The organism is Ruegeria sp. BHSA163 (genome assembly GCF_059613365.1).
In genome coordinates this window covers 1-57,257 of the sequence record NZ_JBXWSJ010000019.1, presented here as the reverse complement: position 1 = coordinate 57,257, position 57,257 = coordinate 1, and the positions used below count along the sequence as shown (strand labels likewise).

Sequence of the window (57,257 nt, the reverse complement as noted above, 5' to 3'; positions counted from 1 at the left end):
AAACGCGGCGACTTGCATGCCCGTCGGCAGGCAGCGTCGCAGCTGAAGGAAGATAAGGACGTTGCAAAGCTGTTCGAAGTTCTTGGTCCTCGTTACGCCGAGCGTCAGGGCGGCTATGTCCGCATCCTGAAGGCTGGTTTCCGCTATGGCGATATGGCCCCAATGGCGATCATCGAGTTCGTTGATCGTGATCTGGACGCCAAGGGTGCTGCTGACAAAGCACGCGTCGCTGCGGAAGAGGCGGCTGACGAAGAGTAATAGAACCTGGCACGATCAGAAGGCCCCTGCGTTTTAATCGCGGGGTCTTTTTGTTTTTTCAGGTGCCTAAGGCTTACTGTCGTCCTGTTGCCAGAATCGAGAATTTGAGTGATCCTTCAAGAAATTGAGGGATCGCAATATGTTCAGATGTTTAATAATTGCGCTCAGTATCGGCGCATCTAGTGCCCTTTATGCGCAAGAAGAATCCGACAACGTTGAAGCAGCGCCATCTGATCTTTTGACAGATGCCGAACTGCAAACTTTAGTCGCCCCGGTGGCTCTTTACCCCGACACGTTGCTAATACAGATCTTTGTCGCCGCCACGCAGCCATTGGAGATTGTCAAGGCCGAGCGCTATTTGCTTGATAACGCTGATCGTGACCCTGCAGAACTGGAACCTGAAATAGAAGCGATGGGATGGGATCCTTCTGTAGCTGTCTTAGCGACAGCTTTTCCCGAAGTCGTTGGACAAATGGCAACGCATATTGATTGGACCGAAACGGTAGGTACCGCCATGCTGGCCCAGTCAGATGACGTGTTGGACGCAGTTCAGGTGATGCGGGATCAGGCAATCGACAGCGGTGCATTGGTTTCAGGGCCTGAGCAAACCGTCGAAGTGGCCGAAGATGAAACAGTCGTAATCACACCCACAAACACCGAAACGGTCTATGTGCCCCAATACAACCCAGAGACCGTCTACACAGGGCCTTCGGCTGGAGATGTACTGGGCGCGACTTTGCTGACCTTCGGCACCGTGGCGTTGATTGATGAGATTTTTGACGATGACGACGATTGGTATGATTATTGGGGATGCCGAAATTGCGGGGGGTGGGACGGTGGTCCTATCTACAGAAACCCAGACATCGACATAGACGTCGATGGAAACGTCAACATCGGTAATGACATAGACTTGGGCGACCGAACAAAGAATGGGTGGCAACCCGATCCGGATCGTCAACAACAGGCGCGCAACAAGATCGCGGATCATAAAAGACCCGAAGGCGGTCGTAGCGATCTGCCAGTCAACCGCCCTGAGGGGCGCACAGATGAGTTGCGTGCCAAATTGAGCCGAGAATCCGGAGCCGCAGATATCAGCAGAGATGGAGCCGCGCGAGACCGGGCGGCGGCAGCTGCGGTTGGAGCAGGCGCTGGTGCGGTGGCAGGTGGTGCGCTTGCCAATCGGGCAGATGGAAACGGTAACCTGCCGCAGGTTAATCGAGGCAATGTTGACCGCGATAAGGCTGTGGCCAAACAACAAGCTATTGATCGCACCAAACAACGGCCAGATGCCGGGAAAAAGAATGTGGCGCAAAGACCAAAGACCGCTCAGAAACCGCCAGTAAAGAAAGCGGCGGCGCCGCAACGTAAACCTTCGGCATCCAAGGGGCAGGCGATGAAGAAAAAAGCGTCGGGTAGCAGAACACATAGTGCGTCCAAACGTGGGCACGCGGCCAAAGGAAAGCGGAGACGGTAAGATGCGTAAGTCGTTTTTTTCTATTTTGCTCCTTGTCGCCGCCGCTGGCCCGGCGCTGTCGGATGGAGCTCGGTTTGATACCCCGCAGACAGCTCTGGACGCATTTGTCGAAGCGTTGAGGGCGAGCGATCAAGAAAAACTTCTGGAGATTTTTGGGTCCGAAGCTGAAGAATTGATTGGCACGGGTGAACCTGTGGAAGAGCGGGAAACAAGGCAGGAAGTGCTTGAAATGTACGCCGAAGGGTACCGCTTTCAGCCCGAGGGTGAAGGGGTAGTTCTTCTGCTGGGTGAAGACAGTTGGCCCTTCCCGATCCCAATTTCAAGAGTTGAAAACAGATGGCAATTCGATCTCGAAGCCGGGGTCGAAGAACTGTCCGCCCGTGAGATCGGTTTGAACGAACTCGAGGTTATCGACTTGCTTGAGGCTTATGTCGATCTTCAGGCTGCGTTCCGGTTGGTCGATCATAACGGTGATGGAGTTATGGAGTTTGCACGAACTATCATCGCCGATCCAGGGGAAAGAAACGGGCTGTTCTGGCCTGAGGAAGATAGTTTCGTGGGAGCAGCACTGGCCCGTGCTGCGGCCTCAGGGTGGAGCGATGGCGAGGCCGACTATGAAGCTGAACCCTTCCTTGGTTACTATTATACAATCTTGCAAGGTCAGGGACCAAACGCTCCTGGTGGGGCTTATTCCTATTACGTCGGCGACTTGTTTTTGGCTGGGCACGCACTGCTGGCGGTCCCGTCTGAATATGGTGAAACGGGTGTCCACTCGTTCCTGGTTGGTGAAAACGGGGTCGTTTACGAGGCCGACTTCGGCCCGGATACGCTTAACTTAACAGCTGAAATTTCGACCTATGATCCGGGCCCAGATTGGTCACCGGTTGAATAAGCTGAAATTCAGAAACGTAAGAGACCTTTGTCAGCTGCTTGCAACATCATAGGTTGTGCTGGACTAAAATCGGTTGTGTGAATTCAGTTGTTGAGGCCAGCGTCGCTGTCATGAACCGCGGCTTCCGGTGCGCGCCCATCGGTTGTCCTCGCTTGCATTAATGGCCTGTGGAGCGCATATCCACCTGAACAATATCGGTTGAGGTATCCATGTTTCGCGCGACACTTATTGTTTTGTCATTGGCATGCGCCACTATGGCCACGGCAGAAACCCGAGTACCGCAGACGCAGTCCGAAATTTCCTTGGGTTTCGCGCCTGTCGTCAAGCAAGCAGCACCAGCCGTTGTCAATATCTACGCAAAAATCGTGCGGAAGGGTGGTGCAAACCCTTTCTTTTTAGACCCGTTCTTTCAAGAGTTTTTTGGCCGTGATTTTGGCGCCCCAAGGCCTCGTGTTCAAAATTCGCTGGGTTCTGGAGTAATTTTGACCGAAGACGGATTTGTCGTTTCGAACTATCATGTCGTCGGATCTGCCACGGAAATCCGCGTGGTCACCACGGACAGGCGCGAGTTTTCGGCTAAAGTGGTGCTGGGAGACGAAGAAAGCGACATCGCCATCTTGAGATTGGAGCAAGCTGATAGCCTTCCTTACCTAATAATGCGCGACTCGGATCATGTGGAAGTGGGCGAGTTGGCGTTGGCAATTGGCAATCCATTCGGGGTGGGGCAGACGGTTTCCTCAGGCATTATCTCTGGTTTGGCACGGACAGGAACCGCAACCGGTAACGCGCGCGGCTATTTCATTCAGACCGACGCTGCAATTAACCCCGGCAACTCCGGTGGTGCTTTGATCGATGTGAATGGGAAACTGATCGGAATTAATACCTCGATCCTAACGCGGTCCGGTGGTTCGAATGGTATTGGTTTTGCCATACCTGCCAATCTGGTTGCTGAATTTCTGAAACAGGCACGTGCTGGCAATTCGAACTTTGTCAGCCCGTGGGCTGGTATGGCCGGGCAACACATGAGCGCAGATATCGCCGAGTCGCTGGGCATTACTATCCCACAAGGCGTGGTCATATCCGATTTACACATTCTCAGCCCACTGGCTGACGCAGGGTTGCGTGTAGGTGATGTGGTGACCCATGTCGATGGGGATGAGGTCAACTCCCCCGCTGAAATGAAATTCCGCATGTCTGTATCGGGTGTTGGTGGAACATCCATCTTAACGCGACTAAGGGACGGCGTGAGCGGAGAAGTTGAAGTAGACCTGATTGAGGCTCCGGACAAGCCAGCGGCAGAAGAAATCTCTCTTGACGACAAAACTGTATTGCCCGGTTTAAAAGTTGCCCGAGTAAATCCCGTTATGATTACGAGCCTTGGATTGGCTCTTTCGCAGACAGGCGTGGTCGTCGTAGATCCCGGCCCTTACGGTGGTCGTGCTGGCTTGCGGGTCGGCGACGTTCTGAATGCTATCAATGGCGCAGAAATGGAGCGCCCAGGCGACGTTGTTAGCGCTTTGACCGATCCTGGGCGCAGATTGAACATGAGTATTCAACGTGGCGGGCGTTCTTTATCCCTTCGGTTTCGGTTGTGATCTGTGACTGATTTATTCGACACAGGAAAGTCCGAACCTGCCGAAGAACCGCATAGACCGCTGGCCGACAGGTTGCGGCCAAAATCGCTGAGCGATGTGATCGGGCAGGAACAAGTGCTTGGACCAGAAGCACCGTTGGGCGTCATGTTGGCTGCGGGTAGTTTGTCCAGCCTAATATTCTGGGGACCTCCGGGTGTCGGAAAGACCACGATCGCGCGACTTCTTGCGCAGGAAACCGATCTGCACTTTGTTCAGATCAGTGCGATTTTTACAGGGGTGCCAGACCTGAAAAAGGTTTTCGAGGCTGCGAAAATCCGCCGGCAAAACGGTCAAGGCACATTGTTGTTCGTCGACGAAATACATCGTTTCAACAAGGCGCAGCAGGATGGGTTTCTGCCACATATGGAAGATGGCACGATCTTGTTGGTTGGGGCCACGACTGAAAACCCGTCGTTTGAGTTAAACGCCGCGGTGCTGAGCAGAGCGCAAGTTTTGGTTCTGGAACGCTTGAGTCTTGCGGATTTGGAACGTTTGACGCAACGGGCAGAAAAAGAACTTGGACGCGCATTGCCGCTGAACCCGGCTGCGCGAGATGCGCTGCAAGAGATGGCAGATGGCGACGGGCGCGCGTTGCTAAATCTGATCGAACAGATCGCGGCGTGGTCAGTTGATAGGCCTCTGGATCCGGATGCCCTGTCGACGCGCTTGATGCGAAGGGCTGCCAAATATGACAAGTCTGGAGACGAACATTACAATCTGATCTCGGCGCTGCATAAATCGGTCCGAGGGTCCGACCCCGATGCGGCCCTTTATTGGTTAGCCCGAATGCTGAACGGTGGCGAAGACCCCAGATACCTTGCGCGTCGGATCACCCGGATGGCGGTTGAAGATATTGGTCTTGCCGACCCACAAGCCCAGGCAATTTGCCTTCAATCCTGGGAGACATACGAAAGATTGGGTTCTCCTGAGGGTGAATTGGCTTTGGCGCAAGCACTCATCTATCTGGCTTTGGCGCCGAAATCGAACGGGGCCTATATGGGCTATAAGGCGGCGACGCGGCTTGCAAAGCAGTCGGGCAGTGAACCTCCGCCAAAGCATATATTGAACGCGCCAACGTCCCTAATGAAAGATCAGGGTTATGGGGAAGGGTACGCTTACGATCACGATGCCGAAGACGGATTTTCCGGTCAGAACTACTTTCCCGACGATATGAAACGCCCGGTCCTGTATCAGCCTGTAGAACGCGGTTTTGAGCGCGAGTTAAAGAAGCGTCTGGAGTATTTCGGTAAGTTGCGAGCGCAGCGGAACTCTGATCAAGGCTGACTTGACTCTTTGAACGATGCAGGCGAGAGACGCGCGTGTTTCCGTGCGGGATATTATAGATTCAATTCGAACGCGTTTGCCGTTTGAAATAAGGGACAATGGCATGACTGGCGTGCAAATCGTCACTGTTGCAGAAGGAGACAGCGACCAGCGGTTGGATCGTTGGCTGCGTCGATTGTTTCCGCATGTCGGCCAAGGTCGTATTGAAAAAATGTGCCGCAAGGGTGAATTGCGCGTCGACGGAGGCAGGGTTAAGGCTTCGACCCGATTGGAAACGGGTCAAGTTGTTCGTATCCCACCGTTGCCTGATGCAGATCACAAACCGACGGAAACCAAAAAAAGAATTTCTGAGTCTGATGCCAAGATGATCCAATCCTGCGTGATCTACCGAGACGATCACGTTCTTGCGCTAAATAAGCCTCACGGGTTGCCGGTGCAGGGCGGTAGCGGACAAACGCGCCATGTCGATGGCCTTTCCGAAGCGTTGAGATTCGGTTTTGAAGAAAACCCACGCCTGGTACATCGGCTGGATAAAGACACTTCGGGTGTTTTGCTGATGGCGCGTACGCGAGAGGCGGCCAAAGGGCTGACGGCCGCGTTCCGCCACCGCAATACTCGTAAGATTTACTGGGCGCTAGTTGCGGGGGTCCCAACACCATATCTGGGTGAGATCAAGACTGGGCTGGTTAAAGCTCCAGGTCACGGTAAGCAAGGTGAAGGCGAAAAGATGATCGCCGTTCACTTAAATGAAATTGACACCACCTCGGGTGCCAAGCGCGCACATACGCTTTATGCCACTCTTTACCGCGTTGCGGGTCGTGCGGCTTGGGTCGCATTGGAACCTGTAACAGGCCGCACGCATCAATTGCGGGCACACATGGCAGCTATTGGCCATCCAATAATCGGTGACGGGAAATACGGAGGATCGGGCCAGGAGAACCTAGGCGATGGTTGGGGTGCGCAACTGGGTGGAATTATCAGCCGAAAACTGCACCTCCATGCGCGGACTCTGTCCTTTGAACACCCGGTGTCACACAAGCCAATAACCATCTCGGCCCTTCTGCCGGATCATATGAAAAGCAGTTGGGACACACTTGGCTGGACCGAAGATCTAGCGGCGGACGACCCGTTTGAGGAGTTGCAATGACCGCTCCGTTGCGGTTGGTGCTGTTTGACGTCGATGGCACCCTGGTCGATAGCCAAGGCAGCATCGTTTCCGCCATGACAGCAAGTTTCGAGGCGCTTTCATTGAACGCCCCGCCTCGCTCCGAGACGCTGTCGATTGTGGGCTTGTCATTGCCGCAGGCAATAAGCCAGTTGGCGCCGGAACATTCCCTAAAGGTACAGGAACGTCTGGTTGAAGGATACAAACAAGCCTATCATGCGAACAGGTTGGAGAAGGGTGCAGCCAATTCACCGCTTTATCCAGGAGCACGCAAGGTTATTGAGACGTTGCATTCAGTGCCGGAAATCCTGCTGGGCGTTGCAACCGGAAAGTCGCAGCGTGGATTGGACGCTTTATTGGAAGCACATGATCTTGAACGGTTTTTCGTGACCCGTCAGGTTGCCGATCATCATCCGTCGAAACCACACCCTTCGATGATAAATACAGCGCTGGCAGAAACAGGAGTCGCTGCGGAAAACGCCTCAATGATTGGCGATACCAGTTTTGACATGGAAATGGCGTCTGCTGCTGGGGTGGCTGGCATCGGCGTCAGTTGGGGGTATCACCATCGGTCATCGCTTACAGCAGCAGTTTCTGTGATCGACAGTTTTGACCTTTTGCCGAGTGTGCTGGCCGAGATTTGGGAATAAATGGCATGAGCGATTGGAAACCGAAACGTTTCTGGACCGATAGTGTCGTTGTCCAGACAGAAGACGGGTTCACCGTTGAGCTTGATGGTCGGCGTGTCAGAACCCCGGCAAAGGAAGGGCTAATACTGCCCACGAGTGCTATGGCGCAAGCCGTTGCCGAAGAATGGGATGCGCAAGAAAAGGTCGTGGATCCAAACACGATGCCTTTTACCCGTTCTGCCAATGCAGCAATCGATAAGGTGCGTATTCAACATGCCGAAGTAGCGGACATGCTTGCCGATTATGGTGATTCGGACTTGCTCTGTTATCGCGCCACGCATCCAGAGGCGCTGCAAATGCGCCAAGCTGAACAATGGGACCCAGCGTTGGACTGGGCGGCCGATACCTTGGGTGCTCGCCTGTATCCGGTAGTTGGCGTATTGCATCAGCCCCAACCTACTGAAGCTGTTGAAACCTTACGGAAGAAAGTCCATGCGCTGGATGCCTTCAAACTGGCGGCTTTTCACGATCTTGTCAGTCTATCGGGGTCATTGATCCTGGGGTTTGCGGCGGCACACGGCTGGCGCGAGGCATCGGAAATCTGGACAATTTCCCGGTTGGACGAGCTTTGGCAGATAGAACAATGGGGTCATGATGATGAGGCAGACGCGGTATCGGAAACAAAAAGGGCCGCCTTTTTGCACGCCAAACGCTTCTTTGATCTATCTTTTTGATCCTTGTTGCGCGTTTTTAGTGCGTGACAACAAAAACCTGTGCCTCTGACTCATCGATTTACTTGATCCTGCCCTTGACGTTTGTCAATGAATGCGCCCAAACTCAGGCCACTAAAGGGGAGACACCTTTTGGATAACCTTTCCGGCATGAAAATGTCGGATCGAACTGTCCCTAAAAAGGGACGGAAAATCAGGAAGAGGTAAAAATGAAAAAATCCGTAATCTTGGGCGCGGCAACGATTGCCGGTCTGGCTGCCGGTGCAGCTGCGGCGGGTACCGTGGACGATGTCAAAGCGCGCGGCAAGCTGAACTGCGGCGTTACAACTGGTCTGGTCGGCTTTGCGGCACCAGACGCAAATGGCGAGTGGAAAGGCTTTGACGTTTCGCTTTGTCGCGCAGTTGCTGCTGCTGTTCTGGGCGATGCCAGCGCTGTGGAATTCGTTCCAACCACCGGTAAAACACGCTTTACCGCGCTGGCTTCGGGCGAAATCGATATGCTGGCCCGTAACACCACGTGGACATTCAGCCGCGACGTCGATCTGAAATTCGAATTCACCGGCGTTAACTATTATGACGGTCAGGGCTTCATGGTTCCCAAGGCACTGGGCGTCAGCTCGGCTAAGGAACTGGATGGCGCAACCGTCTGCATCCAGACCGGCACCACCACCGAGCTGAATCTGGCGGACTTCTTCCGCTCGAACAACATCAGCTACGAGCCGGTTCCAATCGAAACAAACGCAGAAGCGCAGCAACAGTATCTGGCTGGTGCATGTGACGTTTACACCACTGATGCTTCGGGCCTGGCGGCGACTCGCGCTACGTTCGAAAACCCTGGTGATCACGTACTGCTGCCCGAAATCATCTCGAAAGAGCCTCTGGGCCCGCTGGTCCGTCACGGCGACCACGAGTGGGGCGACGTTGTACGTTGGACACTGAACGCGTTGATCTCGGCTGAAGAGCTGGGTGTTACCTCGGCAAATATTGACGAGATGGCAGCTGGAACCAACAATCCAGAAGTCAACCGTCTGCTGGGTACCGAAGGCACCTTGGGCGAGATGCTTGGACTGGACGCCGACTGGGCTGCAAAAGCCATCAAAGCCGGCGGCAACTATGGTGAAATCTTTGCGACCAATATCGGTGAGGAAACGCCGATTGGTCTGGCACGCGGCCTGAACGCGCAGTGGACCGAAGGTGGCCTGCTGTACTCACCGCCGTTCCGTTAAGACACCAATTGGAAAGGGCGCAGGGCAACCTGCGCCCTTTTCGTAACTAAAAGCTGCGGACAAATACAGAGTGGGGTCAACCCCGCCAAGACAGAAGAATCCGCAAGCCACGGGGACTCCATAATATGTCGACCATGACAGACCCGCCGAAAGCTGATTTTCGGTTGTCGATGCTCATAAACGATACCCGCTATCGCTCGTTAACATTTCAGGTGATCGCGGCCATCGTTATTGCGCTTAGTATCTGGTATCTTGGCAACAACCTTATCCAGAACCTGAGGGCCGCGGGCCTTAACATTTCCTATTCGTTCCTGGGGGATCCCTCCGGGTACGATATCAACCAGCGTTTGATAGAATATGATAGCCAGTCTTCGCACGGACGTGCGGCTGTTGTGGGTATCCTAAATACACTGCTGGTAGCCTTTCTAGCCTGTATTACAGCAACGATTTTCGGCGTGGTCGCCGGTGTTCTGAGGCTGTCGAATAACTGGCTTGTTTCAAAACTGATGGCGATTTACGTCGAGATTTTCCGAAATATTCCGGTTCTGATCTGGATCATCATCATTTTCACGATCATGACGGCGGTGCTGCCGGGGCCTCGCGCCTTTCGGGGCGAAAACCCGACCTCCAGCATGCTGTTTGACCTGTTTGCTTTCACCAACCGTGGTGTTTATGTTCCCCGGCCTGAATTTGCCAATGGCCTATTCGGCGCGACTATATTGAACTGGCTATTGGTTCTGGCAGTGTTGGTTGGGTCGTGGTTTGCGACCCGTGAAATCGACAGGCGCGCTACAAAAACGCAAGAAGAAACGGGTGAACGGCCAAAGACTATGATCTTGAATCTGGCTGTTTGGCTGGTCCCATTTGCCATCCTGATGTTCCTAATGGGACTCACGTGGGACGTTCCCGCGCTGAAAGGCTTTAATTTCAGCGGTGGTATTAAGGTAGGCGGTCCGCTTATCGCGCTTTGGTTTGCTCTTTCGATTTATACTGGCGCGTTTATCGCGGAAAACGTCCGTGCTGGCATCCAAGCGATCTCGAAAGGTCAGACAGAGGCAGCGGCTGCTTTGGGGCTGCGTCCTGGGCGCGTCATGAATCTTGTGATCCTGCCACAGGCGTTGCGGGTTATCATTCCGCCGCTGATATCTCAGTACCTCAACATCACCAAGAACTCGTCGCTGGCGATTGCTGTTGGCTATGCCGACATCACTGCGACCTTAGGCGGTATCACGCTGAACCAGACGGGTCGCGCGATTGAGTGTGTATTGCTATTGATGCTCTTCTATCTGACAGCTTCGCTGCTGATCTCGATGGTGATGAACATCTACAACGCATCCGTCAAGTTGAAGGAGCGCTGAGCCATGGCCGATCAAACAACAAACCCGATCGCATTCGTGGCGGAAGGCACAATTCCTCCTTCGCCGCCTCCGGCACGAGAAACCGGAGTGGTCAAGTGGCTACGTGAAAACCTGTTTTCAGGTGTCACGAACACTATCTTGACCGTTCTGTCGTTGATCCTGATTTACCTTCTGCTCAAGAACACGTTGCCGTGGATCTTGAACGGGGTTTGGCAAGCTAACTCGTTGGCTGAGTGTCGAGAAATCCTGGATGGAAAGACAGGCGCATGTTTTGCGGTGCTGACTGAACGTTGGCCACAACTGATCTACGGGTTCAAATATCCCGTTGATGCCTATTGGCGACCAAATCTGGCCTTTATCCTGATGCTGGTAGCCTTTGCGCCGGTTCTATTCTTCGATTTGCCGCGCAAAATGCTGGTGTTCACGGCGCTCTACCCGTTCTTGGCCTTCTGGCTGATCTGGGGTGGCACCATTTTGGTTCCACTCGTGGCTCTGCTGGGCTGTGTTGCCGGTGGTGCTGTGTTCCAGAAGTTTGGCAAGAACAGTTTCGCCGCAGGTTTCTTTGGAGCAATCGTTGTCGCGCTGGTCGTCTGGAATGTTGGCGGCGCGCTAATCCCCGAAGGAGCCTCCGAGAACGCGTGGCTGACGGCTGTTCCCAGCCGTGACCTGGGCGGCTTCATGCTGAACATGATGCTTGGCGTTACCTGTGTGTCGCTGTCCATTCCACTGGGCATTGCCCTGGCTCTTGGGCGTCAATCAGACATGCCATTAATCAAATGGGTAAGTGTCATTTTCATCGAGTTCATCCGTGGCGTGCCGCTAATCACGCTGCTATTCGTGGCGTCGGTGATGCTGGCTTATTTCTTCCCGCCGGAAAGCACAGTTGATCTGTTCTTGCGTGTGGTGATTATGATCACCATGTTTTCGGCAGCCTATATCGCTGAGGTCATTCGAGGCGGTCTGGCCGCCCTACCGCGCGGGCAGTACGAAGCAGCAGACAGTCTGGGCCTTGATTACCCGCAGGCAATGCGGCTGATCATTCTGCCTCAGGCGCTGAAAATCTCGATCCCTGGTATCGTGAACGTGGCTGTTGGCCTGTTTAAGGACACCACACTGGTTTCGGTCATCTCGATGTTCGACCTGGTGGGCATGATCCGGGGCCCAATTCTGGCGTCTACCGAGTGGAACGGCGTCTATTGGGAGTTACTGGGTTTTGCCGCGCTTCTGTTCTTTGTCGTCTGCTACGGCATTTCTCAATATTCACAGTGGCTCGAGCGTCGCCTTGCCACCGATCATCGTTAAGGAGTTCAACGCATGTCTGAACTTGCAATTGACCGCGAAATCGACCGCTCCAAAATGCAGGTGAGCGACGAGGTCGCCATCGAAATCAACGCAATGAACAAGTGGTACGGATCGTTCCACGTGCTTCGGGACATCAATCTAACCGTCAATCAGGGCGAGCGGATCGTAATCGCGGGGCCTTCGGGTTCCGGTAAGTCTACTCTGATCCGCTGTCTGAACGCGCTGGAAGAACACCAGCAGGGTAAGATCGTTGTCGACGGGATCGAATTGTCGAACGACCTGAAGAACATCGACAAGATCCGGTCCGAGGTGGGGATGGTGTTCCAACACTTCAACCTTTTCCCGCACCTTACCATTCTGGAGAACTGCACACTTGCGCCAATCTGGGTAAGAAAAACGCCCAAGAGGGAAGCTGAAGAGCGCGCGATGCACTTCCTGGAAAAGGTTAAGATTCCTGAGCAAGCTGACAAGTATCCGGGTCAGTTGTCCGGTGGTCAGCAGCAGCGCGTTGCTATCGCACGCAGCCTTTGCATGATGCCCCGGATCATGCTGTTCGATGAACCTACCTCGGCGCTTGACCCGGAAATGATCAAAGAGGTGCTCGACACCATGATCGAACTTGCCGAAGAAGGCATGACCATGTTGTGCGTGACGCACGAGATGGGGTTCGCTCGTCAGGTCGCAAACCGCGTTATTTTTATGGATGCCGGGCAGATCGTGGAGCAGAACGAGCCAGAAGAGTTCTTCAATAATCCACAGAGTGAACGGACCAAGCTGTTCCTCAGCCAAATTCTCGGCCACTAAATCATGTGAAATACCCAAAAGAGGCGGGGTTCAGCCCCGCCTTTTGTGTTCCAGCAATTCTCGTGGAATAGCAAAACCAAGAACTTTGCCACTGCCCCATCGAACACGCGACCAATCTTGAATGTCGAACTGAATTATTGAAGTGGCGCAGGTTGGGTAGTCCAAGAACCGTGGGTGCGGCGGAGCTTTTTGCACGATCAAACTGGCGAACTCTGCGATCCCTGGGTTGTGTCCAAGCATTAGCACAGTTTCTCCACTTGCCGCTGCAAGACAAGCCAGCATGTCTTCAGGCTCAGCCAGATATAGATCGCGCGTAAAGTTGACGTTGGATGCCGACAGCCCAATCCTGTCCCATGTTTCACGCGTCCGGGTCGAGGACGAGCTCAGAACTTCATCCGGTAGCCAATTATTGTCGCGCAACCATTCGCCAATCGCCGCTGCGGAATTGCGACCTCTTTTATTTAGCGGTCGGTCATGGTCGCTCAACGCTGGGGTGTCCCAGCTGGATTTCGCGTGGCGTGTCAGGATCAAAGTGCGGGTCATGATGGATGAAATGCTCGCATGTGGTGCGCGGATTGCTCTGCTTTCCTTTTTGACCCAGCACTCAATGGACATGCAAGGCGGGCAAGGCAACCGCCAGACATGCAGGTTTGTCCGGCATCGGTATTTAGATAATCATGGCATGCATCGACGTTGTAAAAACTGTCAGAATTCAACGCACCGACTGGGCACGCAGATGCGCAGGGGGCTGGGCAATCAGTGCAAGGTGAAGTGCTGATCGGCTTGGGTATGGGAAACTCACTGGTAAAATGCAGCGCGCCTCGGAAAGAGATCATCATGCCAACGCTGTCATGTACCAGTGCGCCGACCGGGCTACTGAACGTGCGTCCAGATTTCAGCGCCCAATCAATGAACGGAGCATAGGGCGGTCCGCCAAACGGATAATAGGCGCGCGCACCAAGTTCGTTTGCCAAATCGTTGATCACACGTTTAGACCAACGATCGACCGGATCTGATTGCCCGTCCTTCCACTCCGGAGAAGCCTTCAAAGCTGGCCAAAAAACCTCCCCGGCGCCCAAAAGTATCAATGTACCGCTATCCAAGCGTTTAGTTTCAACTCGCCGTGGGTGTAGCGAACCCATGATGATGAGGTGTGCATCCAGAACGGCTTGTTCTACGCTTGAGAATGGTGCGCCAGACCCCGAAACTTTTAGTTGATCGGCCATGATTGCTGAGCCTTGTCATCGGTTAATCCGGACGGATCAGAGATCCCGCGCCATGTTCAGTGTAAAGTTCCAGCAACACAGCATTTGGCGCGCGTCCATCCAAAATGACCACCGCGCGTACACCGCTGTGAAGCGCATCCAGCGCCGTCTCGGTCTTTGGGATCATACCGCCGGCAATGGTGCCCGCTAGGGTCATCTCACGGATCTGACCCGCTGTGAGCTCTGTGACAACATCGCCTGCGGCATTCTTGACGCCCGATACATCCGTGAGAAGCAAAAGACGGTCCGCTTTTAATGCTGCCGCAATCGCTCCTGCAGCAGTGTCACCGTTTACATTGTAGGTTTCCCCATCTTTGCCAGCGCCCAAGGGGGCGATGACCGGTATCACGTCATGCGTAAATAAATCGTGCAGAATTTCGGGGTTCATCTCTGACGGAGATCCGACAAAGCCTAGCGATGCATCCGTTTGTTCGCAGATCATTAAATTGGCGTCTTTTCCGGATAAGCCAACTGCCATGCCGCCTTGCGAATTGATTGCTTGTACAATTCGCTTGTTGACCAAGCCAGATAGTACCATCTCGACCACTTCGACTGTCGCGGCGTCGGTCACGCGTTTGCCACCGACGAACTCGGACTGGATGTTCAGCCTATCCAGCATTGCATTGATCATGGGTCCGCCGCCGTGGACAACAACGGGATTTACCCCAACCTGTCGCATCAACACGACATCACGGGCAAAGCTTTCCATTGCTTCGTCACTGACCATTGCGTGCCCGCCCAACTTTATAACTACGACGGCTCCGTCATAGCGCTGCAAATAAGGCAATGCGCTGTTTAGCGTGGCTGCAGTTGCGATCCAATCCCGGTTCATGTCTCTTGTCTTCATCGCTTAGGTCCCTCTGGCGTTCCGTGTTAGGGGCTTTGGGTGGCGCTGCCAAGGGCCAAGCTATTCCAGATGCGCGATGATTGAACGAAGCGTTGGTATACCGTCCCCTTTTTCAGATGACGTCATAACAAGTTCAGGAAAAGCGGCGGGGTGTTTGGCAAGCGCTCCTCTGACTTGTTCCAGTACCTTTTCGCGATCCTTCACCTTTACTTTGTCGGCTTTGGTTAGAACGCATTGAAACGTTACCGCGCTGGCGTCCAAAAGCTTCATGATCTCGTCATCAACTGACTTAACACCGTGTCGCGCATCGATTAGGACAAAAGCCCGACGCAGTGTCTGGCGACCGCTCAGATATTGTTTTAGCAGCTTCTGCCATTTTTCCACGACCTTGAGAGGCGCATTTGCATACCCATAGCCCGGAAGGTCTACTAGATAAAGTTCGGGACCTTGCGTGAAAAAGTTGATCTCTTGTGTGCGACCGGGTGTGTTAGAGGCCCGGGCGAGCCCCTTAGTACCTGTCAGCGCATTGATCAGGCTTGATTTTCCAACGTTGGAACGTCCGGCAAAACAAACTTCTATACGGTCTGGGCTGGGCAGTCCGTCCATGGCGACGACGCCCTTGACGAATTCTGAAGGCCCGGCAAAAAACTTGCGTCCAGCTTCCCGCGAAATCGCGTCGGGGTCTTCGGCCAATGGGAACTGCAGCATTTTCACAGAACCTCAACCTTGTCGCCCAGTAGGATTTCGCCGCCTTCCAGCACTTCTGCATTTACGCCGAAATCCTGATGGTTCCAACTGTTTAGTGCGCCCAAAGTGTCAGCATCGCGCTTGCCCGTCTCTGGGTTCGCAGTCGTGGCGAGACATCGGGATATTCGTTCCTTGATCCGAAATACAGCTTGACCGACCCGGACGTCACGTCCGACCCAGTCAAATTCTTCCCATAACGGCAGCCCGTCGAACCATATGTTTCCCCGCCACCGGCAAACCGAAAGTTTTTTCCCCAGTTTTTGTTCGACAGCGCGATGTGAAGCCATATTGCAAAGACTGATAGACGGGAAATCGCTGTCGGTCATTCCTCGGCCAGGTACGCGTATGATATGTGTTGATGCGGCCCGGTCGCTTGGCATTAAGGGTTTGATCCAATCCAGAAAGACTTCCTGCTCTTCGTCCGGGTGGAACGTCAGATCAGGGCGTTTTGGGTGGCTTAGCGTTACTTGATCACCACGCAATCTCGCGGAAATTGCCATCAAGCCGGGTGCTTTCGCGCCGCGGCTGAAATTGGCACAAGGTACCCATTCCGATCCATCTGCTTTAGATGCTTCGTGCGCCACTGCCCAAACGCGATCCCCGGGCAAAGTTTGCCCGGGGGTCACTGTAACGTCAGTTAAGGGTTCTCGCCCATGGCTTTTTATGGGGTGGCGCCACAGACCGGTCACCCGCCCGCTCATTTGTCATCCGTCTTAGGTGTTTTCTTGAAACTGGACTTGATATTGCCGAAAACGTCCGGTTTGTAGCCCTGGCTTCGCATGATCATATACTGTTGTATGAACGTGATTGTGTTGTTCGCAATCCAGTACACGACCAATCCGCTTGCAAAGCTGCCCAGCATGAACATGAATACCCATGGCATCCAAGCAAAGATCATTGCTTGTGTCGGGTCGGTTGGCGCGGGGTTGAGTTTTTGCTGCAACCACATCGAAATACCCAGCAACAGCGGTAAGATACCGAGGAAGATGGTCGCCATCAAAGTGCCGGGTTCTGGTCCCGCCCATGGCAACAGGCCAAAGAAGTTCATGATGGACGTCGGGTCAGGCGCGCTAAGGTCCCGGAACGGACCAAACCACGGAGCCTGCCTGAGTTCGATTGTGACAAAGATAACCTTGTACAAAGAGAAGAAGATCGGGATCTGCATCAAGATGGGCAAACAGCCGGCGGCCGGGTTCACCTTTTCCTTCTTGTACAGCTCCATCATACCTTGCTGCATCTTCTGACGATCATCGCCTGCGGCTTCTTTCAGGGCCTCCATCTGTGGCTGCAGCTCTTTCATCTTGGCCATCGAGACATATGACTTATAGGCCAGCGGAAACAGAATTGCCTTAATGATCAGCGTAAGTCCGATGATTGACCAACCCATGTTGCCAATCAGGACGTTGATATTGTGAAGCAACCAGAAAATCGGCTTTGTCAGGAAAAAGAACCAACCCCAATCAATACTGTCGATGAACTTTTGAACGCCTTGGGCTTGATATTCCCGAATGGCTTCCCACTCTTTCGCGCCGGCGAAAAGTCTGGTGGTTACTTCGGCTGACTGACCCGGTTCAACCGTAAGTGTCGGAAGAACGGTTTCCGTTTGGTAGATTTTCCGTCGGGCATCGTACTTCGCTGCTGCTTTGAATGCGGATCCGGGCTCAGGGATCAAGGTGGTCATCCAGTAGTGATCGGTGAACCCTATCCAACCGTCTTCCTTAACCTGAAACACTTCGGCCTGCGCACCTTCATTTGGGTCAATGTCGAAGTCCCGCACGTCGCCATAGTCAATCTCGGCCAAGGTCCCGTCGGCCATCCCGATAACGCCTTCGTGCAGGATGAAAAAATTCTTAAGGCCGGGCAGGTCACCGTCTTCGCCTATGCCATGACGCGCGAGAATGCCGTACGGCGCCAATCCCACCTCTGCTCCGGTTGCATTCTCAACCGATTGAGTGACCGAAAACATGTAATCTTCGTCGACAGATATGGTACGGCGGAACGTAAGCCCGTTTCCGTTGTTCCATACCAATGTGACTGGCGTGTCGACACCGAGGATCTCGCCTTGTTCCAATGACCACATTGTATTTGGCCCCGGAACGTCTGTGCCAGCCAGTCCGGAACCGGGAGCCCAGCCGTAGAGCGCATAATAAGCTGATTCCGCGCCCACGGGCGACAACAACTCGACAATCGGAGCATCGGGCGCAAGGGATACTTTGTAATCCTTCAAAAACAGCTCGTCGATACGACCGCCTGAAAGGGACAGGCTACCCGATAGGCGAGGAGTGTCGATCTGAACGCGAGGTGCCTGCGCTTCTGGTTGGACTTCGTCAGCCGCCGCTGTTGCTTCGCCTACTGCAGTCGTGCCAGCGGCGCTGGGCGTCTGGACCGCATCGACCTCTGAGGTGCTGATCTCGGTGGGTTCCTGGGTTGTGGTCTGCTCCGGAGGGGGGAACAATACAAACCAGACGAGGATCACCAGAAAGCTGAGTGCGGTTGCGAGGATTAGATTCTTATTCTGATCGTCCATCGGGGACAGCCACCTTGCGCAGTGAAAGACACCCGGTGGGTTCAACAGAGTGCAGCCCAAAAGGTCAAGTGGAATCGCCCCGGAATCCGCCCTGACATTAAGTTCGTGGGCCTGGACCCGCGAATCTTATCCGGTTTTCCGCCCAATTTCCGGGGCACCCTTTTGTTTCGCTTGGTGAGAGCCAATCCAGATTTGAGCTTTTTCAAACGGCATGGGCCTGCCAATTCCAAACCCTTGAACGTGATCCGCACCCAGTTGCGCCATGAGAGCGTGCTCGCCTGCGGTTTCAACCCCCTCGGCCAAGGTCTCCAGGTTCAATCGTTCAGCCATGGTCAGAATGGCGCTGACAAGCTGTTGCTGGCTGGGGTCCTGATCAGCCTTGGCAACGAACGTCCGGTCGATTTTGATTCGAGAGACATCAAAACGTTTTATTGAAGCGATCGAAGCATGCCCGGTGCCGAAATCATCCAGATCAATGCAACAGCCAAGTGCTGCTAACCCGGTTACGTTACGAGTAATTACGTCGTCTGGGCGTCGGGAGAATACGGTCTCCAGGATTTCGACCGCAAGCCTGTCAGGTGTTAGATCGAATTGGTCCAACTCCCACTTCAGACGATCAATCAATCCTGGATCGCGAAGTTCGTCTGAAGCAAAGTTCACACCTATCCGAGGTATTTTTGTGCCGCCCATGTCCCAGGTTTGCATGGCAGAAAATGCACGGTGCCGAATAACCTGCCCAAGGCGGCCCATCAGGTCCGCTTGCTCGGCGAATGGCAAGAATATTTGTGGACCCATGATCCCTTTGGAAGGATGTTCCCAACGTGCCAGCGCCTCGAACCCGGTTATGTTTCCTGTGTCCGTCGAGACCTGCGGCTGAAACCACGGACGAATTTCACCATTGTCGAGTGCGGCTACAAAGTCTTTGCGCAAGTTGGCTCGAACCAATGTCCTGCGGCGAGTTTGCGAGGAAAAGGCACGAATCGTCATTGGGCCATTACGCTGGGCTTCGTCCAAGGCGGCATTAGCGGCCTCGAGCCAATCTTGCGGTTCTGCCTCAGGGATGCTGGACTGCATGCAAAACCCTATTGAACATGACATATAGACGCTGGCTCCGTTCAGCAAAAATGGTTCCTCTACCGTGTTTTGTATGCGGCCAGACATTTGAACGCACGCTTCCAAATCCAGTTGAGCCGAAGGGTGCAAACCAATCAAAAAACGGTTCGGCTTGATCTGAGTGAAAATGTCCTGACCTCGGATAACGGCCAGAACGCGGTCAACAAATTGCGAACTCACATGATCGGCAGCTGCATGGCCGTGAAGGTCTAACATCGCTGGATAGTCGTCAAAGGAAACGGCAACACAGGCGGCGTTTTCTCCGGATTTTTTGGCCTGTTGCAAAATAGCTTGGATTTCATCGTGAAAAATATCGGTGGATACCGCCCCGGTGGGCCGTGCACCAGCTGCCTTCGCGGTCAAAGAGTGGCTACCCGCAGCATTCAATGCTGCGTAGGCTAAAGGTAATCCCAGCGCAACGGCCATCAATGCCAGCTCCCCCCCCCCAGCCAAAAAGCCGACAGGCAGGTAGCGGGCACAAATGCCAGCGCCGGTGGACCTGACAGCGCGGTGCGAAGCGCATTCAGAGTTCGTACAGCAAACGGGATTTTCCGCATTGGTCTTACGGCCTTCGACTGGGGCAGGGTTGCTCCGTTCAACCGTAGGAAACCAATCTGAGTCAGTCGTTAACGTAAGTCAGGAATTTCGACTGAATTTTCAGAATTTTTATTTGAACCTGTCGCCAGGTTAATAAAATCAAACAGTTTCGAGTCCAAAAGATGCGATGGACGCGCGTTGGTCAACGCTCTGAACATCACTTGACGACGGCCCGGTGTGTTTTTTTCCCATTGATCCAGAATCTGTTTGACCTGTTGCCGCTGCAAACCGTCCTGACTTCCGCACAAATCGCAGGGAATGATGGGATAGTTCATAGACTTGGCGAATTTCTCACAGTCAACCTCTGCCACATGTGCCAGTGGGCGATAAACGAACAGGTCGCCTTCTTCGTTCACCAGTTTCGGGGGCATCGTCGCCAGACGCCCACCGTGAAACAGGTTCATGAAAAACGTTTCTAGGATGTCGTCGCGATGATGCCCAAGCACGACGGCCGAACACCCCTCTTCCCGCGCGATGCGATAAAGGTTTCCGCGGCGCAGGCGTGAACACAATGCGCAATAAGTGCGACCTTTGGGAACCTTGTCCACGACAACAGAATAGGTGTCCTGATACTCAATCCGGTGAGGCACACCCATACGGTCCAAAAACTCAGGCAAAACCGTTGCAGGAAATCCGGGCTGACCTTGATCCAAATTGCAGGCAAGTAGGTCAACCGGCAGTAAACCGCGCCATTTAAGTTCATAGAGAACGGCGAGAAGAGTATAACTGTCTTTGCCGCCGGACAGGCAAATCAACCAGCGCGGTGTTTTACCATCTTTGCCATGTGCGGACGGGTCCACCATGCCATATTGCTCGATTGCTTCGCGGGTTTGACGAACAATTCGCTTGCGCAACTTTTTGAACTCGGTGGCCGAAGGAGCGCCCGCAAAAAGGGGATGGATATCGTCTGCATCGTCAAACATGCGCTGCCCCTACAGGAGATGGATCAACCGGGCAAGTGTGCGCTCTTTTTTCATTTGTCAGAACGCTTTTCTGGAACCGGGTCATAGCCGTTGCCGCCCCAGGGGTGACAGCGCCCAATTCGCTTGGCTGCAAGCCACGTTCCTTTGACGGCGCCGTGCTTTTCCAATGCCTCCAGAGCATAAGCAGAGCATGTCGGTTGATATCGGCAATTGAATCCGACCCAAGGGCTAAAAACAAGACGATAGGCGCGAACAGGCAGAGCGAGTAAATGTGCAAACAGAGTCATTTTTGCGCCCCGTGGAGTTTGCCCAATGCGCGTCTCAGATCGTCCAGCAACGCCGTAAACGGTCCGTCTGCGGTGACTTCGGCACGACCAATCAGTACGTAATCCCATCCGTCTTTGCCCAGTTGGGGCAAAACCTCACGCGCTGCTTCGCGCATCCTGCGTTTGGCTCGGTTTCGAGCGACGGCATTGCCAACTTTCTTCGAGCAGGTGAAGCCGACACGAATTCCCTCCGCCTCGCCCACGGTACGCTGGCGCGCTTGCACCATCATGGTCGGGGTGCCTTGTCTGAGTGCCCGGGCAGCTTTCAAGAAATCAGAACGTTTTTTTATTACTGAAAGATGCGGAGACGGAATAAAAGAAGCCGCCGGGGGCGTTTCCCCGGGTTGGTTTATACCATCCTCAGGGGCCTCCGGCGGCATCATATACGTTAGAACCTTGTCAGTGGGCGCTACTATGCGCTCAGCGACTTGCGGCCGCGTGCGCGGCGTGCGTTCAGAATCTTGCGGCCGGCTTTGGTGGCCATGCGGGCGCGGAAACCGTGGCGGCGTTTGCGTACCAGGTTCGATGGCTGAAAGGTGCGTTTCATCGCTCCGTCTCCAATCTGTGCGGTCGGGTAGGTCGCGGATTCGCCTGCCCGTGGTGTTCGAAGCCCGTCCTCTACTGGCTAGCAAGCGTTAAGTCAAACCCTATTGCTCGTGTTTCTGTTCCCTTTTGCAACAATTTTTCATGCCGCTGTGCTGAAAGGTTTCAAAAACTGGTTTTTAGGTGAAAAACCCTCACAATCGTCGTCACATGGTTCAACGCCGCGTGAGGTCTCTGTTTCTGACCGCGTTGGCATCGCATGTTTGGCAGCAGAATGAAGCGATTTAAGGCGGATAGCCAGATGAGCGAAACGACGCAATCCCAGCGCAATGGGTTCCTAAGGCACGTCCCATTGATGGTTATCTTTGCCGTTGCCGTGTTTGGGTTCTTTGTTCTGGGCGACTACTTGACCTTCGAAACCCTGCGCGACAATCGAGAGGCGCTGCTAGGATGGCGCGATACACATTATTGGTCGATGGCCACGGGATTCATGGTGATCTACATCGTTATTGTCGCATTTTCATTGCCCGGAGCCGCAGTCGCATCTATGACCGGCGGGTTTCTTTTCGGATTATACGCGGGCACAGTTTTCAACGTGGTCTCTGCGACTATTGGAGCGTCCGCTATTTTTCTGGCGGCAAGTTGGGGTTTGGGCGCTTCGCTGACCGCGCGGCTGGAATCTTCTGAAGGGGCAGTCAAAAAACTGAAAGAAGGACTACGGGAAAATGAGATTTCAGTTTTGTTCCTGTTGCGGCTTGTTCCGGTTGTTCCGTTTTTTGTGGCCAATCTTGTGCCGGCATTGGTGGGCGTGAAATTCCGTAACTTCCTACTGACGACTGCGCTGGGCATTATACCGGGGGGAATCGTGTACACTTGGATCGGTGTCGGTCTGGGCGGAGTTTTTGATCGTGGTGAAAACCCAGATGTTTCACTTTTGTGGGAACCATTCGTTATAGGGCCAATCCTAGGTCTGTGTTTTTTGGCCGCTTTGCCAATCTTCATCAAATCTATCCAAGGCAAAAAGGACGCCTGACCCATGAAAGAACTTAAAACCGATATCCTGGTAATAGGTGCCGGGTCGGGCGGGTTGTCCGTAGCCGCCGGGGCAAGTCAGATGGGTGCAAATGTCATTCTGCTGGAAGGCAACAAGATGGGCGGGGATTGCCTGAACTACGGTTGTGTGCCCTCCAAGGCGTTGATTGCGAGTGGCAAGGCGGCAAATGCACAGACGCTTTCATCCGATTTTGGTGTCGCGAGTGTATCGCCACAAGTGGACTATTCCGCCGTGAAAGATCATGTCCACGACGTCATCGCGCAGATTGAACCGATGGACAGCCAGGAGAGATTCGAGGGTTTCGGCGTAAAGGTTATACGGGAATACGGGTCCTTTATCTCTCGGAGCAAAGTTCAGGCCGGAGGCTATGTAATCACCGCTCGTCGCACGGTGATTGCCACGGGGTCTCTACCCTTGGTTCCGCCTATCCCGGGGTTGGATCAAGTACCGTACTATACCAACGAAACTATCTTCGACTTGCGCGAAAAGCCCCAGCACTTGCTGATCATTGGGGGCGGCCCGATAGGTATGGAAATGGCGCAGGCGCATGTTCGGTTGGGTTGCAAAGTCACAGTACTGGAAGGCGCCCGTGCGTTGGCGAAAGATGATCCCGAAGCCGTATCATTGGTGCTGGACAAACTGTCCGCTGAAGGAGTGAATCTTCATGAGCAGGCGAAGATAGCGCAAGTCAGTGGAACAAAGGGCGCTATAGAAGTAATCGCGGAAACCGGTAATGTCTTCAAAGGCTCTCATCTGCTGTTGGCGGTTGGGCGAAAGGCCAATATTGATAACCTGAATCTTGCAGCTGCAGGGATTGATCGGACCCGGACGGGGATCAAAACAGATGACACCCTTCGGACGTCCAATCGAAAAGTCTACGCGATTGGTGATGTCGCTGGTGGGATGCAATTTACCCATGTCGCCGGGTATCACGCGGGCATAATTATTCGATCGGCCCTGTTTGGTTTGCCCTCAAAGGCCAAGACATCACATATTCCATGGGCAACGTATACCGATCCTGAATTGGCTCAGGTCGGTCTGACCGAGGTGCAGGCCCGCACGCAGCATGGGGAAAGACTGGAAGTAGCGCGTTTTGATTATCACCACAACGATCGGGCCATGACCGAACGCAAGACAAAGGGGTTCATAAAGGTCATGGTGTTCAAGGGCCGTCCGGTCGGAGCTACAATTGTGGGTTATCAGGCGGGCGAATTGATCAACTTGTGGTCTTTGGCTTTGGCAAATAACCTGAAGATGAGCCAGATCGCCGCTATGGTTTCCCCTTATCCGACGATCGGAGAGCTTAACAAACGTGTCGCGGGTGCCTATTTCTCGCCCAGGCTGTTTGAGAATCAGTCGGTCAAACGTGCGGTCAGGTTCGTCCAGCGCTGGCTTCCCTGACTGGAAAAGGAGCGCCAATTGAATTCACTGTCCGGCCGTTTCCTGATCCTAACTACGATATTCGTGATGTTGGCCGAGATACTTATCTTTGTGCCTTCGATTGCGCGGTTCCGAGAGGATTTTCTGCAAAACCGGCTGGAGCGGGCCCAGATAGCGTCGCTGGCTTTGCTGGCGGATGATATGCTGGCAGAAGATCTTGAGGCCGAACTTTTGGCGAACGCCGGCGTCTACAATGTGGTCCTACGTCGTGACGAAGTACGCCAACTGATGCTGTCGTCACCAATACCGGAACAGATTGTCACGACGTTTGACCTGAGGGATGCAAGCCCTTGGGTCCTGATTCGGGATGCAATGGCTCGGATTCTCGCGGCTGAAAACGAAGTTATTCGCGTCATCGGCGAACCGGTTAAGGGCGCTGGACTTCTGATCGAAGTCACCATCGACAGTACTCCGCTGCGCATGGCGATGATCGATTACGGGCTGCGAATTCTGGGTTTGTCTTTTGTTATTTCAATCATCACAGCATCGCTTTTGTTTCTTGCAGTCCGGGTGGTTTTGGTAAAGCCGATCAAAAGTGTCGTCGGCTACATGCAACGCTATGCCAGCGCCCCAGAGGATGCGCGGGGCATCATATCACCCAATTCCAAAGTGACCGAGTTGCGAGAGGCTGAAGAAGCACTGCAAATGTTGCAAACTGATCTTACACAGGCCCTCAAACAACGAGAGCGGTTGGCTCAGCTTGGCGGCGCAGTAGCTAAGGTCAGTCACGATTTGCGAAATATTCTGACTTCGGCGCAATTGTTTACTGATCGGATTGAGGCAAGCGACGATCCGCTTGTTCGCCGTATGGCCCCTAAACTGGTGAACTCGATAACGCGAGCGGTGTCACTATGCGAAAGCACGCTGGCTTTCGGACGCGCAGAAGAGCCTGCGCCGACGCTGAATTTGGTGCGACTGCGCGACATCGCGGAAGATGTCGCAGCAAGTGAGCAATTGGCTGTCGCTGATGCTTGCGTCGAAATAACAAATGAAGTTCCCGAAGACTTGGTCGTACGTGCTGACCCTGAGCAGATATTCAGGGTGATCCTGAACCTTGTGAGAAACGCGCGTCAGGCGCTGGTTGCCTCAGGCAAACCTGGGAAAGTGACGATCACGGGTTGCGAATTTCAGGACGATTGGTGCATCGAAGTCCGGGATACTGGCCCCGGATTGCCACCCAAGGCACAAGAGAACCTGTTCACGCCCTTCCAGGGCGGCGTGCGAAAAGGCGGTTCAGGTCTTGGCTTGGCAATTTCGCAGGAACTGGTTCGAGGTCACGGTGGCGATCTTGTGCTGAAGGAAACCGGCTCTGAAGGAACCACCTTTGAAATAAGGCTTCCTCGAGGGGACGGGACTTTTTGAAAGATTTTTGAAGAATCGTCTTGCGCGTCTCCGATACCGGGTCTACATAGCGCCTCACCAATGCGGACCGATAGCTCAGCTGGATAGAGTACTTGACTACGAATCAAGGGGTCGGGGGTTCGAATCCTCCTCGGTCCGCCACTTAAATAAGTTAACATATTGATTAAAAAGTATAAATTAGCCTTTTGCGCAGTGTGTTCCCACGATAATTCCCACTCGGGAGGTTGGAACGCCTAGGTACACCTTGGAATGTTCTTATTTTGGTAGTGCCCACCACTAATTGTTCAAACACATAAATTTTGAATATTTTTGAATGTCGTTCCGTCATGGTGCGACATGGCTACATGTGCGACACCAGCTTTCAATTCCTGCTGTAGGTTCAGTTTTCTTAAAACAACCGGTGAACTTAAGTTCACTAAAACCGAGCGATATGTCTGTAACTGCACTCCATCTTCAAAGGCAGCTTTCGCTAAAAGCGGTCGTTCTTCAAAATCATCACTATGTCTGCCTTGCGGACAAAACTGCCATTGATCTTCCCCGCTCTAATGTCTGCTTGTTTTCCTTCTCTGAACGAGAATTACCAAGCTCAGCCGCAAAGGAAGGTGAAATGCCACAGCTGGACGCGGGAAGTTCAATCCCGTTGGAGCCGCTGTTACGTGTCCGCTGGTGCATCGCCGGCCAGAACGGTTGGTAATTCACGCTTCAAGAAATCAAGCAACACCTCAAACGCAGGCAACAATCCTTCCCGCGAAGGCATCAGGAGGCTGATTTGTGGGGTTCCCGCGGTCCAACCCGGCAATATGCGCACAAGTGATCCGGCTTCCACCTCTCGTTGACATACGTAAGAAGGCAGGGCGACGACGCCCAAGGACAAAGCCGCCGCGTTTTTGAGCGTTGACATATCATCACTTGCAAAGCGCACCTTGCAGGGGATCGATGCGCTTTGCCCGTCACGATCGGTCAGCAGCCATTGGTGCGTCGCTCCGGGTCTGCCAAGAACCAGGGCCGGGTGATTTGCAAGCTCGGTCGGATCATCGGACGGATCGAGTGCGCTCTGGTAGTCCGGCGAGCAGAACAAGTGCCATTCCACCCGTGCCAGTCGCACTTGGATGAGGCTCGAGTCGGGCAGAGTGTCCATGTGTCCGCGGATCGCCATATCGATCCCCCCTTTGATCAAATCCTCCATCCGGTTCGAGGCGCGCTGGACAACGGTCACCCCAGGATTGTCCTGAAGAAAACGCGGTAAGATCTGGTCCAGACCGAACTGCGCCATCCCCACGGAACAGGACACGTTCACAGTGCCTTCGATCCTGTTGGTTTTGCGACGGACGGCGGTTTCGGCGACTTCGAACTGTGCGAGGGCCTTTTGCGCGTGGCGGTAGTAGTCTTCTCCGATCTCTGTCGTCGTGACGATGCGCGATGTGCGCTGCAAAAGGCGCACGCCAAGGTCTTCCTCAAGCTGCCGCACACGGCGGCTGAGCCGGGACTTGGGAATATTCAACGACCGGGCTGCGGCGGAAAATCCGCCCTTTTCAACAACCTGAACAAAGTAGAAGGCGTCGTTAAGGTCCATGCTATGCCTCATCCTATTGTTCCATATGTAGAACGATAAGACCTGATATTGACCGATTTTCTGCTGATTGTCTCGCTCATATTCTAAATTCAACAGAAGCGAGAGACTGACATGACCAAGCAACTTATCGACACACTCGCAGGCGCCCCCTGTGAAACACATGCACAAAGCGACGGTCGCAAGATCACCATCGGCGATGGCTTTGTGGCCCAAAGCTACCAGCACGCGGACTTCCAGGGGCTGATGGATCCGCTGATCATGGTGGACCACTTCTACGCGACAAAGCCCACGTTCGGGCCCCACGCGCACGCAGGCCTGTCTGCTGTGACCGTGATGTTTGAGGACAGCGAAGGCGCGTTCCGCAACCGCGACTCCCTTGGCAATGACCTCGAGCTGGCGCCTGGCGATCTCTATTGGTTCAAGGCCGCGCGCGGCGCCCTGCATGACGAAGCGCCGGGGCCCGATGCCAGAACCCACGCATTGCAGGTCTTCGTCAACCTGCCCGGAGAGAACCGGCACGACGCGCCATCTGCATTTCACCTCGCAGCCAAGGACATCCCAAAGCTTGCAGGCGACCGCTCAACCGCGCGGCTGATACTTGGGGACAGCAACGGTGTCATGGGTGGGGTCGCGCCCGACGTTCCGCTGACGCTCCTGGATATCAACATGCAGCCCGGCGGTCAGTTCACGCACAGCAGCGACAGCGACCAACACGCCTGGGTCTTGGCCATCACCGGTACCTCCACCGTGACCTGGACCGCAGGGTCTGCCGATCTGAAACCTGACAAAGCCATCGCATTTGCGGGGGCCGCGGACATCTCATTTTCCTCCGAAGAGGGCGCTCATGTCGTCCTGTTTCGAGGACACCCCCTGCGCCAAGCCTTTGTTCAACGGGGTCCATTCGCCATGGGCAACGCGGCAGAGCTTGACGCTGTCGAGGCTGACTACCGAGCCGGTCGCCTTGGATCAATTGACTGAACCCAACACCACCCAACAACAACCTTAAAAGGAGAAGACCGTGACGAAACTGAACAACCCGGAACCCCTTACACGTGACAATGCCGCCGTTGTATTTGTCGACAATCAGGTGGGACTGATGACTGGCATCCGTGACTATTCTATCGCGGACCTCAAACACAACATCGTCGGTTTGGCCAAAGCCGCAAAGGCGCTCGGCCTGCCGATTGTCACGACCACGACATCGTCAGAGACTTTATGGGGGCCTGCTATTCCGGAATTGCTGGAAGCCCTGCCAGATCAGACCTTTATCGACCGAACAACGGTCAACGCATGGGACGATCCACGGGTGGAAGAGGCCATTCGCGCAACCGGGCGAAGCAAACTGATCTTCGCCGGGCTGTCGCTGGAAGTCTGCGCCGCGTTTCCCGCGATGCGGGCCGTGCGCGAAGGGTTCGAAGCCTACATCGCCGTAGATGCCAGCGGGACGTTTAACATGACAAAACGTGAGACGGCTTTGCACCGGCTTACACAAGCCGGAGTTGTCATCGCGGATGGTGCCAGCATGATGATCGAAATTCTTGCAGATAATGCGAACGCGCAGGCCGGTGACGTCTATAGCGCCTTGGGCATGGATTGGTCGATCCTAGTCGGCCAAGTTCGGGCGAGTGTATAGCGATGCGCCGCGAAACTCATACAACCCAACGCTGGCAGCTGGTCCGCAATTCGCGTTTGCACCGGGGATCGCAAGTCCAGTTCTACGTGATCTATCTCCCATCGCTTGTTTTCTTCGTCGCGATGGGACTGGCGGCCGCTGAGTTTCTTTAACCTCAGCAGTAATCCGACCAACTCCATTCCAAATCACACACAACCAACGAGCTCTCAGCTCACCATAGGAAATAACTATGACCAACCAACCCATTCTCGTAATTGGCGCCACCGGAAAAACCGGATCGCGCGTTGTAACCAAGCTTGAAGCCAAAGGCCTGCCCGTTCGTCGTGGCACGCGCCTCTCTGAAACGCCCTTCGATTGGGAAGACCAAAGCACATGGGCCCCGATCCTGACCGGCGTATCCAAAGCCTATGTCACCTACTTCCCCGATCTTGCCTTCCCGGGCGCGGTGGAAAAGTTGGAGGCTTTTGCCAAGGTCGCTCTGGAGACCGGCCTGCAACACATCGTATTGCTGTCTGGCCGAGGAGAACACTTCGCCGGCATGGGTGCCGGCTCCAGAGTTGGAAGACAAAGTAGCAAACCTAATCGAGGGTCATCTCAAAAAACCGGAATTGCGCGCAGGCATTTTATGCGACGCGACCGCAGATGAAACCGCCGTGATCGGAACCCGTTTGTCCCGCCGGTTCACGGTCGACGCTGCCGCAGACAAAGATGCGATGCGCCACTGCCTTGATCTGGTCGCCCGCATCGATATCGCGCCCGGCGATATCCTCATCACCTTGTCAGGCGAATATCTCGCACATCATCTTGATGTGGATGCGGCGCGCATCAACGAAGACCTGCTAACTGTTACCTCAGCGTTCCAGCACCGCAAGCGGGGCGTGGAAACCAAACTGATCATCGGCGACGCGCAGCCAGAGATCGATGCAACCCTGCTGCGCAACGTCGCCCGCGCGCGTCGGTACTTTGATCTGGTCCGGTCGGGAAAAACCTTTGTTGAGATCGCGGAATCCGAAGGCGTCTCGAAACGCCGTATTCAGCAAGTCATCGAACTGGCCTTCCTGGCACCGGATATCATCAGAGCCATCCGCGAAGGTCGGCAGCCCGTTGGCATGACATCTGACCGCCTGATCAGACATTCCTTCTCACCGATCTGGACAGAGCAGCGCAACGCTCTCGCCGCAACTTAAGCTACAGCATCAAGATCAATTCATGCGCCTGCGGCGCTGATCGTCGCCCGCTTCGGCTTCCGGCGATACGCCACTAGGTTATGACCGCATGAACGGCGATGGTCTCACCATCGAAATCCACCAAACTGCTAGCGCGGAAATCGCGATTCCAGACTTTTGAGGGAAACGGGCAGGATATCGCAGTTCTGTCGATCTGGGGTATATTTATACCTCAGAAAGCGCCCGAAATCACGCAATGAATTCAATAATTCTGCATTATATCAATAGCTTAGATGATGGTGGCTGTGTTCGCAGTTTCCAGCTATCCAGTCTCGCGATTTCCCTGAGAACAGGGAAATTAACAGGGAAATTTCGAAAGCATATTCCGATGTCGGGGCGGGGGTATTCTCTTGTACCAGAACAGTGTTTTCCGAATTGCGGCCTCACCGCTTCATCGGCCGAATTCCTGTCTACTAGAACGCTCAAGGCACCGCTTTAGTCAACTCGAAAGAGAACGAAGCTTAAGGACCTTCGCTGCATTTGTCAACCAAAATCATATACTTAGCTTGACTTGGGTGGCGACTCATTATATTAAAGCAGCGTGGCGAGATGCCCGGCCGAGGATTTCGGTGTCTCGTTAAAATTGTGATGGACGACCTTTTTGGTATTCCCGTCTCGGCCTGGTCGACGCCCCATCGCGACTTTCCTGAAACTGGATTTCAAGGAGGGCGTGATGACGACCTATCCAAAGCCGGCGAGTCCGGAACATTCAATCGCTAAGAAAAACGATCTGCTGTCTGAATTGTGCGTTGAGGCAATTGCAATCAACGATTTGCAGCACGCAAAACACAATGTTCGAAAGCAGAGCAGTCGGCAGATAGCCAAGTGCCGAGCGTCGATCGAACGTTACGGCTTTAAGCGGCCGGTATTGATTACAGAGGACAACGAAATCATCGACGGTCACGCGATCGTCGAAGTGGCCCATCAACTGGGGCTGACAGAACTCCCAGTAGACGTCAAACATATGCCAAGCAGCTACGTTATGCGGACAAACTTGCCATCCGCTTCATTTTTCTCATTGTCTGCTAGTGGCGTACGACCGACATCTACGCTTTCCCCGAAAAAGGGGATGGTTCTTCTGCTGCCATTTGGTGCAAAGAAGGACGTCTTCGCTCCTACTGACGGATTTGCAACGTGTTGAAGCTCATCAAGAATGCGCGTCTCTATTCACCTGAGCCTGTAGGTTTGGGCCATATTCTCACCGCGGGTGAGCGCATCATTTACCTCGGCAGTAAAAAACCCGAATTGCCGGACCAGCTTCAGGCAGAGATCATTGACGTCGAAGGTGCAGCGGTTGTTCCGGGTTTTATTGATGGGCATGCGCATATAACTGGCGGTGGCGGTGAAACCGGACCAGCCAGTCGGGTGCCGCCGCTTGTCCTGTCCTCTTTCACGCGTGCCGGTGTCACTTCAGTCGTTGGAGTATTGGGCACGGACGATCTGACCCGCAACACGCAGACGCTGGTGCAACAGGCCTATGGTTTGCGCGAAGAAGGACTTTCAGCCTGGTGTCACACCGGTGGCTATCACGTCCCACTGACCACCCTCACCGGTTCAGCCCGTGGGGACATCGTGTTCCTTGATCCGGTCATCGGTGTTGGGGAACTGGCGATCAGTGATCACCGGTCGAGCCAACCGACATTGGACGAGTTTCTGCGGATCGCGAGCGAGGCGCATGTCGCGGGTCTGATGATTGGCAAGGCGGGGATTGTGCATTGCCATATGGGAGATGGCGAGCGAGGGCTGTCAATGTTGGAACAGGCTATCGCGACCTGCGAAATCCCCGCACGCGTCTTCAATCCAACCCATGTCAATCGCAACAAACCACTCTTCGAACAGGCCGTGGCACTAGCACGGCACGGATGTTACATCGACGCTACCGCATTCCCCTGCGGACATGTCGAGCCGGGCATCTCTGCTGCTGAGGCCTACATTCAGTTTCGCGATTTGGGCGGTCACGCGGACCGTTTCACCATCAGCTCTGACGGTGGTGGCTGCCTGCCCGCCTTTGACCATGAAGGCAATCTGACACGGTTCGGGGTGGGTTTGTCGGACACTTTGCCGGACACGCTGCGCGAACTCACCAACAGAGGAGTACCAATGCCCGAAGCTCTGGCTCCGATGACCTCAAATGTCGCTGACCTGCTGAAGCTGCACCGAAAGGGTCGTCTGAACGCGGGTATGGACGCTGATTTGGTCGTTCTTGACGAAAACACTGCCGTGCGGCATGTGATGGCCCGGGGGGAATGGCATGTACGCGACGGCCAGATAGCCCGACGCGGCATGTATGAACAGGTTTGAGCGTCCGCGCGGTCCCCGGTGGCTGCCCGCTATAGCACCGGAAGGTAGTTAAGATATGTGCCCTGCACCCGTTGATGCAGAAACCCCGCGCGGGTTCATCATTCCGATCGGCGGCGGTGAAGACCGCGTCAAGGAAATGCAGATTCACCGAAAGTTCGTAGAACTGTCCGGCGGTGCCGACGCTGATATCATCGTAATCCCAACAGCCTCGATGCTGGAAGAAACCGGACCGGACTATAACCGCATCTTTTCCGAGCTTGGTGCAGGCAAGGTTGAATTCCTGCCTATCTCGCGCCGCGCCGATTGCGACAACCCGGATTACGCGGGGATGCTGGATCGTGCTACCGGAATTTTTATGACCGGTGGGAACCAGTTGCGCCTGTCAGCGATTCTTGGAGGCACGCTGGTCGCCCAGAAAATCCGGCGCCGAAACGCGGCAGGGGTGCCGGTTGCAGGAACATCGGCCGGTGCTTCGATCATGTCCGAGCATATGGTAGCAGGTGGCAGCAGCAACTCTGGTCCAGCCGAAGGTAACATCACGCTGGCTCCCGGTATGGGTCTGACCAACGCCGTCATCATTGATCAGCACTTCACCCAACGCAACCGCCTGGGTCGATTGCTAACCGCTTCATCTTTTAACCCTTTTCTAATCGGATTGGGCGTTGACGAAGACACGGCGGCCTTCATTGGGCCCGATAACGTCTTTGAAGTAATCGGCAGCGGAACGGTTACCGTGGTGGATGCCAGCCATTTGACCCATTCTTCGATGTGGGATGCCCGTCGCGGCGAAGCACTCAGCCTTCTTGGACTTCGGCTTGACGTTCTGGGTGAAGGGTGCCGTTATGATCTGACGGCTCGCCAGGCTTTTCCGCCGGATGAGCATATGGCGTTCTGCACATTGCCGGATCTGTCCGAGGATGAGGCCGCCAGCGGGGGGAAACAATAAGCTAACCAACGGGGAGCCTCATGAAAATAATCTCGACCAATGTCTTTGTCGGCCCGAATGTCTGGGCAAGTTTTCCGGTCATTCGCCACGTCATTGATCTGGGCGTTCTGGAAGATTGGCCTTCGGCCAAAATTGGTTCCGAGTTTATTGATGCATTGACCCAGGCCCTTCCCGGTCTGGCGGAACATGGCTGTTCCTACCGCGAACCCGGTGGTTTCATCCGCCGATTGCGCGAAGATGAAGGCACTTGGCTTGGTCATGTTTTGGAACATTGTGCCATCGAAGTGCAGAACGTGGCCGGTTCGGATGTAACCTTTGGCCGCACGCGCGGCACAGGCGAACCCGGCCAATACAACATGGTTTACGAATACCGCCAGCGCGATGTTGGTCTGGACGCAGGCAAGCTTGCAATGCGGCTGCTGATGCATCTATTGCCGCAATCCCTCAAGGAACAGGTGGACTACGACTTCGACCCGGAATTCAACTGGGATGACGAGTTGCGTAGCTTTGTGCTGCGGGCGCAGCGCAAGGAGTTTGGTCCCTCAACCGGCTCATTGGTTAAGGCCGCGCAAGAGCGTGACATCCCTTGGATCAGGCTGAATTCTGGGTCACTGGTTCAGTTCGGGCACGGTAAATACCAGAAACGCATTCAGGCAACCATAACCTCTGAGACCAAGCATATCTCGGTCGAGATTTCCTGCGACAAGGAAGACACCCACAATCTGCTGAACGATCTGGGCCTGCCTGTGCCGCAGCAACGCATGGTCTATTCCGCGCGTGAAGCCGTGCGCGCCGCCGCAAGGATCGGGCACCCGGTGGTGGTCAAACCGCTCGATGCCAATCATGGGCGTGGTGTTTCGATCAACCTGAACTCGGATGAAGAGGTCGAGGCAGGCTTTGCCGAAGCCAAGGAACATTCCCGCAGCCGCGCCATTCTGGTGGAAAGCTTCATCACCGGGTTCGATCACCGGATGCTGGTGGTGAACAACAAGCTGGTCGCTGTAGCCAAGCGCGTGCCGGGCCATGTGGTGGGCGATGGCACGCACACGATTGCCGAACTGGTCGATATCGTGAACGAGGATCCGCGCCGTGGCATCGGGCATGAAAAAGTGCTGACCATGCTGGAGATCGACAATCAGGCCAACCGCCTGATGGAAAATGCGGGCGTGACGGAAGAAACTGTGCTGCCTGACGGCGAGGTCTTCTATCTGCGATCAACCGCGAACCTGTCGACTGGCGGCACGGCCATTGATCTGACGGATGTGGTGCACCCTGACAACCGTGACATGGCCGAGCGTGCCATCATGGCCGTCGGGCTGGATGTGGGCGGCGTCGATTTCCTGATCGACGACATCACCAAATCCTACAAGGATATCGGCGGCGCGATTGTCGAGGTGAACGCCGCCCCTGGTTTCCGGATGCACGTGGCACCGTCCGAAGGTCAGCCGCGCGACGTGGCGGGCAAAGTGATCGACATGCTGTTTCCGGCCACCGAGGAAACCCGCATTCCCATCGCGGCAATCACCGGAACCAACGGCAAGACGACCACTTCAAGGATGCTGGGGCACATCATGAAAACCAGCGGCAAGACCGTTGGCATGACCTCGACCGATGGCGTTTATGTTGACGGCAAGCTGAGCGTGAAGGGCGACATGACGGGACCTAAGTCGGCACAGATCGTTCTGCGCGACCCGGCTGTCGATTTTGCGGTGATGGAAACCGCACGCGGCGGACTTGTGCGCTCGGGTCTGGGCTATCAGCGCTCGAACGTAGCGGCCTGCCTGAACGTCTCGGCAGATCATCTGGGTCTTGGCGGCATCAACACGGTTGAGGAACTGGCCGTTGTCAAACGCGTGGTGGTGGAAAGCGCCACCGACACGGCAGTTCTGAATGCCGATGACATCAACTGTTTGAAAATGGCCGACTATGCCGGTGCGGATCAGATCTTTTATGTCACCACCAATCCGGGGCACAGCCTGGTCAAGGAACATATCAAGGCAGGCGGCAAGGCAATTGTGCTTGAAAAGGGCATGAATGGTGACATGCTGACCATTTATGACAACGGTCTTCATATCCCGGTGCTGTGGTCGCATCTGATCCCGGCGGCATTGGAAGGCAAGGCCATTTTCAACGTCCAGAACGCGATGTTCGCCGCCGCGATGGCCTATAGTTTCGGAGTGGATCTGGACAATATCCGCCATGGGCTGCGCACCTTCGACACCAGCTATTTCCAGGCACCCGGGCGGATGAATGTCTATGACGAGCATCCCTTCAAGGTGATCCTCGACTATGGCCACAACCCTGCCGCGCTCAAGGCGATGGCGGCTCTGGCCGATCAGTTGGAGGTCAAGGGCCGAAGGCTGTGCGTTGTTGCGATGCCCGGCGACCGGCGCGATGAGGATATCATCGACGGGGCCGCCGCATTGGCCGGGCATTTTGATCATTTCATCTGCAAGGCAGATGACCGCCGCCGGGGCCGTGGACACGACGAAGTACCGCAAATGATGCGGCAGGCCCTGATCGACAACGGCGTCGATGATGCCGCGATCACGATCATCCCGGATGAGGTCGAAGCGGTGACTGCAGCGTTGGAACAGGCCGCACCGGGCGATCTGCTGGTGATTTTCGGTGATGACACAACGCGCTGCTGGAAGCAGATCATCTATTTCAACTCCGATAGCGAAGCGCCGGTCACAGAGGCTGCGCCGGTGGCAAGCCCCATCGACACCTCGTTCGAGGACATGTTCGAAAGCGACCAGAACCTGATCCGGGATGCGCGCGGCGTGCGCCTGGCCCGCGACATCAGCGAAGACGCGGATTAAGCGGGGGTACCGGAATGGACCGGATCGAAGAGCTTGAAAACGCGCTGACAATTGAAAGCGCGTACGCCGATCATATCCGGGTAGACGATGCCCGACGCTTGACCGGGCCGGGACTGTTGTGGAACCGCCCCGGCGCGGTGATGGATGTGTTTTTCACCGATACCGGCACCGCGCAGGTCACTGCTTTGTGGGAAAAACACGCGCGCCGCGTGCTGGACGCACTTGGCTGGCAGGATCAGGACGTAACCCACCGCAGTTTCACCGGTGGCGTCAATCTGGCGATTTCAGCACCGATGGATCAGCTCTATTCCGCTATCTTCGCGGTGCAAACCGTCTGGCATTTCTGTGCTGCCGAACTGTTGGCATCCGAGCCCGGCGATTTCGATCAGATGGTTGCGGATGTCAAAAGCGTTATGGAGAAGGAAGCCAATCCCGCGCTGATCGCCCTGATTGCGGCAGCAGAAGCGCATGGTGTGGATATCCTGTGCGATGATGACGAAGTGTCGATCGGGCACGGTACTGGCAGTCAGACCTGGCCGGTCGATGCGCTGCCTACCCCCGATGACTTGGACTGGTCGGCTCTGCACAATATCCCGGTGGCCTTCATAACCGGAACCAACGGCAAAACAACCACAACCCGTTTACTTGAGGCGATCGCGCGCGCTTCGGGCAAGGTTGCCGGGCTGACCTCGACCGAATTTGTGCGGGTGGGAGACGACATTCTCGACCGTGGCGATTATTCCGGCCCTGGCGGCGGGCGAATGCTGTTGCGTGACAAAAGGCTGGAGGTCGCCTGTCTGGAAGTCGCGCGCGGAGGTATCCTGCGCCGGGGTCTGCCGACCCGCGCGGCAACGGCAGCGGCGGTCACCAATGTGGCAAACGACCATCTGGGGCAATACGGGGTCAACACGGTGCCGGAACTGGCTCAGGCCAAATTCGCCGTGCATCGCACGCTGGCCGAGGGTGGCGTGCTGGCACTGAATGCCGATGACTTGTATGTCCGCGCAGAAGCGGAAAATACATCCGCAAATATCTGGTGGTTCTCGCTGGATGCGCAGAACAACCTTGTCCGTCAGGCGCGTGATGCGGGCAAGTGCTGCGCCTATGTGCAGGAGGGAGATATCGTCTTTTTCGACGGTGCGGTCGAACAGGTAGTCATTGCAGTTTCCGATGTTCCCCTGACCATGGGCGGCGCTGCGAAATACAATATCCTGAACGCGCTGGCGGCCCTGTGCCTTGCCTTGGCACTGGACTTGCCCGTTCAGGGGGCTCGGGATGGGTTGGCCGGGTTCAAACCCGACGCCAAGGACAACCCCGGACGCTGCAACGAGTTTAGTTACAATAATGCGCGTGTTTTTTTGGATTTTGCGCATAACCCGCACTCGATTTCGGCCGTTTGCGATGCGCTGTCAAGCCTACCGGCGAAACGGCGTTACATTATGCTCAGCCATGCTGGCGATCGGTCGGATCAGGATATTCGGGACGTTACCGCGACAGCGTTAAATTTCCAGCCCGACGTGGTCGTCGCAGCCGAACTGGAAGGGTATTTAAGAGGTCGCGAATTGGGAGAAATCCCGGACCTGATCAAAAAATCCGCCTTAGAACAGGGATATGACGCGCAACAAGTCCTGAGAGCATCTTCGCCCTCTCTAGCTGCCTCGATGATATTGGAAAAGCTGGAACCGGGTGATCTTGCCTTGCTGTTGGTCCTGTCCGAACGCGACGCCGTGCTCGCGATGCTCGACGGATAAACAGAGCCGGGTGCCGATGTCACGCAGTTGTAGCTAGCACACGGCGATGTAAGCGCGCGCAAATGCAAACAGGCAGGGAAGTATGCACCAAAAATGTTGCACCTTCGACCTGAGACCGATCGGAGGCGGACTACGGTGCAGAACCCGCCAAGTGATCGTTGCGCAGTATCCGGTACTTTGGGCTCAGTGGAGACTTTGAGTGAATTCCACTCAACGACCGCAGTGCGGACAAAGGGTGAGTTCGCCGCGCTTTCTCCAATGGCAGCTTGCTGCCGGTCTTGGACGTAGTTCAGCGCAGTCATAAGTTTGAGATTGCCAGACATCATTAATTTCCCGAACGATGGCATGACCGATAATTGCCTGCGTGACGACGCGCCCCGATTGTGTCGGGAGTTTGAGCTCCATTCCTTCGCCTGCGGTTGTTCCATCGATGCACTTTTTCCGGTTCGGTAAAGAATGTTGCACAGTCTTACCGTGAAAAAATTGAGGGCGAATACAGATTTATTGGTTGGCGGTAGAAGCCCAGACGTTTTCTTCGAGCTGCACTGAATCCAAGATCTTGTGCGCGGCTTTATCAGTTCCTGAATTCTCGTTCATCTGCCTGGATACCTCGACCAGTCGATGGCGCATATCTACATCGCTAAGCAACACTGAGATTTTGTGTCGGAGAAATTCGTTCGACCAGTCCTTGCGATCAATCCGATGCCCGAGGCCCGTTGCCTCGGCACGTTGTGCGTTGTCATGTCCGTCCCAGCAATAGGGGAGTATCAGGGACGGAACTCCGTAAAACAGTGCTTCGCAAAAACTGTTGTTGCCACCGTGATGAATAAATAGCGCCGCCTGTTCAACAACAGAAGGCTGCGGGAACCAGTCGCCCAAATGAACGTTGTTCGGAATGTCACGGTAGGCTTCCAGAAAGCCCCCGACATTGACCAGAAAACGCGCAGGGATCGTGGCGAAAACGTCGATCATGCGCTTGATCAAATCCGTGTCGATTGCCCCCAGCGACCCGAAACTCATATATACCAGCGGTCCGTCGCTTGCAGGGAACCGGGGCAGTTCGTACGCGCTTTCAAGGCGTACGCAACCTTCTAAAAACACGAACTTATCTTCGGGTAGGGGAAGTTTCCGGTCAAACCGCACTGACCTGGGCGAGAGCAGCAGATTGAGGGTCGGCGAAGTTTCCAGGAATATCCCCGCCGGCAAGGCGGGCAGCCCATGCGCCTTGCGGAATTCGTTGTAACGACGGTGCACCGACCGAGTATGTTGCAAATAAGCTCTTTTAAATGTCTTGCAAGCCGCATCATCCCCAGGTGACAGGCCGGAAAGGTAAGGCGGCACGTTCGGATCAGGGATTTCAGTCTCTGCACAGGACACGATGCGGATCCAGGGACAGCGTGCCTTGGCGATAGCGGGGAACATGACAACATTGTCGAGCACGATCGCATCGGGGTCGATCCGCTCGAGGATCGCGGCAAGCTTCTCCTCGGCGGTGATCGCGGTGTCGACAATGGCCTCCCAGGTTGGGGTGACGTAGGCAGGAAGTTGATCAAGCGGGTTCAGGTTGAAATGCGGTAGGTGGGTATTGATGAACTCCTGCCAGTAGTCCTCAATCGCACCGACATTATTATTAGCGTTCTGCGGCAGGTGATACTCCCTGAAGCCATATTCCGCAAATATCCCGGTGAACCCTGCATGACAGATGAAAACCGGGTTGGCACCGTTTTCCTTGAGCTTTTGCGCGATCCCGACGCAGTTGAGAGCTGCGCCGAAGCTGGCCTCGGGAAAGAAGGCGATTGTTGGTGGTTTGGTCACGTGCGGACCCCTTTCAGCAATGGCGGGATACCGCGATTGGCGGCTTCGGGCCGGCGGATGCGGGAGCGGCGCAAATGCACAGTCATCTGATCGGCTGCAAGATCAAGCTGGTTGCGTTCGAGGCTATCGAGGATTTCCAGGTGCTCGATCATCGCCTGTCTCAGACGGAACCTGGGGATCACGCCACCCTTATGGGTCGCGTTGCGCAGCCGGTGATGGGCCAGCAGCGTGCCCCTCAGAAAACGGTTGCCCGACCCCTCTGCGATCAGGCTGTGAAATTCGAAATCGATCCGCTGGAACACGGCGGCGGTTATGCGGTCTTCGTCACTGCCGAGGAGATTTTCCATCTGGTTGCGCAACAGTCCCGCGCGGTTGCTGTCGATGTTGAAACCCGGTGCGAGCACGGCCTGCGGCTCGGCCATGAGACGGAAATCGAAGCTTTCGTCGATGGCATTGAGCGAATCGACCATGGGCTGAAAAGCCCAGGCGCGGCCGGGCAATTGGGTAACAATGCCATCCTTTGATAGTACTTTTAACGCATTTAGTACTGCATTGCGTGATACCGCATAACGCCGCACCAGCGCACTGACAGACTGCACGTCACCGATGCGCCGTTCGGCCCGGTCCGACAGGATCCGGTGCGCCAGTGAATCCTCGGCGACTTCCATACGCTGCAGGGCCTTGGCGGCCTGGCTGGCGGACCCGATGTTCAGGAAATATCCCTCTTCCTGCCGCCATCTTAAAATATCATTTTCTTCCAGTATTTTGAAAGCCGACCTGATGGGCGTTCGCGACACGCCGCAGGCCTCGGCAAAGGTCTTTTCCGCCAAGTGGTCGCCGGACTTTAGGCCGCGCTCCAGGGCAATGCTGAGAACCTGCTGTGCAAGCGCGTAGTGGTTGGGTCTGGATGTTCGGCGGGCTCCGGCCATTTTCTGCGCATTTCTCCCGATCCTGATTGTCGCGACCCGTGGGCCGCAATTACGAACAGCGAATACAGTTTGACGTACTTTTCATAGTAATAATACTGTAATGCATGGCGGTTCGCAATATCCGCCTGCGACATGACCCCGAGTGCCCCGCATCTCAAAAGGGCGACCGGTGGCAACAGATGGAGGATTGGAATGAACCGAAAAAACGCGATCCGTAGAACGATGCTGGGCGCCGGGCTGGCCTGTTGCGCAAGCGCGCTCATGGCCGGGGAACTGGTGGTGTCCAACTGGGACGGGTACATGGCGCCCGATGCGATTGACAGCTTCAACGCGGCCAGCGGACACGCGGCCGAGCTGGTTCTGCACGGCACCAACGAAGAGATCATGGGCAAGCTCATCGCGTCGAAAGGTAAGGGCTATGACGTGGTCTTTGTATCCTCGCCTTTTGCCGAGGTGCTGCACAATCTGGGTCTGGCGGAGGATCTGGATCACGCCAAGATCCCCAATATCTCGAACCTCTACGCGCAGGCGACCGAGCTTGAACACGACCCGGGTAATGCCTTTTCGGTTCCCTATGCCTGGGGCACGACCGGGCTGTGTTACCGCTCGGACCTTGTAAGCGACACGCCCGATAGCTGGATGGACCTTCTGACCCCCAGCGAGGATTTAAGCGGCAAGACCACGATGCTGGCCACCGATCGCTGGCTTTTGGCGGCGGGGCAGCTGGCCAAGGGTTATTCGGTCAATGAAACCGACCCCGACAAGCTGGCCGAAGTGCGCGACCTCTTGATCGACGCCAAGGGCACGCTTCTGGCCTATGACGACACGACCTTCTACGCCAAGCTGGTGTCGGGCGAGGCCGAGCTGGTTCATGCCTGGGACGGCTGGTGCAACTATGGCATCGCCGAGAATGCCGACATCAAATACGTGATCCCCGAAGAGGGCTCGGACCTCTGGGTCGACACGATGGTGATCCTGAAAAGTTCCGAGAACAAGGATGCGGCCTATGAGTTCGTGAACTTCATCCTCGACCCCGCGAACCACGGCTGGGCGGCCGAGAACATCCTCTACAAGGTGCCGAACGAGACCGCGATGTCTGGGCTTTCCGAGGATTTCATCGCGCAATTCCCGAATATGGGCATCGGTCCGGATGAGCTTTTGGGGTACGAGCAACTCCGGGATGTGGGTGAGGCGCAGCGCGACTATTCCCGCACCGTGTCCGAGATCAAGGCGGCGAACTGATCCGGCCCAAGCGGCACGCCCGACCCGGCACGTCACGATGACCGGGCCGGGCCCCCGCCCTGATCCCTGAAGGCCAGCATTTGCCGCCCGCGCGGCAGGACCCGGAACATCCGATGACCGACCGCAAACCCCTTTACCTAATGTCGCCGGCGCTGGCCTGGCTGACCGCGTTCATGGTGGTGCCGTGCCTCCTGATCCTGGCGCTGGCCTTCTTTCGGCGCGGTATCTATGGCGGTATCGAATACACCTTCACGCTGGAAAACATCGCATTGGTCTTTGATCCGCTTTATGCGGGCATCTTCTTGAAATCCGCAGGCATCGCGGGCCTGTCGGCCCTGATCGCCGTCATCGTCGGCTATGCCGCCGCCTATGCGATTGCCGCCGCGCCTGCCCGGCGCCAGCCGGTGCTGCTCTTTTTCGCGGTCCTGCCCTTCTGGTCGAACTACCTGGTGCGCACCTATGCCTGGATCGTGCTCTTGAACCGCGAAGGCCTGATCGCTTCGATGGCGCATTGGCTGGGCTATGACGGTGAATTGCCCAAGCTGCTCTATACCGAAAGCGCCGTGGTTGTCGGCCTCGTTTACAATTACTTGCCCTTCGTGATCCTGGCCTGCTACGCGCCCCTGTCGCGCCTCAACCCCGAGATTGCCGAGGCCTCGCGCGATCTGGGTGGGTCGGGCTGGACAACCTTCCGGCGAGTGACCCTGCCGATGACCTTTCCGGGCGTGGCCACTGGGTTCGTCTTTGTCTTCGTGCTGTCGATCGGCAACTTCGTGACGCCCGCGCTCTTGGGCGGCGGACAGTTCCAGATGATCGGCAATCTGGTCTATGCCCAGTTCCTCACCGCCAATGACTGGCCCTTCGGCGCAGCGCTGTCCATGTTCCTGATTGCGATCATGATGGGGCTTCTGACACTGCAGACTTTCGCCACCGAGCGCGCCTCGGGCGCCCGTCCGGAGGCAACGTGATGCGCGCCCAAGCCAATCCCCGCCTCATGCTGATGATCCTGTCGGCGGTATTCGCGTTTCTCTATATCCCGATCTCAGTGCTGGTGGGGCTGTCATTCAACGAGGGTGGGTTGCCCACCGCCTGGACGGGATTTTCCACCAAATGGTATGGCGAGCTTCTGCGCAACAGCGACGTGATGGGGGCCGCGTTCAACACGCTCATCGTCGCGCTGGTCTCTACCGTGCTGGCCACCATCCTTGGCACATTGCTGGCCATCGGGGTCGAGATCCGCCGTCGCAAAGGCCGGTTCATCGAAACCATCATCTTTGCCCCGATGATCATCCCCGATATCGTGCTGGCGATCGCGCTCCTCAGTTTCTTCTCGCTGCTCGACGTGACGCTGGGCCTGCATACGGTGATCCTGAGTCACGTGGTCTTCAACCTGGCCTTCGTCTGTTCGGTGGTCCGCGCACGGCTGAAAACCTTCGACTGGTCAGTGGTCGAGGCCTCGACCGATCTTGGCGCCTCGACACCGGTGACGCTCTGGCGGATCGTGTTGCCGGTGATGCTGCCCGCAATCATTGCGGGCGCGCTTCTGGCCTTCACGCTCTCGGTCGATGAATTCATCATCGCCTTTTTCACCGCCGGGGCAGGGCGCGATTCCATCACACTGCCGATGCAGATCTTCGCGATGATCCGGTTCGGCGTGACGCCCGAGATCAACGCGCTGGCGACTATCGTGATGGCGGTCTCGGTCATCGCGCTGGCTCTTTCGCAACGGCTCAACCGCGGGGGGCTTCCGGGGCAATGACACTGCTTTCCCTGCGCAACATCCAGAAACATTTCGGTGCTGTCCGGGCGGTGGATGGTATTGACCTGGACATCCGCGAAAACGAGTTTTTCGCACTGCTGGGTGCATCGGGGAGCGGCAAGACAACGCTTTTGCGCCTGCTGGCGGGATTCGAGCCCCCGACGGGGGGCGAAATCCTGCTGGATGGCCACGATATCTCTGCCATACCGCCGAACAAGCGGCCCGTGAACCTGATGTTCCAGTCCTACGCGCTTTTCCCGCATATGAGCGTGGCGCAGAACATCGCCTACGGGCTGGAGATGGAGAGGCTTCCGCGCGCCGAGATCAAAACCCGCGTGGACGAGATCCTTGAGGTGATCCAGCTAGGCGACCTGGCGAAACGCAAACCCGATCAGCTTTCGGGCGGGCAGCGGCAGCGGGTGGCGCTGGCCCGCGCGCTGGTCAAACGCCCGCGTCTCTTGCTGCTCGACGAACCCCTGGGGGCACTCGACAAGAAGCTGCGCGGCGAGATGCAATTGGAATTGAAACGCATCCAGGACGAGTTCGGCATTACCTTCATCATCGTCACCCATGACCAGGAAGAGGCGCTGGTGATGGCCGACCGGATCGCGATCCTGCGGGATGGCAAGCTGTTGCAGTGCGGCACCCCGCACGAGATCTATGAACACCCTGAAAGCCGCTTTGCCGCCGATTTCATCGGGGTGATGAATTTCCTGCCGGTCGAGCAGCGCGACGGGAAATTGCTGACGGCTTCAGGCGACGTGATCACCGCCGCGGACGCGCTGGACGCAGGCCAACGCGGAGTCGCCGCCGTGCGCCCCGAGCGCCTGCATCTGGGCGATGCGCAAGGCGAAAACCGCCTGACCGGCAAGGTCAGCGCGCTCGCCTATCACGGGCTTGATCTGCAACTCCATCTCATGAGCCCTGCCGCACCCGACCCGGTGATGGTGCGGCTGACAGCGGATGAGGCCGAAACCCGGCGACTCGCCATCGGCGAAGAGGTAACCGTTAGCTGGGCGGCCAAAGACACGAGGATTTTCGCGGTCTGACTGCTTGAGCCAAACATCGCCGCGCAATGCGGCAGCGACAACAGAGGAGACAAAGATGACCCAGAAGACTTTCGCATTTTTCCCAGAGGCCGCGTTTGGCCCTGCGCTGAATTCGGTCGGGATTGCGCAGGCGGTGGAACGCATGGGCCACAAGGCGGTATTCCTGTCGGACCCGGGCTTTGTCGAGGTCTACGAGGGTTACGGGTTCGAGGCCCATCCGGTGGCTCTCTCCGAACCGATGCCGCCCGAGCAGATGGCGAAATTCTGGGAAGATTTCATCAACGGCCATATCCCCAATTTCCGCAAGGCACCGATCGACCAGATCGACAATTACGTCAAGGAATGCTGGGAGGCGATCGTCGACAGCGCCAAATGGGCGCAAAAGGACCTGCCCGGCATTCTGGACAAGATCAAACCGGATGTGATCTCGGTCGACAACGTGATCCTCTTCCCGGCGATCAAGCAGTTCGGCGTGCCCTGGGTGCGGATCATCTCGTGTTCGGAAAACGAGATCGAGGATGACGCGATCCCGCCGCACCTGTCGGGCATGTCCGAAAACGACACAGCGGGCCATGCCGCCTTCCGGGCGCGGTTCAACGAGGTGATCAAGCCCATCCACGACGATTTCAACGCCTTCCTGGCCGACTGTAACGAGGATGCCTATCCCCTGGGCGAGTTCTTCGAGGCCTCGCCGCATCTGAACCTGCTGCTCTATCCCGAACAGGCGAAATACAAACGCGCAAAGCCGCTCGACCCGGCGCGGTTCCAGTATCTCGAGGGCTGCGTGAGGCAGGATGAACCTTATGAAGTGCCCACTTTCAAGAAAAACAATGACGGACCGCTGCTCTATATCTCCTTCGGGTCCCTCGGCGCGGGTGATACCGACCTGCTGAAGCGCCTGATCACGCTGGTGGGCAACAGCCGCTACCGTGCGCTGGTAAATGTCGGCGATTACGAAGGCGAATACAGCGACATCCCCGACAACGTGGTGATCCAGAGCTGGTATCCGCAACCCTCGGTCATTCCGCAGGTGGATGTGGTCATCCATCACGGCGGCAACAACTCGTTCACCGAATGCCTCTATTTCGGCAAGCCTGCGATCATCATGTCCTATGTCTGGGACGGCCATGACAATGCCATGCGTGTTCAGGAAACCGGCCATGGCTTCCGCTCGGACCGCTACGACTGGACCGATGAAGACCTGACCGCCAAAATCGAAGCCTGCCTGAACGATAAGGACATGGCCGCGCGACTCAAATCGACCTCGGCGCATATGCAATCGCAGAACGGGCAGGAAAAGGCCGCAAAGCTGCTGGTCGGTCTGGTGGAGTGATCCTGTGACGGACCTAAACGCCTCGGCGCCGCATATCCACGACGCGACCATGTATGATGATCTGGTCGATTGGGGCCCACAGCCCGACATGGTCAGGGGCCAGTCGTATTCAACCGGGCGGCTTCTGCACAAGGGTCCGGGCAACTCGCCCGAATGCGGCATCTGGGTCTGCACGCCGGGCACGTGGAAGATCTCGGTGCCGCGCGACGAGTTCTGCCATTTCGTCGCGGGCCACGTGATCTATCGCCGCGACGGCTCGGACGAAGTGATCGAGGCCCGCGCGGGCACCTGCGTGCTCTTTCCCGCCGGGTGGGAGGGCACGGCGGAAATCACCGAAACTCTGCGCAATATCTACATGCTGGTTTGAGAAGGACAAAAGCCATGAAAGCACCGGTCATGCGTAACCCGTTGCAGATTACCGACACCGTGGATTGGGGCGTGATCCCGACCATGATCGACGGCGAAAGCCGCACCTCGGGCAAGCTGCTTTACAAGGGTCCCGACGGCCAAAGCGAATGCGGGCTTTGGATTTGTACGCCCGGCAAATGGGAATGTCACGTGACCCGGGATGAGTTCTGCCACTTCCTCGAAGGTCGCTGCACCTATGTGCACGAAAGCGGCGACGTAATCGAGGTCGCGCCCGACACGGCGGCCTTTTTCCCGCAGGACTGGAAAGGGGTCTGCACCGTCCATGAGACTGTCAAGAAAGTGTACATGATCCGATGAGTGATATCCTCTCGCCCTGCTACTACCTGGCCCCGCGTTATCACTCAAGCGCGGGTGCCGCGCATGACGTGATCGACCCGGCGACGCTTGAGGTGGTCGCGCGGCGCGGTGACGTGACGGCGGCGGAGCTTGACGGCGTTCTGGCCCGGGTGAACGCGGCGCAGAAACTTTGGGCGGGAACCGACGCCAAGACCCGCGCCGCGCATCTGCACCGTCTGGCCGCCCGGATCGAGGCCACCGACATGACCCGCTGCGCCACGCTAATGAGCCGCGAGATGGGCAAACCCTACCCCGAAGCCATCGGCGAGGTCGCCAATTGCGCGCCGATCTTCCGCTACTACGCCGAGATGGCGCGGGATGAGGCGGGCAAGCTGGCGGGCACCACCCAGACCGGATCGCTGCAATATGCCCGCTACGAACCGCTGGGCGTGTCGGCCCATATCATGCCATTCAACTTCCCGATCCTCTTGATGTGCTGGACCGTCGCGGCCTCTCTGGCGGCGGGCAATGGCTGCATCGTGAAACCTGCCGAGGCGACCACGCTCTCGACCCTCGAATTCATGAAGGTCTTTGATGACATGCCCGCGGACCTCGTCGCCTGCGTGCCGGGCGGGGCCGAAACCGGCCAGGCGCTGGTTGACAGCCGCCAGACCCATGCGGTGGCCTTCACCGGTTCGGTCCGCGCGGGCCAGGCCGTGGCCGAAGCCGCTGCGCGCCGCCTGAAACCGGCGGTGATCGAGGCGGGCGGGTCCGATCCGATGGTGATCACCGCCCACGCACCGATTGACGTGGCCGCCGCCGGGGCCGTGACTGGCGCCTTCCACCTGACGGGCCAGGTCTGCACCTCGACCGAGAGGCTTTACGTCGTGGACGCCGTTCATGATGCCTTTGTCGAGGCTTTCGTGGCCGAGACCCGGCGGCTCAGGATCGGCAATGGCCTGGAAAAGTCCGAGATTGGCCCGCTGGTCAGCGAGGCCGCCCGCGACAAGGTCGAGCGTCTGGTGGCGGATGCCGTGGCCAAGGGCGCGACGGTCGCCTGCGGCGGGCGCAGGCCCGAGGGGCTGAACCGGGGCTGGTTCTATGAACCCACCATCCTGACTGGCTGCACACCCCAGATGGACCTGCTGAGCGAAGAGATCTTCGGCCCTGTCGCCGCCATCCTCCGCGTACCCGATTTCGACACCGCCATCGCCATGGCCAATGACAGCGATTTCGGTTTGGGCGCCTCGATCTTCACCACCGATCTGGCCGAGGCGCATGAGGCGTCCGAGCGGCTTGAGGCGGGCGTGGTCTGGATTAACAACCCGATGATCGACAACGATGCGCTGCCTTTCGGCGGCTGGAAGAATTCGGGGATTGGGCGCGAACTGGGCCGGATGGGGCTCGATACGTTCCGGCGGACGAAAATGGTCATCCTCGACCACAAGCCAGTGCGCCATGACTGGTGGTACCCTTATCCAGATGACTGGTTCCTCGACGCCGGTGGCCGCAAACATGTCTGACGAAAATACGCGCAGGGTAGCACCGCAATCCGTGCCCTACTGGCTGGATCGGACCGCGGCTAAATGCCCCGCGCTTGAAGCAGAAATCACTTGCGATCTCGCAATCGTCGGCGGTGGCTTTACCGGGCTCTGGTCTGCGATCAAGGCGCGCGCACGACAATCATCCCGATATTCGACTATGCCTTGATGACCGAGCCTTTGACAGAAGCGCAGCTTGCGGCCATCGGTTGGCAGGAGCGACACGGTGTGGCCGTCAGCGGCAACCAGTTCCATTATTCCCGCAAGACCGCGGATAATCGGATCCTTTGGGGCGGTTATGACGCGGTCTATCACTACGGCAGCCGGCGCGATGTGGCGCTGTTCAACCGGCCCGAAACCTTCGACCGGCTGCGCGCCAACTTTTTCGCGGCCTTCCCTGCGCTGAAGGGAACTGAATTCAGCCATGCCTGGGGTGGCATCATCGACACCTCGGCGCGCCTGACCTTCTTTGCCGGTACCGCGTTGCAGGGACATCTGGCCTATGCTCTCGGCTTTACCGGACAAGGCGTCTCGGCCTCGCGCTTCGCGGCACTTACCATGCTGGACCTTCTGCAAGGAGTAGAGACTGAGCGAACCAGGCTCCGGATGCTGCGAACGCGCCCCGTTCCTTTCCCGCCAGAGCCGATTCGCAGTATCGTGATCAGCTGGGCGTAAAATGATCTATCCCGAGAGGATCAAACCGGCGAGCGGTCACTGCTTCTCCGGTCGTTGGACCGATTTGGTATAGGATTTGGGTCTTGAAACCAGACGGGATTGGAATGAAGGGAAGGAAGGTGCCCGGCTCGGATGGAACACCCGCTTTAGCGCGCTTATTGCCCGTTCGCGTGTGATGCGGCATCTGGAAGAATGGGCTCGATGCGGTCATCTGAGTGATTTTGTCAGATGTCCGCTTTACAGTCTTCAGCGGTCAAACGCGGCGTGCGACACGGCGACATGTGCGACACCGACGTAACGCAGCCGGTTTTAAACGACGTCCCTTTCAGAGCCATGGTCCCAAACCCATTGATGTACTTTGAATAGCGATTGGCCCACAAAATTGATCAATTTTGATAATTGGCGGTGGAATGGTGGGCATCAGGCGCCTCCCAGCACTTTGGCTTTTGCTTTAATAATGGCTTCAGAAATGTAGCTTTCTCGTTGTTGGAAATATCTCTGCCCGTCGGGGCTGCTTTTCCAGAACTCCAGCAGCTCGTCATGAGTTGTGCCCCGCGCCATCGGTTTTTTGCGTTCGGCTGGGTTATCAGTGAGGTAGGTGGCGATGATCATGTCGTCTTTTCGGATTTCTTCTTCGCCGTCGAAAAGAGCCGGATCGGGATCGCGAACGGGAGGAAATCTTGGCCTATCCCCCATGTGGGGAACGCCTTCAGCCGTTAGTCGATCATAAATCGCTTGCAGTTCTTCTCTGAATTCTGTGTCTTTCGATGGGTCTGTCCATTTTGCCCATGCTCTGGCTTCCTGACGTTCTACGGCGGCGAGGTACATATCTCGGGGTATGGCCAGATGTTTTCGATATCGTGCTATCCTGCCTTTAGGGGTATCAGCCACCGAGCAATTCCAGTCTTGATTGCAGCTCATCCAATTCAAGATGAAGTTGTTCTGTCTCGATAGCTTTTCGGGCGGCTTCAATGGAACGCAACAGCGCGTCTGCTTCATCGGTCGTGATCTGACCTGAAGCAACTGCTCCTAGAACAGAATTCACGGCATTCAAAATGTCTTCAGGGCCGTTTATCTTTGGCAGGACGACTTTGAGCGGGCGACACTTTCGGGGTGGCAGAATGCGCTCAAGGCACAACCGTATTGCGGTCATGTCACCTGCTTTTGCCAAGTCTATCGCCTTTTGCGTAATAGCTTTGGCATCCCCGTCCATCATTGCTTCGGCCGCCAGTGTCGCTTTGTTGCGCACGCCCTTGGGTCTTCCCTTAGGATTTCCGCTCTTACCCTTGGGAAACTTTCCGGCTTTTGAAGTCAAAGCCTGTTTTGCTGCTGTATTTTCAGGCTGCGGTTGCGAATTCGGTACGGTCACAGCTAACGGCTTTCATTGGATATAAGGGTCAGCCTAACTTACCTAAATTTAGTTAAATCTCATAGCTAAATTTGACCTTGAGATATCAACCATCCGAGTTTCTTAATTTATGGTGTTAGGCAAAAGCTGTTGCTTTTTGGCACGGTGCACTGGTTACGGTTCCGGCGGCAAACTGAGACTGGTTCGAATTCGTCTGACGGCACCCACAGTTCCTTTGGCATACCTGAAGCCAACTCAAATTTACCTAGCAGTACCGTCTTGTGAAACGGAAATGCAAAATGAGGCAATGCTCTATTTCTTGTTGCTTTTCTGTTACAATCCAGCGAAAGGGGGGCTGAAAATGGCAAAAAAGGGAACCATCTCAAGGAAGTCCTATGCGGCTGAACTGAAGCGCTTGCAGATTGAGCTGTGCCATCTCCAAGGCTGGGTTCAGAAAACCGGGTCGCGGGTTGTTATTGTGTTCGAAGGGCGAGATGCTGCCGGAAAGGGCGGAGTAATAAAGCGAATAACCGAGCGCGTTAGCCCGCGTGTTTTTCGAGTTGTGGCGTTGCCTGCTCCGAGTGACCGCCAAAAATCCCAAGTTTATATCCAACGGTACTTCGAACACCTTCCGGCGGGTGGCGAGATCGTTCTCTTTGATCGCAGTTGGTACAATCGCGCGGGGGTAGAGCGGGTCATGGGCTTTTGTACCACCAAACAATATGAAACGTTCCTAACCGATGTGCCGGGTTTTGAAAGATATCTTGTCAGAGAAGGCATTGTTCTCCTGAAATACTTTTTCGATGTCAGTCGAGAAGTACAGCAGGATAGATTCAAAGACCGAATGATAGACCCGAGAAAGCACTGGAAGCTTAGTCCCATGGATCTTGAGTCTTGGGCGCGGTGGTGGGACTACACGGAAGCTTACGAGCGCATGATTGCAGCGAGCGACACAGTTGAAGCGCCTTGGTATCGCGTTCCAGCGGACAACAAGCGCCTTGCACGTTTGAATTGCATCGCTCACATACTGAAATCAATTCCATATAAGGATGAACTTTTCACTATCCCAGACTTGCCGAAGCGCAGAAAGCGACGCAAAGGGATGCCAGAAACTATTACGTTTTCTAACACAGTGCCGCAGCTGTATTGAGTTACCGTACTGAACAGACTGGGCGTCTGGGACTAGTCGATTGCTGGCCTAGCGGCTCCAACAACCAGCGTTCAGTGGAAATTCAAACGGTTATCTGCGACGATATTTGTCCAGTTAAGGTCCTATTTTGTTAATTCCGAAATCAGTTGAACACGGCTCGCGGCATCGGATCGACTTACTTGATCTTTGTCCTTGAGGTGCGGATTATAGTGGGAGGTCAATCCATGTCGAAAACGGTAACTCGGTTGTTGCCTTACCTTTTTGTTGCGTTTGCCTTTTTGAGCTTCAGCGCAGCCTACGCTCAGTCAGCAGAAACGGCAGAGCAGCACGTAGACTGGCTGCAATTAGGCATGGGTTTGTTTGGTGGCTTGGCGCTCTTTCTGGCAGGTTTGGATCTTTTGTCTGAAGGGTTAAAGAAGGCCGCTGGAAACACGCTCCGCAATGTTCTTCAGAAGTTGACCGTGAACCGGTTTATGGGCGCTGCAACAGGGGCGTTCGTCACCGGTATTCTGAATTCTTCCTCTGTCACGACGGTATTGGTCGTAGGATTCGTTACAGCCGGTGTCATGACACTGGCACAGTCCGTCGGTGTGATCATGGGCGCAAACATTGGTAGCACCGTCACTGCGCAGTTACTTGCCTTTAACCTTTCCACTTATTCCTTAATCGCGGTCGCGCTTGGCTTTTTCATGACCTTTGGCAGCAAGAATGAGCGCCCCAAGTACATCGGTATGATGATAATGGGCCTTGGCCTTGTGTTCTACGGAATGGGCCTGATGAGCGATGGAATGAAGCCTTTGCGCAGCTATGAGCCCTTCTTGGAAATTCTCGCCAGCATGGAACAGCCACTTTTCGGCATTCTGGCAGGAGCGTTGTTTACCGGGCTGGTCCAGTCTTCCGCGGCCACGGTGGGCATCGCAATAGCCATGGCCAGCGAAGGTCTTCTGTCTCTACAGGCGGGGATTGTTCTAGCCTTGGGCGCGAACATAGGAACCTGTGTTACGGCGTTGCTAGCGGCGCTTGGTAAACCGGTAGAGGCTGTCCGCGCGTCCGTTGTCCATGTTTTGTTCAACATAGCTGGCGTTCTTATTTGGCTGCCGTTCCTAAGCATACTTGCAGATATTGCTGTCAATGTTTCACCTGCGGCAGCAGAAGGTCTGGATGGTAAAGACAAATTAGCCGCAGAGGTGCCTCGGCAGATCGCGAACGCCAATACGATGTTCAATGTCCTTAACACGATGATATTTATTGGCTTCACAACAGCCTTTGCACGCCTCGCGGAAAGATTGGTCCCGGATCGGCCCGAGCCGGAAGACATTATTATCCAGCCTGAGTTCCTGGATGAAGCAGCGCTGGAAGCACCCACGATCGCGCTTGAAAACGTCAGAAGGGAGATCGAGCGAGCCGGTCACATCGCCTTGGAAATGATGGATGCCTTAGGTGAAGGAGCCGAACATCACAACAAGGATGAGTTGGATAACGTAGCAAGACGCGACGATGAAGTGGACATCCTGACCTCGGAAATCATGAAATATCTCGGTCGCATACGGCAAAGCTCACTAACGGAAAGCGAAAGTGAAACCCACCAAAAGCTCGTGACGGCAATTATTGATATCGAGAGTGCGGCTGACATCATCGAAACTGATATGGTTGAACTCTTCAAAACATTCTTCGACGGAGACTATTCCGAAAGCAGTCAAACCACCCGAGAAATGGTAGAAGGGCTATGGACTTGTGTAAGAGAAAGCCTTGAACTTGCAGTTCGGGCCGTCGGGAATAGTGACGAGCGCTCTGCCCAAGAAGTTCTATTGCTCAAGGACGATATTCGAAACCTGTCGGACCAGCTATTCGAAAGACATGCCAAGCGTCTAAACGCTGACGATCCTAGGTACTTAGAACGTGTTCGACTGCTTATGACTTTTATCGAGCAACTGCGCCATATGTACACGCTGACAAAACGCGTCGCAAAAACACAACTTCCAGTCGAGATCGCCACTGAGGCGGCGTAAGGGGCTATAGAAACCGCCTTGATGAGAAAAAAGTGCCCGCTGCCTGCTCGGGTTCCAAACGAGTAGAACAGTTGCATTTTTACAGTCAGCTTGATCAATATTTTAGTTTCAGACGGCAACATAGTCCGCAACACGGTCACTCGAACAGACCGCAGCGAATGCCCGCTTCGAGACCAGAGCAGAAGTTACATGCACAAGTTCAAGAGAATGTTAAAACTGATGCTTTAGGTCTACGTGAACTGGGATGGTGTAAGTTTTCTACAGAACAACGAATGCCGGCCAACTTAACAGATCTGCGGTCGATGTTGCGCACGTGAAAGACGCGACACCGGCCTGACTATCAGAAACGACTTAACTTGCTAAGGAAAGTTGGAATTATGGCTTTCTCAGGCGGATTGCGCCTCTTCACCGTCGTCGCTGAATACCATTGCGAGGTGCTGTCAGACGAAGAGAGCGCGCTATGTATCTCGCAGCGAACGACCGCTTCGAGCCCATTGCTGCCGCTCAAATCCTAGAGCTGTAGAGCGGTGGTCCGTTACGTCTAGATCGCGCGGGGTTCTGTCGGGAAGGACAAGTTCTCCGATCTGCGACTAGTTCGATCAGGCCTCAAAAGACTTAGTAGAATGGCCTGATGGCGCTTTTCAGTTCGTTTTGTGCTAGATTCAAGCTGTCGAAGGAATGGCGGGACAGACTGAGAGGTGCGCTCGAATGAATGAAATCTATGGCCCCGTAGAAGGCGGGTGTTTATGCGGAGCCGTTCGCTATTCGCTCAGCCAGCCACCCCACAATGCCGGTTATTGTCATTGCCGGATGTGCCAAAGAGCCCTAGGGAACCTGTTCGGGGCCTGGATCATGACCAAGAACGAATACCTCCGGTACCCCAAGAATGAGCCGAACTGGTACGCGGCCAGCGATACCGCCCGGCGCGGGTTTTGTGGTACATGCGGCTCACCGATTATTTGGCAACCCGAAGGTAAGGATTTTGCCGCGATCTGGATCGGTACCCTGGATGATCCGACCGCTTACGTACCGCAAGGGCATTGGCATACGGAAGGTAAGATCCCTTGGGTGGACATTCACGACCATTTGCCTGTCCGATCATGAGAAATTTGTAGCACACCAGGTGGAAACTGCGATCTGAGCGCCATAACAGAGGGGTTTAACAGGATTTGAATAGACGTCTGGCCGCTATTTTAGTTGCTGATGTAGTCGGTTATTCGCGCATGATGGGCGAAGATGAAGCGCAGGCTCTAGCAGCCCTGCAGCACTTACGTGACGATCTGTTCGAGCCGGAAGTCGCCAGTAGATCTGGCAAGGTCATCAAGAGAATCGGGGACGGCTGGCTGGTGGAGTTCGAGTCCGCGGTAGAAGCCGTTTCCTGTGCGCTGGGTGTGCAAGACAAACTGGCAAAGAAAGATATCGCGCTCCGTATCGGCATCCATATTGGGGACATCGTGCACGAGGGCGACGATATTTTCGGCGATGGTGTTAACGTTGCCGCCCGGCTCGAGGCGGTCGCTGGTGCCGGTCAGATCGTCATCTCAAACGACGTCAAACGGCTAATCTCGAGTCTCATCAGCCGCAGCTTCCACGACAACGGAGTCGTCCACCTCAAGAACATAATCGAACCGGTGTGGATCTGGAGCTGGCCTGACAGGTTGCCGGTCCCGGCAGCGGAACCGGATCGATTTGGCCGAAAGCCGCGTGTATTTGTAGGCGAATTCGAGACGACCCAGAATGACGCGCAAGAAGTGGCCCGTGCCGTTTGCGAGGATCTTTCAACCATGTTCTCCCGTCAGACTGCCCTCATTCTGGTCGATGACAAGGAGAGCGCGGACTATTTGGTTGGCGGCTCTGTGCGCAGCGCAGGCCCGCGCTATCGCGTTGTCGCGCACCTGACCCATAGGGAGACAGGTGAGCAGGTCTGGTCAGAACGATATGACGAAACCGATGAGGATGTGTTCCGGCTACAGGATCAATGTGGCATCAAGGTTGCCAGCGCCGTGAGAGTGCGAATCTCAATCAACGAAGCCGGGTATGTCGATGATTTACCCTTGGAAAAGTTGACGGTTGAACAACTACTGAATGTGGCCGCCCGGTGCTACATGTCGACGTCGCGGGACATCTGGCTAAGGGCTAGACGGGCGCTTGAATTGGCACTTCAGCATGATCCGGACAACTGGATGGCCTATGCGATGCTCTGTTACGAGGCAACCAGCGAACTGGACTTCGGATGGCGCAGGCTGCCAAACGAAGATGCGGTGCGAACCTGCCGCTATATCGAACGCGCGGTCCGGCTGAACCCGAACAGCGACGTCGTTCGCATGACACATGCCAAGGTTTTGCTTGCCGTGAATAAGGACCATGCAGCTGCCAAGGCCGAGGCGGAACTGGCACTGAAACTCAACAAGAACTTCATGCACGCGGTTGCGCAAATGGCGATGATCGAAGCCTATCTCGGCAACGCCGCAGCGGCGATGACTCTGGCGCGACAGGCCGTTGAAGATGATGCAAGCCATCCCTACCTGTTCTACTTTCTGCGTCAGGCCGGAATCAGTTTCGCGGTTCTGGGGCAGTATGATCAGGCCGCGGAGTACTTCATGAAGGCGGACTTAGCTGCGCCCGGGCTTCCGGCGAACCTGATGGGACTAGCCGCTTCGCGCCAACTCTTGGGAAACACTGAGGGCGCCCGGGAAACGATGGCGAAGCTCACGTCCATCGCTCCTCAATTCAATTTGCTAGAACTTGAGGCTTGGCCCTTCAGGGACCCGTCGGGCTGGGTTCCAATACGGGAGGCCTTGGAAGCAGCAGGCGCAAGGAAAATGCCTCCGATCTCAGTTGTAGGTCGTCGTTTGACTTCATGAATTTCACCGCCTGGATCGAAAGTCCCGAAAGCAGACGCTGAACGGGTTCTACTGAATGATCACCCCAAGCCGAGAGCTGTCGGATAGCCAAGTCGTCAACTGACAGTATGATAAGTTGCGGCATGCAGCGCATGTAAAATCGCAAGATGTTGGAGAGCGGACCAAGTCCCCATAAGGTCCGAGACACTGTCCAAAACTGTTACTCGTCTACCAAAATCCTGCCCGGCTGCCCCTTTTCGTGAATCCTGAAAACGATAATAGTCGCACCTTCATCTCCAGAACGGGCGGTGTGAATCGCCTTCAGCGGCACAATTCCGACGTCCCCTGCTAAAATTTCTTTTTCGTCTTCCCCGACCAGCAATAGAGTTACGCTGCCTTGTAGCATGCATGCAATTTCTTCACCTGGATGCCAGTGTTTGGGTAAGGTCACGTTGGGCGGTAGCGCAATGTGGCTGACGATCACTTCCAATTCGTCAGAGCCTTCTAGGGCATTTGCCAACAAGTCTTGGATTTCCGGGGCTTTCAGGTCAGTCGCTTTCGGGGCCCCGTGTGCAATCGCGGTGGAGACTGCAGCAGCGACAAACAGAGCTACCAATGCCAGAATTTTCTTCATAGCCATTTCCTTTCAAAAACGTTAACCATGTTACTTCTTTTTCGACGAAATCAACTTTACATCTTGGCTTTTATTTTTCAGCCCTCGCCGTTGATCGGACGCCCTTGTACGTTTTTTAGTCCGCTAACTAGACATCCTTCGTCAAAGAAAAAAGTTCGCTTCGAGCCCGAATTGGAATTTCCACCGTGCTAAGCGAAGACGATATCTACAGTCCTCTTTAGTCCACAAGGATCGGTACGTCGTCTGACAGTCGAGGTGCGGAGCGCGGGGTGGTTTCGATCAGCCGATTGGAGCTGTGTTCTTAGCTCAACGGGCAATCAGGACGGTTTTAACTCAGCGGATTTTATAAAAGGGGCCGGCTGGCGACATGTTAATTTGGTCCAGACTGTGGCACGCTATAAGAAATTGTGGACAGGGAGAATGTTATGGTGATCAGAAACACCAAGGGTCGTGGACGCCTTTTTGATAGCGT

At 55.5% G+C, this 57,257-nt stretch carries 55 protein-coding genes and 1 tRNA gene (1 of these 56 running past the window's edge); 39 read left to right on the top strand and 17 right to left on the bottom strand.

What is annotated here, in order from left to right:
• From rplQ to AC2FNV_RS10725, 12 genes are all read left to right on the top strand, one after another.
• A protein-coding gene (gene rplQ, locus AC2FNV_RS10780; protein WP_170476977.1) for a 50S ribosomal protein L17 crosses the window boundary here: on the top strand, nt 1-258 show its 3' portion. It extends 165 nt beyond the left edge of the window; the window shows 258 of its 423 coding nt (coding positions 166-423); its start codon lies off the left edge, out of view; the stop codon is at nt 256-258.
• A gap of 139 nt (nt 259-397) precedes the next feature.
• Nucleotides 398-1,732 (top strand): DUF3300 domain-containing protein, encoded by a 1,335-nt coding sequence (locus AC2FNV_RS10775; protein WP_170603390.1) that lies wholly within the window; start codon nt 398-400, stop codon nt 1,730-1,732.
• A 1-nt stretch (nt 1,733) separates the two neighbouring features.
• Nucleotides 1,734-2,624, top strand: coding sequence for a DUF2950 family protein (locus AC2FNV_RS10770; protein ID WP_170603392.1), 891 nt, complete (start codon nt 1,734-1,736; stop codon nt 2,622-2,624).
• 209 nt (nt 2,625-2,833) lie between these two features.
• Nucleotides 2,834-4,219 carry a trypsin-like peptidase domain-containing protein gene (locus AC2FNV_RS10765; RefSeq protein WP_496773264.1) on the top strand — a complete coding sequence of 462 codons (1,386 nt, stop codon included), beginning with the start codon at nt 2,834-2,836 and terminating at the stop codon, nt 4,217-4,219.
• Nucleotides 4,220-4,222: 3 nt separating this feature from the next.
• Nucleotides 4,223-5,542: a replication-associated recombination protein A gene (locus AC2FNV_RS10760; protein WP_170476984.1), complete on the top strand. Its 1,320-nt coding sequence runs from the start codon at nt 4,223-4,225 to the stop codon at nt 5,540-5,542.
• Nucleotides 5,543-5,645: 103 nt separating this feature from the next.
• A complete protein-coding gene (locus tag AC2FNV_RS10755) occupies nt 5,646-6,689 on the top strand; it encodes an RluA family pseudouridine synthase (protein WP_170610747.1) in 1,044 nt (347 codons plus the stop codon).
• A complete protein-coding gene (locus tag AC2FNV_RS10750; RefSeq protein ID WP_170476987.1) occupies nt 6,686-7,357 on the top strand; it encodes an HAD-IA family hydrolase in 672 nt (223 codons plus the stop codon). The genes AC2FNV_RS10755 and AC2FNV_RS10750 overlap by 4 nt, the downstream gene beginning before the upstream one ends.
• Nucleotides 7,358-7,362: 5 nt before the next feature.
• Nucleotides 7,363-8,070 carry an ATP12 family chaperone protein gene (locus AC2FNV_RS10745; RefSeq protein ID WP_170476989.1) on the top strand — a complete coding sequence of 236 codons (708 nt, stop codon included), beginning with the start codon at nt 7,363-7,365 and terminating at the stop codon, nt 8,068-8,070.
• Between the two features lie 206 nt (nt 8,071-8,276).
• Complete coding sequence (locus AC2FNV_RS10740) at nt 8,277-9,293, top strand: amino acid ABC transporter substrate-binding protein (protein ID WP_170476991.1); 1,017 nt, start codon at nt 8,277-8,279, stop codon at nt 9,291-9,293.
• Nucleotides 9,294-9,418: 125 nt separating this feature from the next.
• Nucleotides 9,419-10,651, top strand: a complete 1,233-nt coding sequence (locus tag AC2FNV_RS10735; RefSeq protein WP_170476993.1) for an amino acid ABC transporter permease — start codon at nt 9,419-9,421, stop codon at nt 10,649-10,651.
• Nucleotides 10,652-10,654: 3 nt separating this feature from the next.
• Nucleotides 10,655-11,953 (top strand): amino acid ABC transporter permease, encoded by a 1,299-nt coding sequence (locus tag AC2FNV_RS10730; protein ID WP_170476994.1) that lies wholly within the window; start codon nt 10,655-10,657, stop codon nt 11,951-11,953.
• A 12-nt stretch (nt 11,954-11,965) separates the two neighbouring features.
• On the top strand, nt 11,966-12,757 hold the full coding sequence (locus tag AC2FNV_RS10725; protein ID WP_170476996.1) for an amino acid ABC transporter ATP-binding protein: 792 nt from the start codon (nt 11,966-11,968) through the stop codon (nt 12,755-12,757).
• A gap of 30 nt (nt 12,758-12,787) precedes the next feature.
• Here the strand turns inward: AC2FNV_RS10725 and AC2FNV_RS10720 are convergent, their stop codons facing one another.
• From AC2FNV_RS10720 to rpmH, 11 genes are all read right to left on the bottom strand, one after another.
• Nucleotides 12,788-13,300, bottom strand: coding sequence for a SixA phosphatase family protein (locus AC2FNV_RS10720; RefSeq protein ID WP_170610744.1), 513 nt, complete (start codon nt 13,298-13,300; stop codon nt 12,788-12,790).
• Entirely contained in the window at nt 13,297-13,983 is a 687-nt protein-coding gene (locus tag AC2FNV_RS10715; RefSeq protein ID WP_170603400.1) for a ferredoxin, read from the bottom strand. Before AC2FNV_RS10715 ends, AC2FNV_RS10720 begins: the two co-directional genes overlap by 4 nt.
• 22 nt (nt 13,984-14,005) lie before the next feature.
• Nucleotides 14,006-14,869, bottom strand: a complete 864-nt coding sequence (gene argB, locus AC2FNV_RS10710; RefSeq protein WP_496773258.1) for an acetylglutamate kinase — start codon at nt 14,867-14,869, stop codon at nt 14,006-14,008.
• 60 nt (nt 14,870-14,929) lie between these two features.
• Nucleotides 14,930-15,577: a ribosome biogenesis GTP-binding protein YihA/YsxC gene (gene yihA / locus AC2FNV_RS10705; RefSeq protein WP_170603402.1), complete on the bottom strand. Its 648-nt coding sequence runs from the start codon at nt 15,575-15,577 to the stop codon at nt 14,930-14,932.
• Between the two features lie 2 nt (nt 15,578-15,579).
• Entirely contained in the window at nt 15,580-16,317 is a 738-nt protein-coding gene (locus tag AC2FNV_RS10700; protein WP_170477005.1) for an MOSC domain-containing protein, read from the bottom strand.
• Nucleotides 16,314-18,143 (bottom strand): membrane protein insertase YidC, encoded by a 1,830-nt coding sequence (yidC, locus tag AC2FNV_RS10695; protein ID WP_170477006.1) that lies wholly within the window; start codon nt 18,141-18,143, stop codon nt 16,314-16,316. Before yidC ends, AC2FNV_RS10700 begins: the two co-directional genes overlap by 4 nt.
• 126 nt (nt 18,144-18,269) lie before the next feature.
• Nucleotides 18,270-19,682, bottom strand: coding sequence for a putative bifunctional diguanylate cyclase/phosphodiesterase (locus AC2FNV_RS10690; RefSeq protein ID WP_367648146.1), 1,413 nt, complete (start codon nt 19,680-19,682; stop codon nt 18,270-18,272).
• A 200-nt stretch (nt 19,683-19,882) separates the two neighbouring features.
• Nucleotides 19,883-20,776 carry a tRNA 2-thiocytidine(32) synthetase TtcA gene (gene ttcA / locus AC2FNV_RS10685; RefSeq protein WP_170603404.1) on the bottom strand — a complete coding sequence of 298 codons (894 nt, stop codon included), beginning with the start codon at nt 20,774-20,776 and terminating at the stop codon, nt 19,883-19,885.
• 50 nt (nt 20,777-20,826) lie between these two features.
• Complete coding sequence (gene yidD, locus AC2FNV_RS10680; protein ID WP_170603406.1) at nt 20,827-21,063, bottom strand: membrane protein insertion efficiency factor YidD; 237 nt, start codon at nt 21,061-21,063, stop codon at nt 20,827-20,829.
• Nucleotides 21,060-21,485, bottom strand: coding sequence for a ribonuclease P protein component (gene rnpA / locus AC2FNV_RS10675; RefSeq protein WP_170603407.1), 426 nt, complete (start codon nt 21,483-21,485; stop codon nt 21,060-21,062). The genes yidD and rnpA overlap by 4 nt, the downstream gene beginning before the upstream one ends.
• A gap of 29 nt (nt 21,486-21,514) precedes the next feature.
• The gene (gene rpmH, locus AC2FNV_RS10670; protein WP_012177012.1) at nt 21,515-21,649 is read right to left on the bottom strand and encodes a 50S ribosomal protein L34; all 135 of its coding nucleotides are present in this window, start codon (nt 21,647-21,649) and stop codon (nt 21,515-21,517) included.
• Nucleotides 21,650-21,946: 297 nt separating this feature from the next.
• Between rpmH and AC2FNV_RS10665 the strand changes: the two genes are divergently transcribed.
• The 4 genes from AC2FNV_RS10665 to AC2FNV_RS10650 all read left to right on the top strand — a co-directional run bounded on the left by AC2FNV_RS10665 (nt 21,947) and on the right by AC2FNV_RS10650 (nt 25,642).
• Nucleotides 21,947-22,678: a TVP38/TMEM64 family protein gene (locus AC2FNV_RS10665; protein WP_170478043.1), complete on the top strand. Its 732-nt coding sequence runs from the start codon at nt 21,947-21,949 to the stop codon at nt 22,676-22,678.
• 3 nt (nt 22,679-22,681) lie between these two features.
• On the top strand, nt 22,682-24,100 hold the full coding sequence (locus tag AC2FNV_RS10660; RefSeq protein WP_170603409.1) for a dihydrolipoyl dehydrogenase family protein: 1,419 nt from the start codon (nt 22,682-22,684) through the stop codon (nt 24,098-24,100).
• Nucleotides 24,101-24,118: 18 nt separating this feature from the next.
• Nucleotides 24,119-25,501: a sensor histidine kinase gene (locus AC2FNV_RS10655; protein WP_496773250.1), complete on the top strand. Its 1,383-nt coding sequence runs from the start codon at nt 24,119-24,121 to the stop codon at nt 25,499-25,501.
• 64 nt (nt 25,502-25,565) lie between these two features.
• Nucleotides 25,566-25,642 (top strand) — tRNA-Arg (locus AC2FNV_RS10650).
• 511 nt (nt 25,643-26,153) lie between these two features.
• Here AC2FNV_RS10650 and AC2FNV_RS10645 read toward each other — a convergent pair.
• Nucleotides 26,154-27,074: a LysR substrate-binding domain-containing protein gene (locus AC2FNV_RS10645; RefSeq protein WP_217352232.1), complete on the bottom strand. Its 921-nt coding sequence runs from the start codon at nt 27,072-27,074 to the stop codon at nt 26,154-26,156.
• Between the two features lie 111 nt (nt 27,075-27,185).
• Between AC2FNV_RS10645 and AC2FNV_RS10640 the strand changes: the two genes are divergently transcribed.
• The 9 genes from AC2FNV_RS10640 (at nt 27,186) to AC2FNV_RS10600 (ending at nt 37,753) form a co-directional block, all read left to right on the top strand.
• Complete coding sequence (locus tag AC2FNV_RS10640) at nt 27,186-28,052, top strand: pirin family protein (protein ID WP_171133885.1); 867 nt, start codon at nt 27,186-27,188, stop codon at nt 28,050-28,052.
• Between the two features lie 40 nt (nt 28,053-28,092).
• Complete coding sequence (locus tag AC2FNV_RS10635; RefSeq protein ID WP_170816914.1) at nt 28,093-28,707, top strand: isochorismatase family protein; 615 nt, start codon at nt 28,093-28,095, stop codon at nt 28,705-28,707.
• 229 nt (nt 28,708-28,936) lie between these two features.
• Complete coding sequence (locus AC2FNV_RS10630; protein ID WP_496773246.1) at nt 28,937-29,353, top strand: SDR family oxidoreductase; 417 nt, start codon at nt 28,937-28,939, stop codon at nt 29,351-29,353.
• A 7-nt stretch (nt 29,354-29,360) separates the two neighbouring features.
• Nucleotides 29,361-29,894 carry a hypothetical protein gene (locus AC2FNV_RS10625; RefSeq protein WP_496773244.1) on the top strand — a complete coding sequence of 178 codons (534 nt, stop codon included), beginning with the start codon at nt 29,361-29,363 and terminating at the stop codon, nt 29,892-29,894.
• A gap of 712 nt (nt 29,895-30,606) precedes the next feature.
• A complete protein-coding gene (locus tag AC2FNV_RS10620) occupies nt 30,607-31,074 on the top strand; it encodes a ParB N-terminal domain-containing protein (RefSeq protein ID WP_496773242.1) in 468 nt (155 codons plus the stop codon).
• Entirely contained in the window at nt 31,068-32,234 is a 1,167-nt protein-coding gene (gene iadA, locus AC2FNV_RS10615) for a beta-aspartyl-peptidase (protein ID WP_496773240.1), read from the top strand. Before AC2FNV_RS10620 ends, iadA begins: the two co-directional genes overlap by 7 nt.
• Nucleotides 32,235-32,289: 55 nt before the next feature.
• Nucleotides 32,290-33,180, top strand: a complete 891-nt coding sequence (locus AC2FNV_RS10610) for a cyanophycinase (RefSeq protein ID WP_170608805.1) — start codon at nt 32,290-32,292, stop codon at nt 33,178-33,180.
• 20 nt (nt 33,181-33,200) lie between these two features.
• Entirely contained in the window at nt 33,201-36,002 is a 2,802-nt protein-coding gene (cphA, locus tag AC2FNV_RS10605) for a cyanophycin synthetase (protein WP_170608806.1), read from the top strand.
• 14 nt (nt 36,003-36,016) lie between these two features.
• Nucleotides 36,017-37,753 carry a Mur ligase family protein gene (locus AC2FNV_RS10600; protein ID WP_170482652.1) on the top strand — a complete coding sequence of 579 codons (1,737 nt, stop codon included), beginning with the start codon at nt 36,017-36,019 and terminating at the stop codon, nt 37,751-37,753.
• 501 nt (nt 37,754-38,254) lie between these two features.
• Here AC2FNV_RS10600 and AC2FNV_RS10595 read toward each other — a convergent pair.
• On the bottom strand, nt 38,255-39,568 hold the full coding sequence (locus tag AC2FNV_RS10595) for a nucleotide disphospho-sugar-binding domain-containing protein (protein WP_170608807.1): 1,314 nt from the start codon (nt 39,566-39,568) through the stop codon (nt 38,255-38,257).
• Nucleotides 39,565-40,497 (bottom strand): GntR family transcriptional regulator, encoded by a 933-nt coding sequence (locus AC2FNV_RS10590; protein WP_170608808.1) that lies wholly within the window; start codon nt 40,495-40,497, stop codon nt 39,565-39,567. Before AC2FNV_RS10590 ends, AC2FNV_RS10595 begins: the two co-directional genes overlap by 4 nt.
• Nucleotides 40,498-40,689: 192 nt before the next feature.
• Here AC2FNV_RS10590 and AC2FNV_RS10585 point away from each other — a divergent pair, with 192 nt between their 5' ends.
• The 10 genes from AC2FNV_RS10585 to AC2FNV_RS10540 all read left to right on the top strand — a co-directional run bounded on the left by AC2FNV_RS10585 (nt 40,690) and on the right by AC2FNV_RS10540 (nt 48,801).
• On the top strand, nt 40,690-41,739 hold the full coding sequence (locus AC2FNV_RS10585; RefSeq protein WP_170608809.1) for a polyamine ABC transporter substrate-binding protein: 1,050 nt from the start codon (nt 40,690-40,692) through the stop codon (nt 41,737-41,739).
• Nucleotides 41,740-41,852: 113 nt separating this feature from the next.
• The gene (locus tag AC2FNV_RS10580) at nt 41,853-42,707 is read left to right on the top strand and encodes an ABC transporter permease (protein ID WP_217362417.1); all 855 of its coding nucleotides are present in this window, start codon (nt 41,853-41,855) and stop codon (nt 42,705-42,707) included.
• Complete coding sequence (locus AC2FNV_RS10575; protein ID WP_170608810.1) at nt 42,707-43,498, top strand: ABC transporter permease; 792 nt, start codon at nt 42,707-42,709, stop codon at nt 43,496-43,498. Before AC2FNV_RS10580 ends, AC2FNV_RS10575 begins: the two co-directional genes overlap by 1 nt.
• Entirely contained in the window at nt 43,495-44,547 is a 1,053-nt protein-coding gene (locus AC2FNV_RS10570) for an ABC transporter ATP-binding protein (protein ID WP_170608811.1), read from the top strand. The genes AC2FNV_RS10575 and AC2FNV_RS10570 overlap by 4 nt, the downstream gene beginning before the upstream one ends.
• Before the next feature lie 55 nt (nt 44,548-44,602).
• Complete coding sequence (locus AC2FNV_RS10565) at nt 44,603-45,880, top strand: nucleotide disphospho-sugar-binding domain-containing protein (protein ID WP_496773236.1); 1,278 nt, start codon at nt 44,603-44,605, stop codon at nt 45,878-45,880.
• Nucleotides 45,881-45,884: 4 nt separating this feature from the next.
• Nucleotides 45,885-46,247 carry a cupin domain-containing protein gene (locus tag AC2FNV_RS10560; RefSeq protein WP_367648316.1) on the top strand — a complete coding sequence of 121 codons (363 nt, stop codon included), beginning with the start codon at nt 45,885-45,887 and terminating at the stop codon, nt 46,245-46,247.
• A gap of 14 nt (nt 46,248-46,261) precedes the next feature.
• Nucleotides 46,262-46,606 carry a cupin domain-containing protein gene (locus AC2FNV_RS10555; RefSeq protein ID WP_170608813.1) on the top strand — a complete coding sequence of 115 codons (345 nt, stop codon included), beginning with the start codon at nt 46,262-46,264 and terminating at the stop codon, nt 46,604-46,606.
• The gene (locus AC2FNV_RS10550) at nt 46,603-48,108 is read left to right on the top strand and encodes an aldehyde dehydrogenase family protein (protein ID WP_170608814.1); all 1,506 of its coding nucleotides are present in this window, start codon (nt 46,603-46,605) and stop codon (nt 48,106-48,108) included. The genes AC2FNV_RS10555 and AC2FNV_RS10550 overlap by 4 nt, the downstream gene beginning before the upstream one ends.
• A complete protein-coding gene (locus AC2FNV_RS10545; RefSeq protein ID WP_496773233.1) occupies nt 48,101-48,295 on the top strand; it encodes a hypothetical protein in 195 nt (64 codons plus the stop codon). Before AC2FNV_RS10550 ends, AC2FNV_RS10545 begins: the two co-directional genes overlap by 8 nt.
• The gene (locus tag AC2FNV_RS10540) at nt 48,295-48,801 is read left to right on the top strand and encodes an FAD-dependent oxidoreductase (protein WP_496773231.1); all 507 of its coding nucleotides are present in this window, start codon (nt 48,295-48,297) and stop codon (nt 48,799-48,801) included. Before AC2FNV_RS10545 ends, AC2FNV_RS10540 begins: the two co-directional genes overlap by 1 nt.
• Before the next feature lie 420 nt (nt 48,802-49,221).
• On the opposite strand, the gene AC2FNV_RS10535 is transcribed toward AC2FNV_RS10540, so the two are convergent.
• Both AC2FNV_RS10535 and AC2FNV_RS10530 read right to left on the bottom strand, forming a co-directional pair.
• Nucleotides 49,222-49,692 carry a hypothetical protein gene (locus tag AC2FNV_RS10535; protein WP_496773229.1) on the bottom strand — a complete coding sequence of 157 codons (471 nt, stop codon included), beginning with the start codon at nt 49,690-49,692 and terminating at the stop codon, nt 49,222-49,224.
• Entirely contained in the window at nt 49,685-50,170 is a 486-nt protein-coding gene (locus AC2FNV_RS10530; protein ID WP_496773228.1) for a DUF5681 domain-containing protein, read from the bottom strand. Before AC2FNV_RS10530 ends, AC2FNV_RS10535 begins: the two co-directional genes overlap by 8 nt.
• Nucleotides 50,171-50,510: 340 nt before the next feature.
• Between AC2FNV_RS10530 and ppk2 the strand changes: the two genes are divergently transcribed.
• From ppk2 to AC2FNV_RS10510, 4 genes are all read left to right on the top strand, one after another.
• Nucleotides 50,511-51,299, top strand: a complete 789-nt coding sequence (ppk2, locus tag AC2FNV_RS10525; RefSeq protein WP_496773226.1) for a polyphosphate kinase 2 — start codon at nt 50,511-50,513, stop codon at nt 51,297-51,299.
• A 224-nt stretch (nt 51,300-51,523) separates the two neighbouring features.
• Nucleotides 51,524-53,308, top strand: coding sequence for a Na/Pi cotransporter family protein (locus AC2FNV_RS10520; protein ID WP_496773224.1), 1,785 nt, complete (start codon nt 51,524-51,526; stop codon nt 53,306-53,308).
• Nucleotides 53,309-53,986: 678 nt separating this feature from the next.
• Complete coding sequence (locus tag AC2FNV_RS10515; protein WP_496773222.1) at nt 53,987-54,412, top strand: GFA family protein; 426 nt, start codon at nt 53,987-53,989, stop codon at nt 54,410-54,412.
• Between the two features lie 65 nt (nt 54,413-54,477).
• Entirely contained in the window at nt 54,478-56,172 is a 1,695-nt protein-coding gene (locus AC2FNV_RS10510; RefSeq protein ID WP_496773220.1) for an adenylate/guanylate cyclase domain-containing protein, read from the top strand.
• Between the two features lie 199 nt (nt 56,173-56,371).
• Here AC2FNV_RS10510 and AC2FNV_RS10505 read toward each other — a convergent pair whose 3' ends face one another.
• Nucleotides 56,372-56,785 (bottom strand): cupin domain-containing protein, encoded by a 414-nt coding sequence (locus tag AC2FNV_RS10505; protein ID WP_496773218.1) that lies wholly within the window; start codon nt 56,783-56,785, stop codon nt 56,372-56,374.
• Between the last annotated feature and the right edge of the window lie 472 nt (nt 56,786-57,257).

What these genes read in the sequence shown, in the direction of transcription:
- cphA (WP_170608806.1), top strand. Translation starts at nt 33,201, where the DNA reads ATGAAAATAATCTCGACCAATGTCTTTGTCGGCCCGAATGTCTGGGCA.
- AC2FNV_RS10730 (WP_170476994.1), top strand. Translation starts at nt 10,655, where the DNA reads ATGGCCGATCAAACAACAAACCCGATCGCATTCGTGGCGGAAGGCACA.
- AC2FNV_RS10520 (WP_496773224.1), top strand. Translation starts at nt 51,524, where the DNA reads ATGTCGAAAACGGTAACTCGGTTGTTGCCTTACCTTTTTGTTGCGTTT.
- AC2FNV_RS10770 (WP_170603392.1), top strand. Translation starts at nt 1,734, where the DNA reads ATGCGTAAGTCGTTTTTTTCTATTTTGCTCCTTGTCGCCGCCGCTGGC.
- AC2FNV_RS10610 (WP_170608805.1), top strand. Translation starts at nt 32,290, where the DNA reads ATGTGCCCTGCACCCGTTGATGCAGAAACCCCGCGCGGGTTCATCATT.
- AC2FNV_RS10720 (WP_170610744.1), bottom strand. Translation starts at nt 13,300, where the DNA reads ATGACCCGCACTTTGATCCTGACACGCCACGCGAAATCCAGCTGGGAC.
- yihA (WP_170603402.1), bottom strand. Translation starts at nt 15,577, where the DNA reads ATGCTGCAGTTCCCATTGGCCGAAGACCCCGACGCGATTTCGCGGGAA.
- argB (WP_496773258.1), bottom strand. Translation starts at nt 14,869, where the DNA reads ATGAAGACAAGAGACATGAACCGGGATTGGATCGCAACTGCAGCCACG.
- AC2FNV_RS10715 (WP_170603400.1), bottom strand. Translation starts at nt 13,983, where the DNA reads ATGGCCGATCAACTAAAAGTTTCGGGGTCTGGCGCACCATTCTCAAGC.
- AC2FNV_RS10640 (WP_171133885.1), top strand. Translation starts at nt 27,186, where the DNA reads ATGACCAAGCAACTTATCGACACACTCGCAGGCGCCCCCTGTGAAACA.
- yidC (WP_170477006.1), bottom strand. Translation starts at nt 18,143, where the DNA reads ATGGACGATCAGAATAAGAATCTAATCCTCGCAACCGCACTCAGCTTT.
- AC2FNV_RS10740 (WP_170476991.1), top strand. Translation starts at nt 8,277, where the DNA reads ATGAAAAAATCCGTAATCTTGGGCGCGGCAACGATTGCCGGTCTGGCT.
- AC2FNV_RS10545 (WP_496773233.1), top strand. Translation starts at nt 48,101, where the DNA reads ATGTCTGACGAAAATACGCGCAGGGTAGCACCGCAATCCGTGCCCTAC.
- AC2FNV_RS10590 (WP_170608808.1), bottom strand. Translation starts at nt 40,497, where the DNA reads ATGGCCGGAGCCCGCCGAACATCCAGACCCAACCACTACGCGCTTGCA.
- AC2FNV_RS10690 (WP_367648146.1), bottom strand. Translation starts at nt 19,682, where the DNA reads ATGGCCGTTGCGCTGGGATTACCTTTAGCCTACGCAGCATTGAATGCT.
- AC2FNV_RS10540 (WP_496773231.1), top strand. Translation starts at nt 48,295, where the DNA reads ATGACCGAGCCTTTGACAGAAGCGCAGCTTGCGGCCATCGGTTGGCAG.
- AC2FNV_RS10665 (WP_170478043.1), top strand. Translation starts at nt 21,947, where the DNA reads ATGAGCGAAACGACGCAATCCCAGCGCAATGGGTTCCTAAGGCACGTC.
- AC2FNV_RS10620 (WP_496773242.1), top strand. Translation starts at nt 30,607, where the DNA reads ATGACGACCTATCCAAAGCCGGCGAGTCCGGAACATTCAATCGCTAAG.
- AC2FNV_RS10765 (WP_496773264.1), top strand. Translation starts at nt 2,834, where the DNA reads ATGTTTCGCGCGACACTTATTGTTTTGTCATTGGCATGCGCCACTATG.
- yidD (WP_170603406.1), bottom strand. Translation starts at nt 21,063, where the DNA reads ATGACTCTGTTTGCACATTTACTCGCTCTGCCTGTTCGCGCCTATCGT.
- AC2FNV_RS10565 (WP_496773236.1), top strand. Translation starts at nt 44,603, where the DNA reads ATGACCCAGAAGACTTTCGCATTTTTCCCAGAGGCCGCGTTTGGCCCT.
- AC2FNV_RS10700 (WP_170477005.1), bottom strand. Translation starts at nt 16,317, where the DNA reads ATGAGCGGGCGGGTGACCGGTCTGTGGCGCCACCCCATAAAAAGCCAT.
- AC2FNV_RS10580 (WP_217362417.1), top strand. Translation starts at nt 41,853, where the DNA reads ATGACCGACCGCAAACCCCTTTACCTAATGTCGCCGGCGCTGGCCTGG.
- AC2FNV_RS10575 (WP_170608810.1), top strand. Translation starts at nt 42,707, where the DNA reads ATGCGCGCCCAAGCCAATCCCCGCCTCATGCTGATGATCCTGTCGGCG.
- AC2FNV_RS10775 (WP_170603390.1), top strand. Translation starts at nt 398, where the DNA reads ATGTTCAGATGTTTAATAATTGCGCTCAGTATCGGCGCATCTAGTGCC.
- AC2FNV_RS10570 (WP_170608811.1), top strand. Translation starts at nt 43,495, where the DNA reads ATGACACTGCTTTCCCTGCGCAACATCCAGAAACATTTCGGTGCTGTC.
- AC2FNV_RS10725 (WP_170476996.1), top strand. Translation starts at nt 11,966, where the DNA reads ATGTCTGAACTTGCAATTGACCGCGAAATCGACCGCTCCAAAATGCAG.
- AC2FNV_RS10660 (WP_170603409.1), top strand. Translation starts at nt 22,682, where the DNA reads ATGAAAGAACTTAAAACCGATATCCTGGTAATAGGTGCCGGGTCGGGC.
- AC2FNV_RS10735 (WP_170476993.1), top strand. Translation starts at nt 9,419, where the DNA reads ATGTCGACCATGACAGACCCGCCGAAAGCTGATTTTCGGTTGTCGATG.
- AC2FNV_RS10505 (WP_496773218.1), bottom strand. Translation starts at nt 56,785, where the DNA reads ATGAAGAAAATTCTGGCATTGGTAGCTCTGTTTGTCGCTGCTGCAGTC.
- AC2FNV_RS10750 (WP_170476987.1), top strand. Translation starts at nt 6,686, where the DNA reads ATGACCGCTCCGTTGCGGTTGGTGCTGTTTGACGTCGATGGCACCCTG.
- rpmH (WP_012177012.1), bottom strand. Translation starts at nt 21,649, where the DNA reads ATGAAACGCACCTTTCAGCCATCGAACCTGGTACGCAAACGCCGCCAC.
- AC2FNV_RS10585 (WP_170608809.1), top strand. Translation starts at nt 40,690, where the DNA reads ATGAACCGAAAAAACGCGATCCGTAGAACGATGCTGGGCGCCGGGCTG.
- ttcA (WP_170603404.1), bottom strand. Translation starts at nt 20,776, where the DNA reads ATGTTTGACGATGCAGACGATATCCATCCCCTTTTTGCGGGCGCTCCT.
- ppk2 (WP_496773226.1), top strand. Translation starts at nt 50,511, where the DNA reads ATGGCAAAAAAGGGAACCATCTCAAGGAAGTCCTATGCGGCTGAACTG.
- AC2FNV_RS10600 (WP_170482652.1), top strand. Translation starts at nt 36,017, where the DNA reads ATGGACCGGATCGAAGAGCTTGAAAACGCGCTGACAATTGAAAGCGCG.
- AC2FNV_RS10630 (WP_496773246.1), top strand. Translation starts at nt 28,937, where the DNA reads ATGACCAACCAACCCATTCTCGTAATTGGCGCCACCGGAAAAACCGGA.
- AC2FNV_RS10550 (WP_170608814.1), top strand. Translation starts at nt 46,603, where the DNA reads ATGAGTGATATCCTCTCGCCCTGCTACTACCTGGCCCCGCGTTATCAC.
- AC2FNV_RS10755 (WP_170610747.1), top strand. Translation starts at nt 5,646, where the DNA reads ATGACTGGCGTGCAAATCGTCACTGTTGCAGAAGGAGACAGCGACCAG.
- AC2FNV_RS10555 (WP_170608813.1), top strand. Translation starts at nt 46,262, where the DNA reads ATGAAAGCACCGGTCATGCGTAACCCGTTGCAGATTACCGACACCGTG.
- AC2FNV_RS10745 (WP_170476989.1), top strand. Translation starts at nt 7,363, where the DNA reads ATGAGCGATTGGAAACCGAAACGTTTCTGGACCGATAGTGTCGTTGTC.
- AC2FNV_RS10645 (WP_217352232.1), bottom strand. Translation starts at nt 27,074, where the DNA reads ATGGACCTTAACGACGCCTTCTACTTTGTTCAGGTTGTTGAAAAGGGC.
- AC2FNV_RS10515 (WP_496773222.1), top strand. Translation starts at nt 53,987, where the DNA reads ATGGCGGGACAGACTGAGAGGTGCGCTCGAATGAATGAAATCTATGGC.
- rnpA (WP_170603407.1), bottom strand. Translation starts at nt 21,485, where the DNA reads ATGATGCCGCCGGAGGCCCCTGAGGATGGTATAAACCAACCCGGGGAA.